55 protein-coding genes and 1 pseudogene (2 of these 56 cut by a window edge) are annotated in these 55,720 nt (G+C 69.0%); 27 read left to right on the top strand and 29 right to left on the bottom strand.

Annotation, left to right across the window (positions count from 1 at the left end):
• From OG707_RS39720 to OG707_RS39695, 6 genes are all read right to left on the bottom strand, one after another.
• On the bottom strand, positions 1-463 hold the start of the coding sequence (locus OG707_RS39720) for a Gfo/Idh/MocA family protein (protein WP_329126855.1). The gene continues 779 nt to the left of window position 1, outside the view; only the first 463 of its 1,242 coding nucleotides appear in the window; it begins with the start codon at positions 461-463; its stop codon lies beyond the left edge, outside the window.
• An 18-nt stretch (positions 464-481) separates the two neighbouring features.
• Positions 482-1,639, bottom strand: coding sequence for an ROK family transcriptional regulator (locus OG707_RS39715; RefSeq protein ID WP_329126854.1), 1,158 nt, complete (start codon positions 1,637-1,639; stop codon positions 482-484).
• Positions 1,640-1,729: 90 nt separating this feature from the next.
• Positions 1,730-3,232, bottom strand: coding sequence for a glycoside hydrolase family 36 protein (locus tag OG707_RS39710; RefSeq protein ID WP_329126852.1), 1,503 nt, complete (start codon positions 3,230-3,232; stop codon positions 1,730-1,732).
• Between the two features lie 45 nt (positions 3,233-3,277).
• Positions 3,278-4,627, bottom strand: coding sequence for an ABC transporter substrate-binding protein (locus tag OG707_RS39705; RefSeq protein ID WP_329126851.1), 1,350 nt, complete (start codon positions 4,625-4,627; stop codon positions 3,278-3,280).
• Between the two features lie 72 nt (positions 4,628-4,699).
• Complete coding sequence (locus OG707_RS39700) at positions 4,700-5,620, bottom strand: carbohydrate ABC transporter permease (protein ID WP_329126849.1); 921 nt, start codon at positions 5,618-5,620, stop codon at positions 4,700-4,702.
• Positions 5,621-5,629: 9 nt separating this feature from the next.
• Positions 5,630-6,583, bottom strand: a complete 954-nt coding sequence (locus OG707_RS39695) for a carbohydrate ABC transporter permease (protein WP_329126848.1) — start codon at positions 6,581-6,583, stop codon at positions 5,630-5,632.
• Positions 6,584-6,793: 210 nt separating this feature from the next.
• Between OG707_RS39695 and OG707_RS39690 the strand changes: the two genes are divergently transcribed.
• A complete protein-coding gene (locus tag OG707_RS39690) occupies positions 6,794-8,797 on the top strand; it encodes a DUF4832 domain-containing protein (protein WP_329126846.1) in 2,004 nt (667 codons plus the stop codon).
• A 215-nt stretch (positions 8,798-9,012) separates the two neighbouring features.
• On the top strand, positions 9,013-9,810 hold the full coding sequence (locus OG707_RS39685) for a GntR family transcriptional regulator (protein ID WP_329126845.1): 798 nt from the start codon (positions 9,013-9,015) through the stop codon (positions 9,808-9,810).
• 12 nt (positions 9,811-9,822) lie between these two features.
• On the opposite strand, the gene OG707_RS39680 is transcribed toward OG707_RS39685, so the two are convergent.
• Both OG707_RS39680 and OG707_RS39675 read right to left on the bottom strand, forming a co-directional pair.
• Positions 9,823-11,352 carry an SDR family oxidoreductase gene (locus tag OG707_RS39680; protein WP_329126843.1) on the bottom strand — a complete coding sequence of 510 codons (1,530 nt, stop codon included), beginning with the start codon at positions 11,350-11,352 and terminating at the stop codon, positions 9,823-9,825.
• Positions 11,353-11,392: 40 nt separating this feature from the next.
• On the bottom strand, positions 11,393-11,728 hold the full coding sequence (locus OG707_RS39675; RefSeq protein ID WP_329126842.1) for a LuxR family transcriptional regulator: 336 nt from the start codon (positions 11,726-11,728) through the stop codon (positions 11,393-11,395).
• A 247-nt stretch (positions 11,729-11,975) separates the two neighbouring features.
• Between OG707_RS39675 and OG707_RS39670 the strand changes: the two genes are divergently transcribed.
• The gene (locus tag OG707_RS39670) at positions 11,976-12,698 is read left to right on the top strand and encodes a GNAT family N-acetyltransferase (protein ID WP_329126841.1); all 723 of its coding nucleotides are present in this window, start codon (positions 11,976-11,978) and stop codon (positions 12,696-12,698) included.
• Positions 12,699-12,883: 185 nt separating this feature from the next.
• On the top strand, positions 12,884-13,711 hold the full coding sequence (locus OG707_RS39665) for an SCO6745 family protein (RefSeq protein ID WP_329126839.1): 828 nt from the start codon (positions 12,884-12,886) through the stop codon (positions 13,709-13,711).
• A gap of 127 nt (positions 13,712-13,838) precedes the next feature.
• On the opposite strand, the pseudogene OG707_RS39660 reads toward OG707_RS39665, so the two are convergent.
• The 3 genes and pseudogenes from OG707_RS39660 to OG707_RS39650 form a co-directional block, all read right to left on the bottom strand.
• Positions 13,839-14,018 (bottom strand): annotated as a pseudogene (locus OG707_RS39660) (MSMEG_1061 family FMN-dependent PPOX-type flavoprotein); the annotation flags it as partial.
• A gap of 84 nt (positions 14,019-14,102) precedes the next feature.
• Entirely contained in the window at positions 14,103-14,516 is a 414-nt protein-coding gene (locus tag OG707_RS39655) for a VOC family protein (protein ID WP_329126838.1), read from the bottom strand.
• Entirely contained in the window at positions 14,513-15,097 is a 585-nt protein-coding gene (locus OG707_RS39650; protein WP_329126836.1) for a dihydrofolate reductase family protein, read from the bottom strand. Before OG707_RS39650 ends, OG707_RS39655 begins: the two co-directional genes overlap by 4 nt.
• Before the next feature lie 319 nt (positions 15,098-15,416).
• Here OG707_RS39650 and OG707_RS39645 point away from each other — a divergent pair, with 319 nt between their 5' ends.
• Positions 15,417-16,061: an RNA polymerase sigma factor gene (locus OG707_RS39645; protein WP_329126833.1), complete on the top strand. Its 645-nt coding sequence runs from the start codon at positions 15,417-15,419 to the stop codon at positions 16,059-16,061.
• Between the two features lie 77 nt (positions 16,062-16,138).
• Complete coding sequence (locus tag OG707_RS39640) at positions 16,139-16,933, top strand: hypothetical protein (RefSeq protein WP_329126831.1); 795 nt, start codon at positions 16,139-16,141, stop codon at positions 16,931-16,933.
• Between the two features lie 55 nt (positions 16,934-16,988).
• Here OG707_RS39640 and OG707_RS39635 read toward each other — a convergent pair whose 3' ends face one another.
• Positions 16,989-17,873 carry a LysR family transcriptional regulator gene (locus OG707_RS39635; protein ID WP_329126830.1) on the bottom strand — a complete coding sequence of 295 codons (885 nt, stop codon included), beginning with the start codon at positions 17,871-17,873 and terminating at the stop codon, positions 16,989-16,991.
• A 223-nt stretch (positions 17,874-18,096) separates the two neighbouring features.
• Between OG707_RS39635 and OG707_RS39630 the strand changes: the two genes are divergently transcribed.
• Together OG707_RS39630 and OG707_RS39625 are read left to right on the top strand one after the other, a co-directional pair.
• Complete coding sequence (locus OG707_RS39630) at positions 18,097-19,212, top strand: M20 family metallopeptidase (RefSeq protein WP_329128212.1); 1,116 nt, start codon at positions 18,097-18,099, stop codon at positions 19,210-19,212.
• Between the two features lie 2 nt (positions 19,213-19,214).
• Positions 19,215-19,709 (top strand): hypothetical protein, encoded by a 495-nt coding sequence (locus OG707_RS39625; protein ID WP_329126828.1) that lies wholly within the window; start codon positions 19,215-19,217, stop codon positions 19,707-19,709.
• Here OG707_RS39625 and OG707_RS39620 read toward each other — a convergent pair.
• Positions 19,703-21,280, bottom strand: a complete 1,578-nt coding sequence (locus OG707_RS39620; protein WP_329126827.1) for a class I adenylate-forming enzyme family protein — start codon at positions 21,278-21,280, stop codon at positions 19,703-19,705. The genes OG707_RS39625 and OG707_RS39620 overlap by 7 nt on opposite strands.
• Positions 21,281-21,312: 32 nt before the next feature.
• A complete protein-coding gene (locus OG707_RS39615; RefSeq protein WP_329126826.1) occupies positions 21,313-22,983 on the bottom strand; it encodes an MFS transporter in 1,671 nt (556 codons plus the stop codon).
• Between the two features lie 239 nt (positions 22,984-23,222).
• Between OG707_RS39615 and OG707_RS39610 the strand changes: the two genes are divergently transcribed.
• From OG707_RS39610 to OG707_RS39595, 4 genes are all read left to right on the top strand, one after another.
• Positions 23,223-23,855 carry a TetR/AcrR family transcriptional regulator gene (locus OG707_RS39610; RefSeq protein ID WP_329126824.1) on the top strand — a complete coding sequence of 211 codons (633 nt, stop codon included), beginning with the start codon at positions 23,223-23,225 and terminating at the stop codon, positions 23,853-23,855.
• 276 nt (positions 23,856-24,131) lie between these two features.
• Entirely contained in the window at positions 24,132-24,563 is a 432-nt protein-coding gene (locus OG707_RS39605; protein WP_329126823.1) for a hypothetical protein, read from the top strand.
• Positions 24,564-24,750: 187 nt separating this feature from the next.
• On the top strand, positions 24,751-25,194 hold the full coding sequence (locus OG707_RS39600; RefSeq protein WP_329126821.1) for a GNAT family N-acetyltransferase: 444 nt from the start codon (positions 24,751-24,753) through the stop codon (positions 25,192-25,194).
• A 202-nt stretch (positions 25,195-25,396) separates the two neighbouring features.
• A complete protein-coding gene (locus OG707_RS39595; RefSeq protein ID WP_329126819.1) occupies positions 25,397-25,942 on the top strand; it encodes a cation:proton antiporter domain-containing protein in 546 nt (181 codons plus the stop codon).
• A 29-nt stretch (positions 25,943-25,971) separates the two neighbouring features.
• On the opposite strand, the gene OG707_RS39590 is transcribed toward OG707_RS39595, so the two are convergent.
• Both OG707_RS39590 and OG707_RS39585 read right to left on the bottom strand, forming a co-directional pair.
• On the bottom strand, positions 25,972-26,112 hold the full coding sequence (locus tag OG707_RS39590) for a hypothetical protein (protein ID WP_329126818.1): 141 nt from the start codon (positions 26,110-26,112) through the stop codon (positions 25,972-25,974).
• Between the two features lie 281 nt (positions 26,113-26,393).
• Complete coding sequence (locus tag OG707_RS39585) at positions 26,394-27,368, bottom strand: helix-turn-helix transcriptional regulator (RefSeq protein WP_329126816.1); 975 nt, start codon at positions 27,366-27,368, stop codon at positions 26,394-26,396.
• Positions 27,369-27,503: 135 nt separating this feature from the next.
• Here OG707_RS39585 and OG707_RS39580 point away from each other — a divergent pair, with 135 nt between their 5' ends.
• From OG707_RS39580 to OG707_RS39570, 3 genes are all read left to right on the top strand, one after another.
• Entirely contained in the window at positions 27,504-27,899 is a 396-nt protein-coding gene (locus OG707_RS39580; RefSeq protein WP_329128211.1) for a RidA family protein, read from the top strand.
• 85 nt (positions 27,900-27,984) lie between these two features.
• Complete coding sequence (locus tag OG707_RS39575) at positions 27,985-28,356, top strand: hypothetical protein (RefSeq protein WP_329126815.1); 372 nt, start codon at positions 27,985-27,987, stop codon at positions 28,354-28,356.
• Positions 28,357-28,411: 55 nt separating this feature from the next.
• Positions 28,412-29,101: a TetR/AcrR family transcriptional regulator gene (locus tag OG707_RS39570; protein WP_329126813.1), complete on the top strand. Its 690-nt coding sequence runs from the start codon at positions 28,412-28,414 to the stop codon at positions 29,099-29,101.
• 39 nt (positions 29,102-29,140) lie between these two features.
• Here OG707_RS39570 and OG707_RS39565 read toward each other — a convergent pair whose 3' ends face one another.
• The 3 genes from OG707_RS39565 to OG707_RS39555 all read right to left on the bottom strand — a co-directional run bounded on the left by OG707_RS39565 (position 29,141) and on the right by OG707_RS39555 (position 33,355).
• Complete coding sequence (locus OG707_RS39565) at positions 29,141-30,748, bottom strand: FAD-dependent oxidoreductase (protein WP_329126811.1); 1,608 nt, start codon at positions 30,746-30,748, stop codon at positions 29,141-29,143.
• A gap of 57 nt (positions 30,749-30,805) precedes the next feature.
• On the bottom strand, positions 30,806-31,774 hold the full coding sequence (locus OG707_RS39560) for an AurF N-oxygenase family protein (protein ID WP_329126810.1): 969 nt from the start codon (positions 31,772-31,774) through the stop codon (positions 30,806-30,808).
• A gap of 66 nt (positions 31,775-31,840) precedes the next feature.
• Positions 31,841-33,355 (bottom strand): flavin-containing monooxygenase, encoded by a 1,515-nt coding sequence (locus OG707_RS39555; RefSeq protein WP_329126808.1) that lies wholly within the window; start codon positions 33,353-33,355, stop codon positions 31,841-31,843.
• Between the two features lie 321 nt (positions 33,356-33,676).
• On the opposite strand from OG707_RS39555, the gene OG707_RS39550 reads away from it, so the two are divergent.
• The gene (locus tag OG707_RS39550; protein ID WP_329126806.1) at positions 33,677-33,949 is read left to right on the top strand and encodes a hypothetical protein; all 273 of its coding nucleotides are present in this window, start codon (positions 33,677-33,679) and stop codon (positions 33,947-33,949) included.
• A 39-nt stretch (positions 33,950-33,988) separates the two neighbouring features.
• Here OG707_RS39550 and OG707_RS39545 read toward each other — a convergent pair whose 3' ends face one another.
• Together OG707_RS39545 and OG707_RS39540 are read right to left on the bottom strand one after the other, a co-directional pair.
• Positions 33,989-34,600: a dihydrofolate reductase family protein gene (locus tag OG707_RS39545; RefSeq protein ID WP_329126805.1), complete on the bottom strand. Its 612-nt coding sequence runs from the start codon at positions 34,598-34,600 to the stop codon at positions 33,989-33,991.
• Positions 34,601-34,673: 73 nt separating this feature from the next.
• On the bottom strand, positions 34,674-35,516 hold the full coding sequence (locus OG707_RS39540; protein WP_329126803.1) for a helix-turn-helix domain-containing protein: 843 nt from the start codon (positions 35,514-35,516) through the stop codon (positions 34,674-34,676).
• A gap of 178 nt (positions 35,517-35,694) precedes the next feature.
• Here OG707_RS39540 and OG707_RS39535 point away from each other — a divergent pair, with 178 nt between their 5' ends.
• Positions 35,695-36,342 carry a DUF4232 domain-containing protein gene (locus OG707_RS39535; protein ID WP_329126802.1) on the top strand — a complete coding sequence of 216 codons (648 nt, stop codon included), beginning with the start codon at positions 35,695-35,697 and terminating at the stop codon, positions 36,340-36,342.
• A gap of 17 nt (positions 36,343-36,359) precedes the next feature.
• Here OG707_RS39535 and OG707_RS39530 read toward each other — a convergent pair whose 3' ends face one another.
• Positions 36,360-37,115 (bottom strand): ANTAR domain-containing protein, encoded by a 756-nt coding sequence (locus tag OG707_RS39530; protein WP_329126801.1) that lies wholly within the window; start codon positions 37,113-37,115, stop codon positions 36,360-36,362.
• Between the two features lie 138 nt (positions 37,116-37,253).
• On the opposite strand from OG707_RS39530, the gene OG707_RS39525 reads away from it, so the two are divergent.
• From OG707_RS39525 to OG707_RS39495, 7 genes are all read left to right on the top strand, one after another.
• Positions 37,254-37,586 carry a helix-turn-helix transcriptional regulator gene (locus tag OG707_RS39525; protein ID WP_329126799.1) on the top strand — a complete coding sequence of 111 codons (333 nt, stop codon included), beginning with the start codon at positions 37,254-37,256 and terminating at the stop codon, positions 37,584-37,586.
• Positions 37,587-37,761: 175 nt separating this feature from the next.
• Positions 37,762-39,741: a galactose-binding domain-containing protein gene (locus OG707_RS39520; RefSeq protein WP_329126797.1), complete on the top strand. Its 1,980-nt coding sequence runs from the start codon at positions 37,762-37,764 to the stop codon at positions 39,739-39,741.
• Between the two features lie 102 nt (positions 39,742-39,843).
• On the top strand, positions 39,844-41,595 hold the full coding sequence (locus tag OG707_RS39515; protein ID WP_443071451.1) for a diacylglycerol kinase family protein: 1,752 nt from the start codon (positions 39,844-39,846) through the stop codon (positions 41,593-41,595).
• Positions 41,595-42,548, top strand: coding sequence for a YihY/virulence factor BrkB family protein (locus tag OG707_RS39510; RefSeq protein WP_329126795.1), 954 nt, complete (start codon positions 41,595-41,597; stop codon positions 42,546-42,548). The genes OG707_RS39515 and OG707_RS39510 overlap by 1 nt, the downstream gene beginning before the upstream one ends.
• Positions 42,549-43,340: a phosphatase PAP2 family protein gene (locus OG707_RS39505; protein ID WP_329126793.1), complete on the top strand. Its 792-nt coding sequence runs from the start codon at positions 42,549-42,551 to the stop codon at positions 43,338-43,340.
• A 101-nt stretch (positions 43,341-43,441) separates the two neighbouring features.
• Complete coding sequence (locus tag OG707_RS39500; RefSeq protein WP_329126792.1) at positions 43,442-43,834, top strand: VOC family protein; 393 nt, start codon at positions 43,442-43,444, stop codon at positions 43,832-43,834.
• Positions 43,835-43,999: 165 nt separating this feature from the next.
• A complete protein-coding gene (locus OG707_RS39495) occupies positions 44,000-45,217 on the top strand; it encodes a glycoside hydrolase family 64 protein (protein ID WP_329126790.1) in 1,218 nt (405 codons plus the stop codon).
• An 81-nt stretch (positions 45,218-45,298) separates the two neighbouring features.
• Here the strand turns inward: OG707_RS39495 and OG707_RS39490 are convergent, their stop codons facing one another.
• A complete protein-coding gene (locus tag OG707_RS39490; RefSeq protein WP_329126789.1) occupies positions 45,299-45,919 on the bottom strand; it encodes a TetR/AcrR family transcriptional regulator in 621 nt (206 codons plus the stop codon).
• 99 nt (positions 45,920-46,018) lie between these two features.
• Between OG707_RS39490 and OG707_RS39485 the strand changes: the two genes are divergently transcribed.
• Positions 46,019-46,828 carry an SDR family NAD(P)-dependent oxidoreductase gene (locus OG707_RS39485; protein WP_329126788.1) on the top strand — a complete coding sequence of 270 codons (810 nt, stop codon included), beginning with the start codon at positions 46,019-46,021 and terminating at the stop codon, positions 46,826-46,828.
• Between the two features lie 42 nt (positions 46,829-46,870).
• On the opposite strand, the gene OG707_RS39480 is transcribed toward OG707_RS39485, so the two are convergent.
• Genes OG707_RS39480 through OG707_RS39455 form a run of 6 tightly spaced genes read right to left on the bottom strand, consistent with a single transcriptional unit; the run spans position 46,871 to position 54,546 of the window.
• The gene (locus OG707_RS39480; protein ID WP_329126786.1) at positions 46,871-47,263 is read right to left on the bottom strand and encodes an NUDIX domain-containing protein; all 393 of its coding nucleotides are present in this window, start codon (positions 47,261-47,263) and stop codon (positions 46,871-46,873) included.
• Positions 47,264-47,286: 23 nt separating this feature from the next.
• Entirely contained in the window at positions 47,287-50,268 is a 2,982-nt protein-coding gene (locus tag OG707_RS39475) for a helix-turn-helix transcriptional regulator (protein WP_329126785.1), read from the bottom strand.
• A 56-nt stretch (positions 50,269-50,324) separates the two neighbouring features.
• A complete protein-coding gene (locus OG707_RS39470) occupies positions 50,325-51,116 on the bottom strand; it encodes an enoyl-CoA hydratase/isomerase family protein (RefSeq protein WP_329126783.1) in 792 nt (263 codons plus the stop codon).
• A complete protein-coding gene (locus tag OG707_RS39465) occupies positions 51,109-52,143 on the bottom strand; it encodes a TIGR03617 family F420-dependent LLM class oxidoreductase (protein ID WP_329126782.1) in 1,035 nt (344 codons plus the stop codon). Before OG707_RS39465 ends, OG707_RS39470 begins: the two co-directional genes overlap by 8 nt.
• 28 nt (positions 52,144-52,171) lie before the next feature.
• Positions 52,172-53,086 (bottom strand): TauD/TfdA dioxygenase family protein, encoded by a 915-nt coding sequence (locus tag OG707_RS39460; RefSeq protein ID WP_329126781.1) that lies wholly within the window; start codon positions 53,084-53,086, stop codon positions 52,172-52,174.
• A complete protein-coding gene (locus tag OG707_RS39455) occupies positions 53,083-54,546 on the bottom strand; it encodes an MFS transporter (RefSeq protein WP_329126779.1) in 1,464 nt (487 codons plus the stop codon). Before OG707_RS39455 ends, OG707_RS39460 begins: the two co-directional genes overlap by 4 nt.
• 136 nt (positions 54,547-54,682) lie before the next feature.
• Between OG707_RS39455 and OG707_RS39450 the strand changes: the two genes are divergently transcribed.
• Together OG707_RS39450 and OG707_RS39445 are read left to right on the top strand one after the other, a co-directional pair.
• Entirely contained in the window at positions 54,683-55,327 is a 645-nt protein-coding gene (locus OG707_RS39450; protein ID WP_329126777.1) for a TetR/AcrR family transcriptional regulator, read from the top strand.
• Between the two features lie 36 nt (positions 55,328-55,363).
• Positions 55,364-55,720: the 5' portion of a hypothetical protein gene (locus OG707_RS39445; RefSeq protein ID WP_329126776.1), read on the top strand. 150 nt of this gene lie beyond the right edge of the window; 357 of the gene's 507 nt are visible here — the first part of the coding sequence; the start codon lies at positions 55,364-55,366; its stop codon lies beyond the right edge, outside the window.

Below are 55,720 nucleotides of genomic sequence, written 5' to 3'. Positions count from 1 at the left end.
CGCGCACCCTGCCGATCGCGCCGCTGTCGATGAGCTCCCGCATGCGCCGCAGCATCGGCAGGTGGCGCAGGTTGTGGCCTACGTACAGCCGGCTGCGGGAGCGGTGGGCGGCCGCCAGCAGCGCGTCGCAGTCGGCGACGGTGATCGCGAGGGGTTTCTCCACGAACACCGCGACTCCGGCTTCGAGGAAGAACAGCGCGGGCTGCGTGTGGAGATGGTCGGGGGTGAGGACGAAGACCGCGTCCAGGCCGTCGTCGAGCATCTGCTCGTACCGGTCGCGTATCGCGACGTCCGCTCCGAAGAGGTGTCTCGCGTCGTCCTGCCCTCTGGAGCTGGGATCGGCACAGGACACGATCTTGGCCGTTCCCGTACGGTTCGCCAGCGTCGCCAGGGGCGCACGCTGTCCGACACCGACCACTCCGACGCGCAGTTCGGATCCCGGGGCCTGGGAATGGTCGATCACTGGGCTGTCCCTTCGTTGCTATCTGCGGGGGGCGGTGGGAGCCGCAAGGAAATCGCTCAGGAGGCGGCTGTCGACCTCGTCGAGTGCCAGTCGTACGGCTCCCAGGGCGACGCTTTCGTCGCCGAGGGTGGAGGTACGCAGTTCGGGCAGCCGTAGGCAGTGCTTGGCGAGTTCACGGTGGAGGGATTCGATGATGACGTCGGCGGAGCGGGAGAACCCGCCTCCGTAGACGACGACTTGGGGGTCCAGCGCGAGCACCAGGGCGGCGAGGCCCACGGCGAGGTCACGGGTGTAGCGCCGGACTGCGGCTTTCGCATCCCGGTCGCCGTCGCGGGCCGCCTCGAACACCCAGGCCGCTGCCTCGCCAGGAGCAGCAGTGGCGGGTACGCCGGGGCAGGTTTCGAGATGGCTCGGGGCGGTGAGCCAGCGCACGGCCTTGAGCGCGCCGATTTCTCCGGCGGCGCCTCCGTGCCCGCGGCGCAGGGTCCCGTCGAGGATCAGTCCGGCTCCGGTACGCAGGCCTGCCAGCAGGAAGACGATGTCGTCGGCGTCCTGTGCGACTCCTTTCCAGCGTTCCGCGACGGCGGCGAGTTTGCAGTCGTTCTCTACCTGGATCGGGCAGGGGAAGCGGGTCGCGAGGTGCGCGGCGGGGTCTGTGGTCTGCCATCCGGGGAGCGGTGTGGACAGGCTGGTGCGGCCGCTGGCGTCGACCGGACCTGTCACTCCGACCGTCACCGCCCAGATGTCGGCCGGTGTCATGCCGACGTCCCGGAGCACCTCGTCGATGACGCGGTCCACGTCCGCGAGACGCGCTTGGGGCGCGGCCTCGGGGTCTGTCGGGCGGCGTACGGATTTCACCAGGTTGCCCTCGAGGTCGCTCAGGACGACCAGGACCTTGTGGACGCCGATGTCGATGCCGAGCACGTGGCCGGCGTCGGCCCGGAACCGGAAGCGGCGGGCGGGGCGCCCCACCACGCTGCTGGCTCCCGGCTCCTCGACTTCCGCCCAGCCGTCGGTGACCAGGGTCTGCACCAGTACGTCCACGGCAGGACGCGACAGACCGGCTCTGCCCGCGAGCTCGGTGACCGTCGAGGGCGGGTTTCCGCGCAGCGCCCCCACGATCAACAGCTGGTTCATCTCGCGCATCCGGGACAGATCTGTTCCGGTCGTCGTCATGTGGTGCTCCCTGATGAGGTTCCGGTGCCCGCCGCTGGATAATGCTGAGCAGTTTACTAACTCATGGTGGTGTCGTGCGGGCTGTCGAGGTCACGCAATCGGATAGCGCTGTTCCGCATCGGGTGAGACCGCTGCGGTGAAGTCCACCTCGCGTCCGTCGAGCGCGAACCGGTAGCGGCCGAGCCTGCGCACCTGCGGTCGTACGGTCAAGTACGCGGTCATCGCCTCGAGTTCGTCGGGGTGCAGCCACCCGGGCGGATCGGAGATCGCCCGGAAGCCGCACACGTCGGCGAGGTCGCGGAGCCATGCCTGCTGCTGCTCGGTCAGCAGGTTGAGGCGGCTTCGGAAGTAGACGACGTCCGGGTCCACCTCCACCAGCGGCGTCTGCCACAGCCGGTGCAGGGTGTTCACGACGGCGTTGCGGGCCAGCGCGTCGGAGGGGTCCTGTGTCGCGTAGTGCTCCCACAGCGGGGCGACGTCGGGGCCGGAGCGGATGCCGTCGGCCAGACCGAGTGACGGCAGAAGCGGGGCGCCGCTGGCGAGCAGATAGGCGTCCGCGCCCGCTTCTTCCCTGATGATCCGCAGTCCGAGCCGGTACGTCTCCTCCCGGCCCATGTCGACGAGGCGCGCTCCCGGAGCCGCACCGGCACCGATGAAGTCGAGCTTGAGATAGGTGAAACCCCACTGGTGGACGACCCGTCGGATCATCTCCCGCAGGTGGTCCTGCGCTGCGGGCCTGGTCAGGTCGAGCGCCCAGTACCCGGTGCCCCAGTTGTGGCCGGCGACCACCGGATCGCCCCGGTCGTCGCGCAGCAGCAGGTCCGGCCGCTCCCGGGCGGTGCGGGAGGCGGGGTGGAGGATGAAGGGGGCGATCCACAGACCGGGGCGCAGTCCCGCGTCCGTGATCCGGTCGGCCAGGGCGCGCATCCCGGAGGGGAATTTGGCGTTGGGTTCCCAGTCGCCCACCAGGTGTTCCCAGCCGTCGTCGACCTGGACGACGTCGAAGGGCAGGCCGCGCAGTGCGGTGATGTCCTTCGTGAGCTGTTCCTCGGTGATGTTCTCGTAGTACGCGTACCAACTGCACCAGACATTGCCCGCGCGCTTGCCGCTGCGCCCCAGGCGGGTGGCGAGGTGGCGGGCGTAGGCGGCGAAAACCTCCTCCTCGCTGCCGTACGCCAGGAACCACGGCGCACCTTCGCGCTCGTACCACCCTGCCAGGGTGTTCCCGTCCGCGGTCAGGCGCGCTATGTCGAGGCCGAGCGCGCCGAGCAGCAGCACCTGCCCGTCGGCTCCCTGGAGGGCGGCAACGGCGGAGGAGTGGTGGCGGGCGGGGTCGTCCCACACGGTGTCGTCGGCAGTGAGGCGGCGTTCCGCGCTCTCGATGCGCAACGGGGTTTCGGTGAGCCGGCGCCAACCGCACGGACTCCAGGAGTTGTGTCCGTGGCGGTAGAAGTGCGCGTCGTCTCCCAGCCCGTGCAGCAGGGCCACCCTGCCCGGGGGCAGCAGCAGTCCGCCGTCGACGGCTTCGGGCGGTGCGTCGCCTTCGAGCTCGACGGCGACAGTGCGCCCGCCGAGTTCCAGGAGCTGGACCATGGATCTCCTTGCGTGAGGAAGGGGTGAACGAAAGGGGGCGAGCGACTACTTGAACAGGCCGTTGACCTTGTCGTTGACGTCCTTGAGCGCTGCGTCGGGCTGCGCCCGGCCGAGCATCACCGACTGGATGGCGTCCTGGACGAGGGGATTGATCTCGGTTCCGTGGTCGGTGACGGGCAGCATGAAGGTGCCGTTCTTCGCGGCGGCCGCATCGGTGAAGACGCTCACGTCGTGGCCCTTTGCCTTGTGTACGGCGAGCGCCTTCTGCGTGGCGCTCTTGAGCGCGGGGAAGACGACGGCCCGGTCGGCGACCAGGTTCTGGCAGTCGGGCGAGGCGAGGAACTTGACCCACTTCCAGGCCTGTTCCTTGTGCTTGGTGCCGGACCAGATGGCGTCCGACAGGCCGTTGATGGCGCTCTTGCGGCCCTGCGGACCGGTGGGCAGCGGCGCGAAGGCGAGCTTCTGCTGCACCTTCGGGTCGGTGAAGGTGGAGATGGTCCAGGAGCCCGCCACCGTCATGGCGCCCTTGCCCGCGATCAGCAGTTCGGAGTTGGCGACGGTGGACTGCTTGTCGAGGCGGGGCGTGTAGCCCTTGTCGATCAGGTGCTTGAACCAGGCGATGGTCTCGGCGAGTTTGGGGTCGTCGTACTTGTAGTGCGTGCCCCAGGGGTTCTTGTCCAGGTAGGTGAAGCCGTTCGAGGCGGCGAGATCGCCCCAGCCGTTCTGGCCCTGGGACCCGTCGTTCCACTCGGCGAGGAACCCGTAGGTCTTCACGTGATTCTTGTCGAAGGCGGGATCCAGGCCGTTGCGGCCCTTGGAGTCGACGGTGGCCTTGGCGATCGCCTGCTCGAGAGTGCCGCCGTCGGAGGGGTTCCAGGTCAGGTCCTTCAGCTGGGCGGCATCCACACCCTGGGCTTTGAGCATGGTGGTGTTGTAGACGAGGGCCATGGTGTCCCAGTCCTTCGGCAGCCCGTAGCGCTTGCCGTCCTTGACCCAGGTGCCGACGAGGCCTGCCTGGTAGGCAGTCAGATCCACCTTGTCCCGGTCCACCAGGGGCTGCAGGTCCATGAGCTGGTTGCTGGCGGCGAACTGCGGATAGTAGGTGCTCTGGTCGGTCCACACGTCCGGGGCCTCACCGGCGGTCAGCTGGGTGGTGAGGTTCTGCCAGTACTGCGCCCAGGCGGTCTGCGTGATCTTGACGGTGATGTCGGGGTTGGCCTTGTGGAAGGCGGTCGCGCAGTCCTGGTAGGCGGGCAGTTGCTTGTCGTCCCACAGCCAGTAGTTCAGGGTCGTACGCCCGTCGGCCGTGTCGTCGGAGCTCCCGCAGGAGACGAGGGTGGAGGTGGCGGCCAGGCAGAGCAGGGCCGCGCCGGCCCGCAGGTGGGTGGATCTCATCGTGAGTGACCTCTCTGGATCGGAATGACGCAGGAGTTGCTGAGAGCGGTGCTGTTCGCGGAGACGCCGGCGCTACTTGATGCCGGTGAAGTTGAGCGATTCGACGAGCCGTCGGCCGAACACGATCAGCAGGACGAGGACGGGCAGGACGGAGAGCGCCGATCCGGCCATCAGTCCGGTCCAGTCGGGCTGGGTGTTGGGCGACTGCTGCTGGAAGATGCCGAGTGCGACGGTCAGTACGCGGGTCTCTTCCTCACGACCGGTCAGCAGCGGCCAGAGGTAGTCCTTCCAGGCCCACACCGTGGTGGTGAGCCCGATGGTGATGAGCGGTCCGCGGCTCATGGGCATGACGACCCGCCAGAAGATGCCCCAGGCGCCCACCCCGTCGAGGACGGCCGCCTCTTCCACCTCGCGGGGGATGGAGAGGAAGAACTGCCGCAGGAAGAACACCGCGAAGGGCGTCATGAGCACGCTCGGAGCCACCATGCCCGCGAAGGTGTTCATCCAGCCGAGGTCCTTCACCAGGACGAAGTTGGGCAGCACGGTGAAGATCGGCGGAACCATGAGTGCGGCGATGAGCACGCCGAAGACCGCGTCCCTGCCGGGGAAGCGCAGCCGGGCGAAGGCGTAGCCGGCCATCGCGCAGAACAGCGTCTGCAGGACGGCGATCAGACCGCTGTAGACCACGGAGTTGAGCAGGTAGCGCAGGAAGTCCACCTGCGCACCCGAGCCGCCGGCGGCCCGCGCCTCCTCCTGACTGGTCAGCCCCAGCACCCGCAGAAAGTTGATCATGGTGGGGTGGTGCGGGACGAGGCCGGTGGAATCGGAGTAGATGTCGGCCGCCGGCGTCAGGGCGGTGCGGATCATCCAGTAGAAGGGGAAGACCGTCGCCACCAGTACGGCGATCATCACCGCCCAGGCGGCCACTCGGCCCGGTGAGAGGCGGGCGCGGGCACGGGTGCGGATGCGGATGCGGATGCGCTCTTGGGTCATGGTCACTCCTCAGGCCAGGTCCGAGCGGGAAGCACGCAGCAGGCGCATCTGTACTGCGGTCAGTACGCCGAGCAGCAGCGCGAGGACCACGGCGATCGCCGAGGCGTAGCCCATGTGGAAGTTCGTGAAGGCCTGTTCGTAGATATAGAAGTAGATGACCCGTGTGGAACTGACCGGGCCGCCCTTGGTGGTGACGGCGATCGTGTCGAAGATCTGGAACGAGCCGATCAGGGAGACCACCAGCACCAAAGCCAGGACCGGGCGCAGCAGCGGCAGGGTGATGCGGGTGAACATGCGCCACTCCCCCGCTCCGTCCAAGGTCGCGCTCTCGTAGAGGTGTTGGGGGATCTGCAGCATCCCGGCGTACAGGAGCAGTGCCGTGTATCCGGTGTAGGCCCAGGTGTTGATGCCGGCGACGGTGGGCATCGCCCACGTCGGTGAGGTGAGGAAGCCGGTGGTCCCCATGCCGAGTGCGTCGAGGATGTGGTTGACGAAGCCGAGATTGGCATCGAGCATCCACATCCACAGCAGGCCGACGGAGACGTTGGGCACCAGCCAGGGGACGAGCAGCATGGCGCGCAGTGCGACCGAGCGGGTCAGCCGGTGCATCAGAGTCGCGAGGCCGAGGGCCAGGACGGTCTGCGAAACGATGTTGAGCGCGACGTAGTACCCGGTGACCTTGAGCGCGTTCCAGAACTGCTCGTCGCCTATCAGGTGCCGGTAGTTGTCCGTGCCGGTGAAGTTCGGTGCGCCCAGCAGGCTGTAGTCGGTGAGCGAGTAGTAGACACCGCGCACCGTCGGGTACGCATAGAACAACCCGAAACCGGCCAGGGCCGGAACCAGAAACAGCCAGGCCGCCCTGCGGTCGTCGCGGACTTTGCGAGGCCGTCCGGCGCCTCCCTTCTTCTCCGTGCGGATGCCGACGCGTCGGCGCGGCGGCGCAACTGTCGTGTTGGCGCCCATGGTTACGCCTCCGAAGAGATCTGCGCCGCACCTCTTGCCAGTGGAGCGCTGTGCACACATATTGATGTGCACCAGTGAAACTTTGTCAATGCTGGCGCACAACAGAACGAGATCCGGCCATGTCCTGCAGTGATGGCCCACCCCATGCCGACCCGGCTTCGCCCCGGCCGCCGGGCTGTCCAACTGCAGTCGCCCCTACGGAGGTTGACCATGCGCACGTTCACGTCCAGACGCGGCCGAGAGCTGCTCACCGCTCTCTGTGCCGCGGCCCTCGCGGTAGCCCTGACAGCGCTCCCCGCCGGTGCCCGTACCGCCCCCACCGCCACGGGCAGTCCACGGATCGCATCCGCGCAGGGCGCTCCCGACCGCCCCGCGCCCGGCCCGAGCCCGGACCCCACGCTCCCCGCCCACGCCCTGGCCGCCGGGGACGCGCCGCTGGACAACCCGCTCAAGGGATTCGCGCGCTTCTACCAGCCCGGCAGCGACCAGAACACGGGCTACCCGCACTCGCTGACGTGGGGCTACTTCGGCCTGTCAGAAGTCATGGACAACGCTTCCAACTGCGGCGACTACAACTGGGACGCCCTGGACAGCACGCTCAACGCGATTGCCGCGGCGGGGAACCAGGCCGCGATCCGCCTGTACATGGAGTACCCCGGAGGCACAGGCAGCCACCCCGCCAACGCCATCCCGCCCTGTTTCGCCGGGCACGTCGACAACCGCACCAACGCCTACTGGAACACCACCAGCCCCGACTACAACAGCCCCTATCTGCTGGACGCCCTCAAGAACTTCATCGCCGCCTTCGGCGCACGCTACGACGGCGATCCGCGCCTGGGCTACATCCACCTGGGCCTGATCGGACTGTGGGGCGAGTGGCACACCTGGCCCTACGACACCGACACCACCAGCGACTCGTACCCCAACTACATGCCCACCGACGCCCACGCCGCTGAGATCATCAACGCGTACAACAGCGCGTTCACCCACACCAGATTGGAACTGCGCTACGCCGACTCCGCGGGCGGAGCCGCCGACAGCCTGCCGGCCATCGGCTATCACGACGACTCCTTCTGCTACCGCGAGGGCGACCCCGCGCAAGGCGTCACCCTGCCGCAGTCCATGGGCGGAGCCCCCTGGGCACAACTACAGAAAGCCGTCGAGCACGGAGTCGAGAACCGGTGGACCACGGCATCGATGGGCGGCGAGGTACGCCCCGAGATCCAGTCCACCGCTTTCAACGCCTGGCCCGGCGGTTCCGGCTCCGTGGACAACATGAAGGCGTGCATCGAACTCGAACACACCACCTGGAAGATCAATGAGGGCAGCTCCGGCTACTCCCCCACCGATCCCAACGTGGCAGCCGCAGTACGGCTGATGGGCTACAACCTCAGCGTCAAGAACGCCTACTTCCACGACACCGCACAGGGCACCACCAAGGTCGGCGTGCAGATCGCCAACACCGGTGTCGCACCGTTCTACTACCCCTGGACGGTCAGCCTCGGCCTCAAGGACTCGCCAGGCAACGTCGTCAAGACCTGGGACACACCCTGGGACCTGCGCAAAGTCATGCCCACCAAGATCCGCGCATTCCCGGACTGGGGAGTGGGATCCGACCCCACCTACCTCGACTACGGCTATCCCCAGTACTTCGACACGTCCGTCGACCTCTCCGGGCTGAACACCGGCGGCTACCAGCTCGTCATGAAGGTCAAGAACCCGCTGGAGACCATCAGCCCCAACGCCAAGAAGCTTCGCTTCGCCAACACCGGCCAGAACAGCGACGGATGGCTCGATCTGGGCGGGATGACCGTCGGCTCGGGCCAGACCCCCGGTCCGACGAGCTACGAAGCCGAAGCCCCGGCCAACACACTCACCGGCGGCGCCGCCACCGCCACCTGTGACGGCTGCTCGGGCGGCAGCAAGGTCGGCTACATCGGCAACGGCGCCACCCTCACCTTCAACCACGTCGACGGCGGAACCGGCGGCACACACGTCATCACCCTCCACTACGCCTCCCAGGCCTCACGCACCGCCACGGTCAAAGCCAATGGCGGCACTCCCCAGACCGTCGACTTCAGCCCGACCACCGACTGGACCACCCCCGGAACGACAACGGTGAGCATGAATCTGAGCGCGGGCACAAACAACACCCTCACGATCGCCAACCCCTCCGGCTGGGCACCGGACATCGACAAGATCACCGTGAGCTGATCCCGTACCCCACCACACTGCGGCGGCGTCGCCCCTCGACCCGGAACCGACGCCGCCGCCCGTACCCGCGGCCGTGAAGTCCGCGACGGGCACTTCGCCGCAGGCCGGTGCCCGCCGAGCGTTACCTCTTCCGCAAAGGTATAGACCAATGTTAGGTTCGTTGCGCATTCCGCACACACAGTTACCGTCCGTACCTGCAATGTGAGAGAGGTCCCGTGCCACACCTCGGTCCCCGGCGCGCTTCCCTGCCCACCTACCAACGGATAGCCGCGCACCTCGCCCAAGAGATGAAAGACGGCAGCATCGCAGCTCATTCCAGCCTTCCGGCGGAACGGACCCTCGCCACGACATTCGGCGTCAACCGTCAGACCATCAGGGCCGCACTGCAACTCCTGCGAGAACAGGGCTTAGTGGTCACCGACCGGCGCGGCACCCATGCGACCGGGTACCGGTCCCCCGAGGAATCACACACCGGCGATCAGCGGACCGGCAGGGCGCAGCCCCCCGCACTCCTTGCCTTCGCTCCCGGAACCGGCGAGGGACGTGTCTTCGCCGCGTCCGTTCCACCCGACCTGGCCCTGATCCTGGAACTCTCACCCGGACAGAGGACGCTGATCCACCATCACCGAACGCTCAACGCAGCGGGCGAGAGCATGCACGACACCGTCACCTACTTCACCGCCCACTGCATCAGAGCCGTTCCAGAGCTTGCCCGTTATCTCAGGAGGCCACTGCCGGTCACCGCCCCCGACCTGATGCTGCTCGACCTGTGGATGGACCGCGCGGGACTCTCCGCTGTCGCCCGCGAAGCAGTCACTTTCACCCGCAGTGCACCACCTCATGCCTTCGCGGCCCAGCCACCGATCAGCATCCGCCGATACCTGCATGATCAGCAGGGGCGCCTGCTGACTCTCACCGACATCGGCTTCACCGACACGTGGCAAACCATCACGCTCGAATATGAGACGCCAGTACGCACCGGACCATCGGCGGCCCGTCAAACCACCTGTTGACCGACCCGCCGCTCAGGGGCGGGCCTGACGAGCTCCATCGGCCCCCGCCGCCTGGGTCGCGGCCCGGGTGATGTTGCGCGCCATACCGCCGAAGACGACGGAATGGAAAGGGGCGACGCTCCACCAGTACGCGTGCCCGAGCAATCCGCGGGGATGGAAGACGGCCCGCTGCCAGTAGCGCGTACGGCCATGGACATCGCGATCCGCGCCCATCTCGAGCCAGGCGAGACCGGGTAGTCGCATTTCCGCGCGCAACCGCAGCAGACGACCTGGCTCGATCTCTTCGACACGCCAGAAATCGAGCGAGTCCCCCACTCTCAAAGAGAGTGCGTCGCGTCGGCCGCGGCGCAGCCCGACGCCGCCGACAAGGCGGTCCAACCAGCCCCGCACAGCCCAGGCCAGCGGGAAGGAGTACCAACCGTTGTCACCTCCGATGCCCTCGATGACGCGCCACAGATCCTGCGTCGAGACGTCCACGGTCCGCTCACGACGATCCGTGTACAGGCTGCCGCCGGCCCAGTCGGGATCTGTGGGCAATGGGTCGCTCGGTGCGCCGGGCAGGGCCGCGGAGGACCAACGGGTGGCGACCTGGGCGTCTTGGACCTTCCGGAGCGCGAGTTCGAGAGCCCGCGTGAAGGGCAGCGGCCGGCCGGGGAGATCGGGCACGTACTGGGCGATGTCGTGTTCGTCGCAGACGACTTCATGCCGCAACGATTCGGCGAGCGGCCTGGCGATCGAGCGGGGGACGGGAGTGACCAGTCCGATCCAGTGGCTGGACAAGCGCGGCGTCAGGACCGGTACGGGCACGATGAGGCGATGCGGCAGGCCGGCGACTGTGGCGTACTGGCGCATCATGTCCCGATAGGTGATGACGTCGGGACCACCGATGTCGAAGCTGCGATTGACACTGTCCGGCAGCGCGGCGCACCCCACGAGATAGCGCAGGACGTCACGGACGGCGATGGGCTGGATCCGGGTCCGCACCCAGCTCGGCGTGATCATGATGGGCAGTCGTTCCGTGAGATAGCGCAGCATCTCAAAGGACGCGGATCCGGATCCGACAATCACCGCGGCGCGCAGCACGGCGGTCGGGACCCCTGAATCGAGGAGGATCCTGCCCACTTCGGCACGTGAGCGAAGGTGCGGAGAGAGCTCGTTCTCCGGGAGTCCTGCCGGAACGAGGCCGCCCAGGTAGACAATCCGTCGGACGCCTGCGGCCCGGGCCCGCTCGGCGAAGTTCCGCGCGGCCAGACGATCGGTCTCCTCGAAGCCAGGGCCGGTTCCGAGTGCATGAACCAGGTAGTAGGCCACGTCGATGCCCGCCATCGCGTCCGCGAGGGAGGACGCCTTGGTCACATCGCCGCGAACGACCTCGACGCGGCCCGCCCAAGGATGGTCCCGCAGATTCCCTGGAGTGCGTGCCACGCACCGCACTCGGTGTCCGGCGTCCAGCAGTTCGGGCACCAGCCGGCCGCCGATGTATCCGGTCGCACCAGTGACCAGACAACGCAGGGGGCGACTGGGGGCGGCGTTGAGGGTCAAGGATGACTCCGCTTCGTGGGCCCGCTCTGGGCGCGCCCTCTCAGATCTGGCGAGCGACGGTCAGCAAGATCACCGAGTCTTCCACCGCCTCCAGGCCGTGTACGGCCTCCGGCACCGCGAGCAGTTCAAAGGGTGTGCCCTCGCCGAGCACCTCCCCAGCGGTGAGCCGCACCCGCCCACGTACCACCAGCACGGTGGCATGACCGGGATTCTCATGGTCGGACAGGCTGCTGCCCGACAACAACGCGATCATCGTCTGGGCCAGGGCGCTGCCATTCCCCCCGTACACCGTCCGCGCGCTGCGCCTGCCATGCGCCCCGGCGCGCGCCTCGGCCAACAAAGCGTCCGCCAAGGGACCCAGCGAATTGGTCTCCATGCACGAAACCCTAGGCACCGCTCCCGCCCACCGCACCCGGTGCACCGACGCGTACCGCTTGTTCGCCGCGTGTGATGTGGCCGAAGCCTCGATCGCCCACCACAGCTTCGGCCCGTTTGCGAAGCGGGACGAGACTGGCTAGTGATGACTACACGGCTCCGCACCTCAAAGATTTTCAGGGCCGGATCGAGGCCGGCTGATGCATGCGTCGGGCTGCCTTCACAGCCCATGCCATTCGAGGAGCCCCATGTCCCAGCCCGTCAATGAGTACGACCAGCCCATCGGCGCCCCCGTGCCCGGCTGGTCGCCACGACCGCTGCCCGCCGAGATCGTGCTCAAGGGCGACCATTGCCGACTGGAGCCGTTGAACGCCAACCGGCATGCCGCCGATCTGTATGCGGCCAACCGCAGCGAGCCGGACCAGGGGGCATGGACGTACATGTTCGCCGGGCCGTTCGAGAACCCGCAGGATTACCGTCGCTATGCCGAAGAAGCAGCAGCAAGTAGTGACCCGCGGCACTACGCGGTCATCAGCCTCGCCGACAGCACAGCCGTCGGAACCCTCTCGCTGATGCGGCAGGACCCCGCCCACGGTGTGGTCGAGATCGGCAACGTGATGTTCTCCCCGCGCATGAAGCGCAAGCCAATCTCGACGGAAGCCCAGTTCCTGGCCATGCGGTACGTCTTCGAGGACCTCGGCTACCGACGCTACGAGTGGAAGTGCGACAGCCTCAACGCACCGTCACGCACCACGGCCGAACGCCTCGGCTTCACCTTCGAAGGCATTTTCCGGCAGGCGGTCGTCTACAAGGGCCGCAACCGCGACACCGCCTGGTACTCCGTGATCGACATCGAGTGGCCCGTCGTCAAGCGGGCCTTCGAGGCTTGGCTCGCCCCGGACAACTTCGACGATCAGGGTCTCCAACGCCACGCGCTCGCCGACCTGCGCCGGACTGGGGCCACCGGATAGCGGCACGCGTACTCCGCGGCGGAGCGCCAGTCCGGGCGCCGATTTCCGCGCAGGCGGGGCCGGATCCCGACCCGGCGGCCGTTTACAGCAGCCCGGCCGTCGGCGATCAGCGCGCCGACGAGGGACGTGCTGACCGCGCGGCTCGTACCACTCCACGGGGCGCGACCGCAGGCATGATGTGGGCCATGACTCACACCGCCCGCCGCATGTACGAGCTCCTGGAGCCGATCTGCCTGGTCACCTTCCTCGCCGAGGAGTGCAACCGGGAACTGGCCGCGCTCGGCCACCGCACCTACTGGGACGGCTATTTCGCCAGCCGTGCAGCCCCTTTGGGGCGCGTGCCGGCGCAGGTCGTGCACGCGGCCTTCTACAGTTTTGCCGACGGGGAGGCCGCGCGGCACATCCCGAGTGCGTGGGCGACGATCCCGCCCGAGGCATCCATCGCTGCGCGCGAGCGCGGCAGTGCTGCCTCCCTACGGCGGATCCTCGGCGCAGAACTCGCCGAGGATCCGGGCCTGGTGCGCGCTGCCGACCTGACCGCCAAAGCCGCGACCGGCGCCCCCACCGAAGGCCGGGTGATGTACGCCGGGATGCGCACCCTTCCGGTGCCCAGCGACCCAGTCGCCCGGTTGTGGCATTCCGCCACGATGCTGCGCGAGCACCGTTGCGACGGACACATCGCCGCTCTCGTCGGCGCGCGCATCGGTGGCACGGAAGCCCACGTGTTCTCCGCGCTGGCGCAGGGCATCCACCCGGCCGAGTCGTTCGGACGCATCCATCACCTGCCGAAGGAGCGGCTGGCCGCGGTGATGGGTGGCTTGCGCGAGCGTGGTCTCGTCGGCGCCGACGGCCGGTTCACCAGCGCCGGCCGCGAGACCCAGCAACGTATCGAAGTCCTGACCGACCAGCTCGCGGCCCCGCCCTACGACGCCCTGTCCCCCGCCGAACTCGACGAGCTGGTCACCCGCCTCGAACCCATCACAGCAACGGTCGTGGCCGCAGGGTCACAGTAACGAGCAGGGACCGGCCTACCGGAGAGCACGCCTGCCGGATGGGGCCGTCACCCGAGCAGGGGTGCACCAGCGCCCGTGCATCTCCGTCCGGGCCGCTGCCCGCGGCCACCCTCGCCAGGCCGGCCCGTTACTCGTAGCGGTACTTCAGGGAGTCCGCCTCAGCCTGCTTGATGTCGGCGATCGTCAATTCCGGCATGCGCATTTGGGCCGGCGTCACCTCGGCCGATGCCGGCTGGGCGTCCACCGAAAGCCACTGCTCCGGCTTCCAGGCCCCGCTGCGCAGGAGCGACTTGGGGCAGTGCGGTTGACATCCTCTCCGCCCTAAGGACGGAGACCGCCCGGCGGTTGATCTCTCGCAGACCGGGCCCTGGTGCGATGATTCGTGGCCCGCTCAGGAGAAGTCCGCTGCGGTGATGCCGCCGGGATGTCCGGGCGGCCACTCCACCAACTCGATCCGGTAGCCGTCCGGGTCGGCGAGCCACGATGTCTTCGGGCCGTGAGGCCCTCCCGGATATTGAACGGGTCCCGGCTCCAGGCCGGCACCGGTCAGCCGCACCAGGGTGGCGGCCAGTGCGTCCACCTGGATCGCGAGGTGGTCGAAGCCGGTGCCCACTTCGACGCGTCCATCGGCGGGGCGGTGGACCAGTTCGAGCGAGGCCGCCGGTTCGCCGGGGAAGCCGAGGATCACGAGATGACTCCCGTTCCCGGCGTCGACCGTGCCCAGCTCGACGTAGCCCAAGGCAGTGTAGAAACCGAGCGAGCGGTCCAGGTCGGTCACGCGGTAGGAGACGAACAGCGTCTTCACGCGGCCTCCTCGGGACGGCGTACCCGGAAGCGGAGGTGCGTGACGTCTCGGTCCTCGAGCCGTCGGACGAGGTCGAGTTCGATGTGATCACCGCCCAGCTGGTCGAAGAGCCGTCGGCCGCCCCCGAGGAGCACCGGAATCAGGTGGATCTCCATCTCGTCGATATGCCCCGCCCGGAGAAGTGCTCGGGCCGCGCCCGCCCCATGGACCATGACCGGCCGGCCCCCGGCAGCCTCGCGAGCCTGACGGGCACAGTCCTCGACGTCGGTGACGAAGCGCGCGTGGCCGGGTGGCACGTCCCCGTCATCCACCTGGTGGGTGAGGACGAAGATCGGCACGCCGTCGTGGTGGTCGCCCTTCCAGCGACCGGCGAGTTCGAAGGTCCGTCGGCCGGAGATGACCGCGCCGGTCGCCAGCGCCTCGCGATAGACCTGTCCGCTGGGACCGTCGGATTCCCGGTCGTCGAGCCAGTTGAAGAGGCGTCCACCGTCGCGTCCGAGCTCCTGGCCCGGTCGATCGTCCGGACCGGCGATGAAGCCGTCGAGCGACATCGACATGTAGAGCCGAATCGGATTGTTCATCCTGGCTCCCACCTCTCCTCCATAGAACGGGGACATTCCAGAGGGGAGGACTCCAGGCAACAGGAAAACTCATCGGATCATGTCGCCGTCCGCCTCGACCAACCCGGCTGCGCCGGAGGCCGCCAGTTCGGCTGTGACCAGCGGCCCGATACATTCCGCGTGAAGGAGTAGTCCCTCCAGGAGCAGGCGAAGTAGGCAAATGGGCTCGAGTGATCACATACCAACCGTAGACATGTCCGCACAGCAGGGCCAGATCCGTCCGTCGAAATGGAGCTGACTCCGTGGGAACCTTCGGCCGGTTGCCGGACACGTACAGAACATGGAACTGAAAGACGCTGGTCCCGCCCCGATCGGGGGGATTTCCGACCGAGAGCTGTGGGCGAGAGCCGTCGACGGCGACCGTGAGGCATTCGGCCGGATCTTCGACCGCCATGGGAAAGCCGTCTACAACCACCTGTTCCGGCGCACGGCCGACTGGGCCGAGGCCGAAGACCTCACATCGACCGTGTTCTTGCACGCCTGGCGTCGGCGGTCGGAGACGGTGCTGGAGCGCGACTCGGCCTTGCCGTGGCTGCTGGGCATCGCCGACCGGCTGCTGTCGAACACCTGGCGGCGGCTGAGGCGGGCCGAGGCGTTGCTGCGTCGGCTCGTCTCGCACGACGAGCCGGTGGGCGACCACGCGGACCGCGTCGCCGGTCTGGTCGACGACGAGCGTCGCATGTCCGAAATCCACCGGGCGTTGGCTCGGCTGCCGCGCCACGAGCGCGAAGTCGTCGAGCTCTGCATGTGGTCGGGCCTGGATCAACAGGCGGCCGCGGCAGCGCTGGGGGTGGCGGTCGGAACCGTGAAGTCCAGATTGCACAGGGCCCGGCGGAGGCTGGGGGCCGATCTCGTGGGCAGAGCCGCGGCTCCGGCGTCATTCAGTTCCAGGAATCCCGTCAACGCGGAAGAGGTCGCACGATGAATCACAACCGAGGCATCCCTGCGGCTCCTTCCGATCGTGATCTGCCGAACCATCGGCGGACCCGAGAGGAACTCCTGATGAAGATCGACTCAGAGAACGACCGTGGTTCCGTGCGACGCGGTTGGGGGGTACCGCTCGCCGTCGCCGCCGGCGTCGCGGCGATGAGCGTCGCGGCCGTGACCGTCCTCAGTGGCACAGGGGACGCCAAGCCGCAGCTCGCCGAACCCGCCGGAAACCCGACGAGAGCCGCCTCGTCGTCGAGCCCGAACACCTCGCACACTCGCGAGAGTTCCGCCCCGTCCACGTTCTCCGTCACCAGCGTGAAGACGACCCCGATCGACGCCGGGACCGCCGCCAGGATCCTGGCCTCCTGCCTGGGCTCGGACGCATCGCGATTCCACTCGGTGGTCGCGGTCCGCACTCCCATCGCCACGGAGGACTGGGACGGCGTGGTCGTCGCCGTCGACTCGGCCGGTCAGTACGTGCAGTGCCAGTCCAAGGGAGACAAGGGAAGCAGCGAGGCGCACCCCGCCACGTTCATCAACAACCGCCTGTGGGGCACCGGCAAGACGATCGGATACTTCGACTCCTTCGGCGCGCCTGTGGGCAAGAAGACGAGCAAGAAGAGCCTCGTGCTGGGCGCCGGACACTACACGTCCGGCATCGCCAAGATCACGATCAGCTACGGCAACGATCCCAAGCAGTACCCGGCGGACATGGCAGGCGGCGCGTTCGTCTACGCGGCGGCGCTCTACACCGACCACCCCGATCCGCGCGATGCGGGCCCCAGCCCCGTCGTCCATGCCTACAACGCATCAGGCGAAGAGGTGTACAACCAGGCGAAGGACCCGCAGTTCGCCGACCAGCCGTAAGTCGGCCCTCCGACGGACCTCGGTGCTGCCCCGGCGTTCTGCCGGGGCAGCAGGTTCAGTCAACGACGTCGTGCAGCAGCTCCCGAAGTGCCAGTGCCGCCGGCAGCGGGGCGGCAGGCAGCGCCACATGGACGGTCCGGCGCAGGGCAGGGTCCGTGAGGCGGCACAGGACGAGTTCGTCGGGTACCGCCCGGGCGGCGAGCGAGGGGACCAGCGCCACCCCCAGACCCGCGGCCACGTAGCCGAATTTCCCGGTCCATTCCCCGATCCGGATGATCTTCCTGGGGGTGAAACCCGCCCGGGCGCAGGCATCGGCGAGCATCGTAGGACGGTCGCCGTACGCGCTGTGAAGCCATGCCTCGTCCTGCAGTTCACTCAGGTCGACCTTCAGGGATCCGGCCAGGCGGTGCGCGCGCGGGAGGGCCACGAGCAGATCGTCCTCGCACAGCACGGTCGTCGTGACACCGTCGGCCGACGGCAGACCGGACGGGTAGTCACTGACGACGGCGAGGTCCAGTGCCCCGTCCGTGAGGCGCTCCATCAGCATGTCGGTCCCGCCTTCGACCGCTATCACCTCGACGTCCGGCTTGGCGTGCTGGAGTGCCCGCAGTGCAGTGGGCAGGAGCGAGATGTTGGCGGTGGCGAAGGCTCCCGTGTGCAGCAGTCCGCCGGTCCCCGCGTGCAGCACGGCCAGTTCCCGCTCCGCCCGCGCCAGTCGGTCGAGCACCTCCACGGCGTTCCGGTGCAGCGTGTGGCCGGCGGGATTGAGCCGTACGCCGCGAGGCAGCCGTACGAACAGCGGTCCGCCCGCCTGCTGTTCCAGCGCTGCGATCCGCCGGGACACCGCGGATTGCGTGTAGTTGAGCCGGACCGCCGCCTTGGTGAACGATCCGGTCTCTGCCACCGCCACGAGCAGACGTAGCGCGTCGACCTCGAACATGCCCCTCCCCCTCCGCGACCCTCCGGGCAGCGCCCGCTCCCCCGCGACACATTCTCCAGATGCATGGCTCCCATGCAATCCAGTCGCTGGTGGAATGCCTCGGCCCACCCTAACGTCGTTGGCAAGGCAAGGCTGAGGTCCGAGGGGGAAATGTGTTGTCACGACGGGGAGTTGGCACGGGGCGGTATCGATGACTCGGGGGACCGCTGTCGTACTGCCGGAGATGCTGGCCGATCTGGAGGAGCTCGTGCGCTGCGAGTCCTTCTCGGCGGACCACGCGGCGGTGGCGCGAAGCGCCGAGGTGGTGGGCGCGCTGGGGAGCAGGCTGTTGGGGGCCCGGCCGGAGACGATGGTGATCGACGGTGTGACCCATCTGCGGTGGGCGTTCGGCACCCCGCGGGTCTTGCTCGTAGGACACCACGACACGGTGTGGCCCATGGGCTCGATCAAGAGCCACCCCTGGTCGGTGGCCGATGGGATCGCCCGCGGCCCCGGGGTCCTGGACATGAAGGCGGGCCTGGTGCAGATGTTCCATGCCGTGGCCTCCCTTCCGTCCCCGGACGGGGTGGGCATCCTGGTCAACGGCGACGAGGAGGTGGGCTCGGCGACGTCCCGGCAGCTGGTCGAGGAATCCGTGCGGGGGTGCGCGGCCGCCCTTGTTCTGGAAGCGTCCGGGGACGACCGGGGCGCGCTGAAGACCGCCCGCAAGGGCACTTCGCGGTACGAGGTCGTCGTGCACGGCAGGGCGGCGCACGCGGGTCTGGAACCGCAGAAGGGGATCAACGCCGCGATCGAGGCCGCCCACCAGGTGCTGTCCATCGCCGGTCTCGGGACCACGATGGAAGCCGCCGGCGGCGCCGATTCCGTCCTTGGCCCCGCGACCGTCACGCCCACCCTGCTGTCGGCCGGCAGCGCGCGCAACACGGTGCCCGCGCTGGCGCGGGTGTCGGTGGACGTACGCGTGCCGACCTCGGCGGCACAGGAGCGGATCGACGCACTCATGCGGGGGCTCACGCCGCGGGAGCCTGGCTCCCGGCTGGAAGTGCTGGGCGGCAGCCAACGGCCGCCCATGGAGCCGGAGTCCTCCGCCGAACTCTTCGCCCTCGCCTCCCGGCTCGCCCTGGAACTGGGTCATGAACCGCTGCGGGGGATCGCCGTCGGCGGTGCCTCGGACGGCAACCACACCGCGGCTGCGGGCTGTCCGACCCTGGACGGCCTGGGCGCCGTGGGCGGTGGCGCCCACGCGGACAGCGAGTACGTCGACATCGGGCAGATGGTCCCCCGCACCCATCTGCTCGCTCAACTCATCATGCGGACCAGGCGCAAGGGAGACGATTGATCATGCGACAGGACGTGGGCAGGCTCGCCCTCGGCAAGAAGCTCGGAAGCTATCCCGTCGCGGGAGTGGCAGGCGCCCTGGCGCAGGTGGCGCGGCGGCTCGGCGCGGTGCTGTACATCATCCTGATCGTCTGCCTGGTGGCCAAAAGGCCCCCGACGGCGTTCGCCAAGGGCGCCGTCATGACGGCGGTGGTGTTCGCCCTGTTCGGCCTCGTACTGGCCTGGCGTCGTATCTCCGCCAGGTTCGGACTCAGACGGTGCCACCTCCACGCGAACGGCCTGGTCGTCACCAATCTGTTCGGCGGCATACAGGACGCGGTGACGTGGCGTGAGGTGACCGAACTGAACCGGCTCAGAGCCGCGTCGCTCCTCATGGCCTTCCACCGGTTCGAGATCTCACGGCACGGCCGCAGACCCCTGGCGTTCCTGGCGCCGGGCCTGGAGCCCCCACTGGTGGACGCGCTGCAGGGCGAGTTGGCCAAGAACGGTATTCACTGACCCAGGTCGGTGTAGGCGCGGAGCGCGTTGCGGTCGAGCTTTCCGACTCCGGTCAGGGGAAGTTGATCGAGTACGTGAATCTCGCGCGGGTACTTGTGGGCCGCCAAGTGGTCGCGCGCGTACGCGATGAGCTCTGCCGGCTCCGTCCGGCAGCCGGGGTGCAGTGCGACGAAGGCCACGACTTCCTCGCCCAGCCGTGGATCGGGGCGGCCGACCACGCCGGCCCGGGCCACGGCCGGGTGCGTGATGAGCGCGTCCTCGACATCGCGGGGGAAGACGTTGAAACCACCGCGCAGGATGAGGTCCTTCTTGCGGTCGACGACGTACAGGAAACCGTCCGTGTCGAAGTGGCCGATGTCGCCGGTGTGCAGCCAGCCGTCGCGCAGGGTCTGGGCGGTCAGGGTGGGAGCGTGCCAGTAACCGCCCATGATTCCCGCGGAGCGTACGCAGATCTCCCCGTCGCTGCCGGCGGGCAGGGCGCGACCCGTGTCGTCGCGGATCTCGACGGTGTAGCCGGGCAGCGGTTGGCCGACGGAACCGGGGCGGATGGCGTCGGGCCGGGTGGCGGAGGTGACCGAGCCGGATTCCGTCAGGCCGTAGCCCTCGAGAATGCGGCTCTGCGGGACCCGCTCCTCCCAGGCCAGCCGGGTCTCGTACGGCAGAGGGGCGCCACCGCTGTTGACCAGGCGCAGCTCCGACAGGTCTGCCTCCTCCAGGGGCTGGTCGAGCAGCATCTGGATCATGCTGGGGACCAGCGTGGTGCGCTGGATCGCGTGTTCCTGGGCGAGGGTGAGCCATTCGGAGGGGTCGAACCAGCGTTGCAGTACGCCGAGTTGGGGGTGGGGCGACTGCCAGCCGGCCAGGGTCACGATCAGTCCGTAGGCGTGTGACAGGGGCAGGGGGATGAGGGTGCGGCGGATTCCGTCGGTCAGGCCCGGGGATTCTCCTGCCTCGTAGGCGGCGAGTGAGCAGGCGTGCAGATTGCGGTGGCTGAGCATGACGCCTTTGGCGCGGCCGGTGGTGCCGCCGGTGTAGAGCAGGGCTGCCAGCTCTTCGTTCGACCGGGGGACGATTCCCGTGGCGTCTGTGGCTTCGAGGTCGGCGAATGTGGCGACGGCCAGGTTCCGTGGCAGGCCCGGAACTGCCTCCTGCGGGAGGTCGTCCACCAGGAGCACGTGCCGTAGCTCGGGTACATCGGCCTCAACTGCTGCCGCGGCCACGGTGGCGAGCAGGCCCGAGGCGGTGATGACGGCGCGCGCTCCGGAGTCGGCGAGGATGTGGGCGAGTTCGGCCGGGCTCACCAGGAACATGACCGGGGTCACCACGGCGCCGGCCCGCCAGACGGCGTTGTAGGCGATGGACACCTCGGCGCGGTTCGCCATCAGCACGACGACCCGGTCCCCCGGGCGGATGCCGAGCCCGCGCAGGGCGCCGCCGATCCTGGCAGCCCGGTCCTGCAACTGTGAGAAGCGGTGGGTCTGCCCGTCGTACACCAGGGCGTCGTGGTCCCCGCGCCGGTCGTACGCGGCCTCGGGGAGCAGTGCCAGATTCAGTTCGTGGTGGATCGGCATGGGCGTTCCTGCTTTCTGTACGTGCCGGGCGGTCAGGCTGTCGTCGAGAGGCGCTGCATCTCGCGGTCGACTGCCGACTGGTGCGCTTCTGCGTCCTCACGCGCGCGGCGCGGGCTCCACCGGCCCTTCATGACGAAGACGAAGGGCAGGAACAGAATCTGCCCGCCCATGCAGACGAGCCACCAGGTGCGCCACTGCCCCGGCCCGTCCTTGGCGGCCCTCGCCACGTCGTCCCCGTGCTCCTGCAGGACCTTCAGCTGCGGTTGCGCCTTCTGTACGACGGCGAGATCCGGGAGCCCCACTTCCTGTGCCGCCTTCGCCTGGAGTTCCGCAGGGGCCTTCCCCGGCGGGTACTTGGCGAGTTCGGCGAAGATCGGCTGGTGGGCGTTGATGACGGCCAGGGCCGGTCCTGCGGTGGCCTGTGCGACCTGGACCTCGTGCCCGTGCTCGACGATCGGGGTCACCGAGGCCACCGCGACGGGCAGGAACGCCGCGGAGACGGCGACGACGACGCGCAGAGTCCATCCCCACACGGCCAGGCCGGTCGCGGTCGCGGCAGGGTTGCGGCGCTCGACGGTCTCGGTGAATCCGGCCATCCACGGCGCGTACGTCACCCCGCTGAAGACGCCCATCACCGCGAAGAGCCACGCGAAGGTGTAGTAGCCGGTGTCCTGGTGCGTGGCGAGGACGGCGAACACCGCCGTGCCGGCCACCGAGCCGATCCCGCCCACCAGCATCAGGGGCTTGCGGACCCGCAGCCGGTCGGAGAGGAGTCCGGCCGCGATCAGTGCGACGGCGGTGGCGGCCCAGTACCAGTTGGCCAGGGCGTTGGCGCGCTGCTCGCTGTAGCCGAAGGTGGCGGAGTAGTAGATGACGAGGTTGCCGACCGCCGCGTAGTAGAAGAGCAGGAAGACGCTGATGGCGAAGGCCGGACCGATGACGTCCAGGCGCATCATCTGGCGCCAGTGGCCGCCGGTCCGGACGTCGTGGTCGATGCCCCGGGCGCGTGCCTCGACCAAGGCCCGGTCCCGCAGGCTGACCATGATCTGGTCCCGCAGCCGCGGCGCGAGCTCCCTGAGCCCGAACAGGGCGACGACGAAGACGACCAGAGCGCTGACGCCGGCGTAGCGCAGCTCGTCCTGCCAGCTGGACGTGTCGAGCGTTGCGCTGGTCACCGAGGTCACGACGAGGCTTCCGACGACGGGGCCCATGGTCCACGAGCCCATGGCCGTGGCCCGACCGAGCTGCGGTGAGAAGTCCCGGATCAGCGCGGGGGTGGCCACCAGGACGATGCCCTCGACGAAGTAGAGCGCGGAGAACAGGACGAGGTAGGTCGTCTTGTCCTGAGCGCTCGGCAGGAACAGGACGAGCACCGCGGCCAGGAGAAGTCCGTAGACGACCATGTTCGCCCGGCCCCAGCGGTCCGCGAGCCCGGCGATCAGGGAGGCGAAGGCGCCGATGGCGTTGCCGATGACGGACAGCAGGACGAAGTAGCCGAAGGTCATGTCGTAGTGCGCCATGATCGAGGTGGCGACCGCGTACTGCACGTAGAGCAGGTAGTAGAGGACGATCGTCGTGGCGATCACGATGCCCAGGCACGCGTAGCGGCGGGCCGGATCCGGGTAGGCGCCGAGATCCCGGCGCCAGAGCCGGGAGACCGCACCGGGCGGGGCTTCGTCGGTGACGAACGATGAGACGGACACGCGGCAGCTCCAGAAGAGGGGTGGGCACCCTGGATCGCTCATGCGGTCCAGGACTCTTGCGCGGTGCACCGGCCTAGGTGGCAAGCAGTATGCGAGCAGCCGGAAGGCACGCACAAGGTTCTGGAACGTACGCGTTCTTGATTCTTTTCGGACCTTCCTGTCCCGGGATAAGGTCGGGCGACCATCCGCGGCAGCTCCACGGCGGGACGTGGGGACGCGGCGCGAGAAGGGGTTGCGGTGTGAGTGAGCGTGCAGGGGCGGCAGCCTCGCGGGGAGAGAAGTACGGCGGCCAGTCACGCGAGGAGCGTGCGGCCGACCGGCGCGGCCGCATCACTCAGTCGGCACTGGAACTCTTCGCCGCGCGCCCGTACGACGACGTCACCGTCGCGGAGGTGTGCACCCGGGCCAAGGTGTCCAAGCGCTACTTCTACGACCACTTCACCGACCGCGAGAACCTGCTGCTCGCCGTCCACCGGGAACGCAACGACTGGCTCCTGGCCGAGGTCGCCCAGGCGGCCCCCGAAGAGCCTGCGGACCTCGACGCCCTGTTCCGCCCCATGATGACGACGCTGGTGCGGACGCTCTTCGAGCACCCCGAAACCGCCCGCGTTATCTACATCAACGCGCCGCGCATGGAGCTGCGCCGCCGCGGGCTGCTGCGCAAGAACGCCGAGTTGTTCGGCGGAATGACCCGTCGCGTCGTCGCGCGCCCAAGCGACAAGGTCCGCTACGAACGAACGGCGCTGGCCCTGGTGGCAGGCGTCAGCGAGGTGATCATCGACTGGCTGGAGCGCGGGATGACGGACGACATCGAAGAACTGGTCGACCACCTCACCGGGATCGCCACGGCTCTTCTCGCCGGCCTGGATTGACACGACAGCGCCTGGTACACCGGCGATCCTGCCGCAATCTCCAGCTCCTGATCACTCATCACCCGTTCAGTGGCCGCTCCCCTACGACGATCCCGCGCTCGTCGTACCGCTGTCACCTGCGGGCATTGCTCATCAGGGGGATACCGATGTACCACGTTCGGCGGAAAAGGGGAGGCAACCTGATCGTGCGTTTCGTTGCCCGTGGCGTCTTGATGAGGGGAGCAGGGACGACTGCGGCGCACCGGGCGCCGCACCTGTTTGGCGAAAGCAGAGATCATGCGTTCTATCCGGTACACCCTTCCCGCCGCAGCAGCTCTCACCGTCGCCCTGGGGTTCGGTGCGCCGATAGCCCACGCCGCCCCGCAGGCCTCCGCGGCGTGTGACGCCGCGACGACCAAGGCCAACCAGGCCCAGGCGGACTCCGATGCTGCGGCGGCGGACCTGAAGAAGCAGGAGGAGGCAGGCGGTCACCCGGGTACGGCCGAGGAGGAGAACGCGTCCTCGCTGGCGAACGCGGCAGCCCTCGCCACGACCGACGCGCAGCGGGTCTGCGCGGGTACGAGCCCGGTCGGCCCGATGAAGACCGGCGTCGGCGGCACGAGCGAGGGCTCGAACACGGCCTCGCTGGCGACCGGTGCCGGACTCATCGGCGCGGCGGGCATCGGCGTCATGGCCATGCGACGCCGCCGGGCCGACTCGACGAAGTAGCGCTCACTCCCCCGGTGCCCGCGCGACCACTGAAGCTTCCGGCCGCGCGGGCCTCGTGCGTCAGGCCTTGAGCACCTTCCGTGCACGCGATGTCGCAGCTAGGGTTCCCGAGGCATAAGCGGTGCCGCAGGAACGGATGTTGCGTGAAGTGCAGGCGCCGCCCCTGGCGGGAGGGACAACAGACAGCATGCAGATCAGCAAGGCCACCGGCGCAGACACTGAGGTCATCAGCGAGATCCTCGGCGAGATCGCGGAATACTACGGCGACGAGCCAGTCCCCGGTGACCAGGACCAGGTCAGGCGGGCCCTCTTCGACGAGCAGCCCGCAGCGACGTGCCTGCTCGCGCGGGACGGCGACGAGGTCCTCGGCCTGGCGTCCTACAGCCTGCTCTGGCCGGCGGCGCACGCGGGCACCAGCCTCTACCTGATGGAGCTATACGTCCGGGAGTCGGCGCGGCGCCGAGGTGTGGCGTCGGCATTCATGGCCGCGCTGAAGTCCGAGGCGCTCGCTGCCGGGTGCTCACAGATCCAATGGACCGCGGACGCGGACAACCCCTCAGCCCTGGACTTCTACGAGTCGCTCGGCGCGGAACAGAAGGCGAGGAAGGTGTTCTACCGGCTCGGGCTCTGACACGCCGGTGACGTCCCGAAGAGCGGCACACCGGCGCCGACGTGCGAGTGTCTCCGTTCCCGAGTGCATCAGAGCCGAGACGAGGCCGTGGAACTGACGTTGATTGCCGTATTCGGAGTGCTGAGCATCGTGGCGGTGGCGGCGCTGTCCCGGCGGATCTGAGTGACTGCGCCGCTTGCGCTCGTGCTGGTGGCGCGGCGGGATGGTCATCGGCTGGTCCGGGATGCGCGGCGCGATCACGGTGGCCGCCGCCCAAACGCTGCCCGCCGACACTCCCTACCGGGCCCAACTGCTCCTGATCGCATTCGTCGTGGCCATCACCACGCTCCTGGTGCAAGGCCTGACGCTCCCCCGGCTGATCCGGGCGCTCAGGATTCCGGGCGACGACAGCACCGCCGACCGCGCCGCCTTGCACCAGCTGTCATCCGATCTGTCCGTCCGAGTGGCCGACACCCTGGCCGATCCCCAGCTGACGATGAGCGACGGCACCCCGTACGATCCGACGACCTTGGATCAGGTCCGTAAGTGGACCGCGCCCCGCCGCCGGTTGCCCGCCCCCTCGGGCAGCGAACCTGACGGTGTCAACCTTCAGGAGAAGTTCCAGGAGCTGATGCTGGCTGCCACGACAGCCAAGCAGGACGAACTGCTGTCTCTTCGCTGGGCGGGCACCTACAACTCCCGCGTTCTCACTCAGGCCCAGTCAATGATCGACAACGAATTGTCGCGCTTCCAAGTCCCCGAGGGTTAGCAGGGACATGAGTCCTGGCCCCAGTCCGGTCATGCGCCGAGCTCACTGAGGCCGAGGTCCTGACGCGCTCCGACCACCACTTCCACCTCGCCTGCGACGAGGCGGTTCTCCCGGATCTGCCAGATGCGTTCGGGCGCAGCAGTGCCTGCGGCGGTCGTGTGTTCCTCCACGACCAACGCAAGGTCTCCCCTGTCGGCGACCAGAAGTTCAGCCGGAACGCTCACACCGTCGGAGAAACACAGCATGACGCCGAGCGGGACAGGGGCTTCGACGAACCCCTGGGGATCGGGCAGGTTCCGGATCCGGCAGCGAGCGCCTGCGAAGAGGTGGGTATGGGCGCACTCCGCCGGGAAGGAGCGGCCGCCCTCGGAGTCTGGAACTGGCCTGGACAAGGAACTCCTCAAAGTGCAGCAGCGGTCTGCCCCTCCCTCACCCGCAGCTTAGCCCCGCTTCAGGGTGACTCCCCGTAGCGGGTGACAATCGCGGCGGCACGGTTGCGCAACGAGGTGCGCAACGACTGCGGGGCCAGGACTTCCGCGTCCGTGCCGAGCTGCCACAGCGCCCAATCAGCGTGACGGGAATCCTGAAAGGTGACCTCCAGGCGCAACCACTTGTCTGCATCGGCTCCCTCGGAGAGAACGGTCAGTACGGTGCCAAGCAGGTCCTCGCGCCGTGTCGGCTCCACCCGTACCAGCGCGGCGACCTGGTCGCCGCCGGTTCGAAACCGGGTACTGCGCTCCCGCCAGGCACGGTCCAGATCGACCGCTTCCGCTCGCTGTGCGGGCTCGGCAAGTTCCTCGGCGGCTACGATCCGCGACATCCGGTAGGTGCGATCCGCGCCGGACCTCGTGGCCAGCAAGTAACCCTGCTCGCGTACGGTGACGAGCCCGATCGGGTCCACCGAGCGCCATTTCGGGGCCTGACCCACTGCTGCATAGCGGATGCGCAGTTTGTGTCCGGCAAACACCGCGCGCCGGACTGCGGTCGCGACAGGGGCAGGTATCTCCTCAGCCGCGAGGCGACGCGAGAGGAGATCGGTCTCCGGGTCAATCAGCAAGCGCTCGGCCACACCGGCCGCGGTGTGGCGATGGGTTTCGGGCAGCGCGTCGACCACCTTGAGCATGGCCGAGGCGAGCGCTGAGCCGAGGCCGAAAGCCTGCGCGCCGCGCCGCGATCCGGCGACCAGCAGGGCGAGGGCTTCATCGTGATTCAGGCCGGTGAGTTCGGTTCGGAAACCGGACGACAACGCGAAGCCCCCGTGCCGACCGCGTTCGGCATAGACCGGTATACCGGCTGCGGACAGCGCCTCGATGTCTCGCAGCACGGTGCGAGTGGATACCTCCAACTCGCGGGCCAGTGTGTCCGCAGTCAGCCGACCGCGCTGACGCAGCAGCAGTACCAGCGAGACCAACCGGTCGGCGCGCATGAGAAAACCCTATCGAAATACATGACGAAGGGTGTCGTGATTTGTTGGGAGGCTGGTCAGCAAGACGTCGAGGCGGCGGGTTCAGAGCCGATGGACGTACGCACTCCCCATGAGTCGAATGGAGCTGACGTGACAGTGGAACGAACGGCGGTCAACCCGGTGACGTGGTCGGTGGATCTGGGATTCAACCAGGGTGAGGTCGTCTCCGGGCACAACCGGACCCTGTACATCTCGGGGCAGACCGCCATGAACAGCGACGGCAAGCCTCAGCATGACGCTGACATGGCAGCGCAGTTGGCTCTGAGCATCGACAACCTCGAGGCCGTGCTCGCCGAAGCCGGCATGTCGCTCGCACACCTCGTCCGGCTGGGCGTCTACACGACCAACATCGATCTGCTCTTCCAGCATTACGGCGTGCTGGCAGCACGGTTGGGCGCCGCCAACGTGGCTCCGACCTCCACGATGCTCGAAGTGGCACGACTCGCGGTCCCCGGCCAGATGGTCGAGTTGGAGGCGACCGCCGTCGCATAGCGTCCGGAGATCCTGGCCTACTCTGCCTGGTGACGGCAGATCTGTACCGAGCGGACGCGGCCGAAGCAGGGAAGACGAGGAACAGATGACACTCAAAGCAGGCCAGCGGGTGGTGCTGGCAGCGGACACCCGACTGACCGATTCGGCCGAGGTGTCAGGGGTCGTCGTCGGGTTCCTGTCCTTGGCAGCGGGCACCGGCGGGACCGTCGAGCAGGTGCTCGGCCACCAGGACGAAAGCGACGGCGTGCGCGAGTACGAGCGGCTCAAGTCGCTGCTCGACTCCTTCGGGCGCGAGATGCCCACGGAGAGCAGGAGGCAGCTCGAAGAGAAGGTCGGCTCCCTGGAATCCGAGTGGGCCGCCTTCCAGGAACGCGGGCCTCGCGTGAGCGTGCGGGTCCGCTTCGACAACGGGTTCATCCTCGACGGGGCCCAGGAGGACATCTTCGTCCTGGCCTGAGGTCGTCGGTGCCACAGGTGTGCGGGTGTGTTCGGACGGCCGATATTGTGGCGGGATGGTGGACAGAACCGGCGGTGAGCCACAGGTCGATGGACGCTCCACCCGGTGGGACGAGCACAAGGCGCAGCGTCAGATCGAGTTGGTGGACGCGGCGGTCGAGCTCATCGAGGAGGAGGGCACGCAGTTCCGGGTGCAGCGCCTGGCGGAGCGTGTGGGGTTGTCGCGGTCGGTGCTCTACCGGCAGTTCAAGGACCGCGCTTCCCTCGACGAGTTGATCCGCCGCCGGGTGGTGGAGTCGTTCATGAAGCGCATGGAGCCCACTCTCACCTTCGAGGGGACGGTCGAGGAGGCCGTGCACCGTGTGGTGGGCGCGCATCTGGACTGGGTGTCCCAGCATCCGCGCCTGTACGCCTACATGGGCGTCGGAGAGCACGCGATGGGTGACGGGTCCCTGGTGGCGGACACCAAGACGGCCATCGCGCTGATGCTCAGCGAGCGGTTCGGTGACGTGTTGAAGGCCCTGGGGCTGGGGGACGCACCGATCCGTTCGGTGGCTGTCGGGATCGTGGGGTTCGTGGACACCGCGGTCAACCAGTGGATGCGGGACCCCGAGCGTGAACTGTCGGAGGATGAGCTGCGCGCGATGCTGTGCCGCTCGGTCTGGGCGGTGCTGGACGCGACGCTGCGGGACTTCGGCGTGGAGTTGTCGCCGCAGCAGCGCGTGGCGGATCTCGAAGGGGCTTGAGCGCGCTCACCGGTTTCGGGGTGGGTTGCCGTACAGGCGTCAACCGACCGCGACCATGGTGTCCTTCGCGGCGCGCCGCAGGGAATCCGCATCCGTGAATTTGACGCGGGGGCGTCCCTCGGCCTCGCCCGCCGCCCGTTCCGCGCGGTCTATCGCCTGCCAGGCCTCCAGGCCCAGGGCGTGCGGCGTCTGGTTGACGTCGGTCACCGGCTGCGCGAGGCGTCCCTCGGTGAAGTCCTCGATGAGGGACTCGACCGTTTCCTTGGCGCAGGTCTTGTTCGTACCGATGAAACCGGTCGGGCCGCGCTTGATCCAGCCCGCGACGTAGACGCCGGGCTCGACCCGGCCTGCCTCGTGCGGGACGGTCGCGCTGTCCTCGTCGAAGGGCAGGCCGGGGACGGGGCGGGCGCGGTAGCCGACGGAGCGCAGAACGAGTCCGGTCTCCAGGAGCTGTGTGTCGCCGGTGGGCAGGGCTCGTACGGTGCCGTTTTCGTCTGTGTGGAGGGTGGTGCTGGTGGTCTCCAGGGCTTGTACGCGGTTCTCGCCGGTGAGCCGTACCGGGCTGGTCAAAAAGCGCAGCACGATACGGCGACGTCCCTCGACCCGTGTGCGGGCGGCGAGTTCCGACAGCAGGCGGGTCTTCTCGGTGGTGTCCGCTTCCAGGTCGCCGGGCCAGCCCTCGACGCTCACGTCCACGTCCTCGAGGGCGGACAGTGCGAGGAGTTCGGGCACGGTGAACGCGGCCTGGGCGGGACCGCGCCGGCCGAGGAGGACGACCTCGCGGATCTTGCTGCCCCGGAGCGCGGTGAGCGCACGGTCGGAGATGTCCGTACGGGCCAGGGTGTCGGGGTCGGAGGTGAGGATGCGGGCGATGTCGAGGGCGACGTTGCCGTTGCCTACGACGACCGCGCGTTCGGTGTCGAGGTGGTGGTCGTCGTGCGCGCGGTCGGGGTGGCCGTTGTACCAGGCGACGAAATCCGTTGCAGAGACGCTTCCGGGCAGGTCCTCGCCCTCGATGCCGAGGCGTTTGTCGGTGGCGGCGCCGACGGCGTAGAGCACGGCGTGGTGTTCGCGCAGCAAGTCGGTGTGGGTGAGGTCGGTGCCGACATCGATGCCGAGCCGGTAGCTGAAGCCGGGCTGGGACTCGACGGTCCGGAAGAGCCGGGTGACCTGTTTGGTGTCCTGGTGGTCGGGTGCGACGCCGGCCCGTGCGAGACCGTACGGGGTGGGGAGCCGGTCGTAGACGGTGACGCGCACACCCGGGTGGCGCAGCAGTTCGTCGGCGGCGAACAGACCCGCGGGTCCCGCACCGACGACGGCCACGCTCAACTCGCCTGCAGGGAGGGCGGGTTGTCTGGGCACGACATACATGGGTGTGCGGTCGTCGTGCGGGTTGTCCTTGTAGTAGGAGGCATTCAGCTCCAGGAAAGGCAACTCCCCCGCGCCGAGGGCCGTATGGGGCTTGAGCGCGTCCACCGGGCAGGCCGTCGTGCAGGCGCCGCAGTCCACGCAGGTCCGCGGATCGACGTAGAGCATCTCGGCGGTGTTGAAGCCGGGCTCACCCGGTGCGGGGTGGATGCAGTTGACCGGGCAGGCCAGCACGCAGGAGGCGTCGGCGCAGCAGGATCGGGTGACGACGTACGGCACGGCGGGCTGGTCTCCGTTCGGGCGGTTCAGGGGAGAGCGATGCGGGGGCGTACGGCCCTAGTCGGTGAGCGGGGCGGGCTCGCCGCGGAAGCGTGCGGGGCGGCCGTCGATGCGCAGGGCCTTCCACAGCGGGCGGGACACCTTGTTCATCAGGCCTATGTCCTGGGCGAGCATCCGAACGTCGGAGAAGAGCTCGTGGAGCATCTTCTCGCCGGCCTCGGACTTCCAGAAGACCTCCTTGATCACCCAGTCCGGGATGCCGGCCTGCGCGGCGGACTTCCGGTCGGGGATCATGATGACGTCGCACAGGACCCGCATGATCAGTGGGAAGAGGACGGACAGGGCGCCGCGACGGGCCTTGCCGAAGCGCGGGACGCGCAGGCGCAGGAACTCGTGGGCGAAGGAGATGTGCCGGGCTTCCTCGGCGATGTGGATCTGCATGATCCGCTGCGGGAGGGGGTGGACCGGCTCACCGCTGCGCAGGGCCCCCTTCTGCAGGTGGTCGATGGGCTCCTCGCCGGCCAGGATGCCGGTGAAGAACGCCTCGGGGTACAGGGAGCCGGCCAGCGGCAGGATGCGGCTGAGCTGGCGGAACCAGCGCTTGCCGCCGGCGGTGTCCACGCCGGTGCGGTTGACCAGTTCCTGGAACATCTGGGTGTGGTGGGTCTCTTCGGTGATCTCGTGGGTGAGATACCTGAACTCCAGGTTCTGGTTGCCCAGTTGGTAGACGTAGTCGAGCGCTCCGCGCATCAACAGGTTCTCGAACTGCATGCCCACCTTGGCGATCACCGCCCAGCGCCAGATCCCGATACGGATCCGGGTGTCGAGCGGCTGCTCCTGATACCAGGGGTGGGCACCCAGGGCATCCGCGGAGGTGAGCACCCAGCGCGGGTCGCTCGTGTCCACGGCGAACTCGGGGGCGTCCCACTTGATGTCGGTGAAGGCGTTGAAGTTGATGTTGACGGAGCCTTCGGACAGGGTCCGCAGGCGCTCGTCGTAGACCTTCCGGGTCAGGTGTGAGGTCATCTTCGTCCTCGCTTGTCTGCTCGGCCGCCCCGCAGGGCGGGGCGGATGGACGGGCCGGCCGGGCGGTCAGGCCGCGCGGGTCGACTCCGGGGCTGTCTCGGTTTCCGCGCGGGACGGGCCCGCCGTGTCGAAGCGCAGGTGACTGTCTTCGATGGGGGTGTTCTGGAGCATGGCGCGGTCGCGGTAGTAGTTGTTCCACAGCCTCCACGGGGCGCGGGCGCCCTGGCGCGGCATGACCTTGTCGGCCCGGGCGATGTAGCCGGAGGTCAGGGCCTCGCCCATGACGGAGAAGTCCGTACGGTCGCCGTCGGAGGCCACCGGGGTGGCGATGTCGTGTCCGTGGGTCCGCATGTGCGCGAGCAGGCGAGCGGTGTAGTCGGCCGCCAGGTCCGCCTTCAGGGTCCAGGAGGCGTTGGTGTAGCCGATGACGAGGGACATGTTGGGCACGCCCTCGAGCAGAACTGCCTTGTAGAGGACGCGGTGGGTGACGTCCACCGGGCGGCCGTCGACGGTGACTTCCATGCCGCCCATGAGGCGGACGCTCAGGCCCGTCGCGGTGACGACGATGTCGGCCTTCAGCTCCTCGCCGGACTTCAGGCGGATGCCGTCGGTGGTGAACGTGTCGATGTGATCGGTGGCGATGGATGCCTTGCCGCTCTTGAGCACCTTGAAGAGGTCGCCGCCCGGGACGATGCACAGCCGCTGGTCCCACGGCTTGTAGTGGGGGCTGAAGTGGCGCATGTCGACGCGCTTGCCGAGCCGGGCGCGTACGAGACCGAGCAGTGCCTTGCGGGCGAGGCGGGGGTACTTGCGGCAGAAGGCGTAACTCCCGCGCTGTAGCGCGATGTTGCGGGCACGGACGACGGAGTGGGTCAGCCGGGCAGGGACGCGCAGCTTCTGCAGGACGAAGGTGAGCGGGTCGGTCTCGGGCAGGGCGAGGATGTACGTGGGCGAGCGCTGCAGCATGGTGATGCTCGCGGCCTGGTCGGCCAGCGCGGGCAGCAGGGTGATGGCGGTGGCGCCGGAACCGATGACGACCACGCGCTTGCCGGTGTGGTCGAGGTCTTCGGGCCATTGTTGGGGGTGGACCAGCGTGCCCCGGTAGTCCGCCTCGCCGGGGAACTGGGGGCGGTAGGGCTTGTCGTAGTCGTAGTAGCCGGTTGCGCCGATGAGGTAGCCCGCACTGTACGACTCGCGCACGCCGGTGCTCTCGTCCTCGACCTCGACGGTCCAACGGCCGGTGGCGTGCGAGAAGTCGGCACTGACGGCCCGGCGGCCGAAGCGGACGTGCTCCAGCACTTTGCCGTCTGCTGCGGCGTCCTCGACGTACTGCCGGATCTCCGCGCCGTCGGCGAGGATGCGGGCGTCGCGCCAGGGGCGGAACCCGAATCCGAAGGTGGGCATGTCGGAGTCGGAGCGGATGCCGGGGTAGCGGAAGAGGTCCCAGGTGCCGCCCACGCGGGCTCGGCGCTCGAGCACGACGAGCGACGTGTCGGGCCTGTCACGCAGGACGTGGTGCGCGGCGCTGATGCCGGATATTCCTGCGCCGATGACAAGGACGTCGATGTGCTGCTGCTCCATCGCGGAGGGTCCTCACTCTCGCTCGTACGCCCCTGGGGAAGACGGGGGCGGAGGGGGCACCGCCACTCATGGCGCTGACGGTCGCTCAGGTACGTGGTTCCACGTATGGGCGATACCCGCAATTTACCTGCGACACTCTGTTTCACATACCGTCGGTAACGTGAGGTGGGCCACACCCAAAGGGATGTCAATGTGGATGAACTGGCACAGGTGTCACAGATATTGAGCGGGCGTCCCCCGTCACGGGAGACGCCAGAGGGTGTACTGGGCAGCGCCGATCTTCGAAGCTGGTGTCCACCGGAACGGAATCAGGGGGAGATCATGGCGACTTACTCGGTGTCAGTCAGACTGCAGCGCACGACTGTTGAGGAACGGTACGTCTCGGTCCCGATCACCAACGCGGTCATGCAGACGGAACCGGACGAGGACGGCGCCTACCATCTCGACCCGGAAAAGTTCTCCGCTGCCGCGATCGCGCTCGGTCAGGACGACACGGACTGGTCCCTGGAGAACCGAGGAGTAACGCTCCATCCGATCCAGAAGGCACCCGACCGCGTGCAACCTCTCCCCGACGCGGCGCAGGACTCCCCGTAGATCGGCGCAGCTCAGCGTCCGTAGCGGCTGTACTTCAGGCTAGCGACGAACCTTGAACCGCAAGTGGAGCACCCTGTCTCCCTGGATGACCACATGCGGGTCCTCCAGCAGGTGCTGTCCCTGGATGCCGCCGAAGTAGCGCCTGCCGGATCCGAAGACCACCGGGACCACATCCATCGCCACCTCGTCCACGAGGCCGGCCGCGAGGATCTGGGCGCCCGCATCGCCGGCGTTGACCGCGACGATCCGTTCCCCTGCGAGTTCCCGGGCCTTGTCGAGCGCAGCCGTTGCGCCGTCCACGAAATGACAGGACGCCTCGGGGTGCCACCCTTCGGGCTTGGGCCGGTGGGACACCACGACCACGTGGTCGCCCGCAGGCGGCTTGCCCTCCCAGCCGTTCACCTGGTCGAACAGGTTGCGCCCCATCACGATCGAACCGATCGACTCCCACGTCGACCGCACGTACTCCGCCGACGCGCGCGAGACCTTGATGCCGCTGCTGTCACCGGAGTGGTCGTACTGCTCGCCCCCGCCCACGACGATCGGGACGTCCCCGCTGAAGTACCAGTCGTGAAGCGGCCCGACCTCGCCTTTGTCATCGGCGATGAAGCCGTCCACCGACACCACACTGTGCATGATGACCTTGCCCATGGGCTCTCCTCGGAAGTGCCTTGCAGCTGTGCCGCAATCCTTTCGCACCGATCGCATCCGGGCATGTAAGAAATCAATCGGACGGCATCGGGCCGAGGTCCTGTGGCCCGGCCGGCGGGAGGGGGAACCTACGTCGCAGGTCCAGGTAATCCGTCGGTGTGTGTCCGGTGAAGTCCTTGAACTCCCTGCTGAAGTGGGCGTGGTCGAAGTAGCCCGCGGCCTGGGCGAGTCTCGACCAGTCGACGGGGCGCAGGGCGTCCACGGAGACAATCAGCCGCGCGAAGCGGTAGATCCGCGCCATCCGCTTGGGGGTGACTCCGACATGCTGCTTGAACATGTCGGCCAGGTGATTGCCACTCACTCCGGCGGCCTCGGCCAGTGATCCGACCGGGACCGTGCCGTGTGCGGTCTCCAGACGCAGGCCCGTGTGCTGGACCAGGTCGAGACCGCGCGCCGGGGCCTGGGCGAGTCGCGACCGCAGCTCCTCTTCCAGCACACGCAGGGTCTCGGCGGCGGACGTGACGTCGCCGACCCGGTTTCGCATCCGGTCCCCTGAGCGTTGCCAGACAGCGTCGACCGGTACCCACCGGTTACGCAGTTCCGCCGCCGGAATGCCGAGAAACGGCGACATCCCCCAGGGCTTGAAGTGCACCCCTACCAGCCGCACGTAGCTGGGGTACTCGAAGAGGAAGCGCCTGGTCCACACGCCCATGAACCACGCCTCGGTGAGTACGGCGGGCGGCACCGAGAGGTCGGAGTCCCATAGCCGGACGGGCCCGTCCAGGTGAAGGAACAAGTGTCCCGACGGCATGGGCGGGACGTTCATCCGCCGGTGCCGCGGCACACCGGTCAGGCAGTAGATGTCGTCGATGAACCGGTCGAGCGGTGGGGCGGGCACCCGGCCGACGTATTCCATGAACCCAGTGTGGCCGCCTTGAGTTCAGGTGCAGGCCTGTGCATGTAACAGGAATGTATTAGAGGGCGGTCGGGTGGAACGGGAGACCGGGCCGGGCGGGTCCTGGTGATCAGAATCGCTTGCTCGATCCGTCCCGTACGGAGCGGCCAGGCCTCCATCCAATGCTGAGGAAGAATCGATGCGCGTCCACAAGCTCACCTTCACCGCCCTGGCCGTTGTCGCGGGTCTCTCGCTCACCGCCTGCCAGAACGGTGATGACGGCACAGCGCAGAGCGCCCCGTCTTCCGCGGCCACCGCGTCTTCCTCGGGGGGCAGTTCGGGTACGGGCGGTTCCGATCAGGGTGCCGGGAAGAGCTCCGGCGGACAGGACACGGACGCCGGGAGCGCCTCGAACGGGAACGGCAAGGTCGGCAAGTGCCGTACCGACGAGCTGGAGATCACGGCGAAGGAGCGCACGATCGGCGGCGACACCGATGGCACGGTTGCGGTGGAGCTGAAGAACACCGGTGGCCAGGCCTGTGCGATCTCCGGGTACGCGGGCGTCGATCTGAAGACCAGTGCGGGACCGCTGTCCGCGAAGCGATCCGGTGAGCCCGTCGTCCCGGGGGTCCTCAAGGACGGTGAGACGGTGGCCTTCGGCATCAGTTACCCGCTGAACACTTCTGGCGGCTCCGGCGTCCGCGTCACCGGTCTGCTGGTGACCCCGCCAAACGAGACGAGGACGGTCGCCCTCGACTGGCCGGGCGGCGCCACGCTGCCCGTCACGGACGGCTCCGGCTCTCCGGTGAAGGTCGGCCCGATCGGCAGCGCCGGCCAGGGCGGCTGACCGCACCCGGACAGGTCCTAGGCGGCCCGATGGGTAACGGCCTCTACCGCTGCGGCGAGTTGTTGCTGGAGCGGCACCGGCAGGGGTCCTTCGCTGATCGTGTCCAGCAGGTCCTTGGCGAGCTGGTGGAGTTTGGTGTTGGTGCGCTGCGAGACCTCGACCAGGACGCTCCACGCGTCTTCGGCACTCAGGCTGAAGGAGGCCATGAGCAGGCCGCGGGCCATGTCGATGTCCGGCCGGGTCTGCATCGCCCGTCGTAACTGGATCACTTCGGCGATCAGGTCCTGCACCGCGTCCTCGGGCAGGACCTGGTACTGGGCGAAGTGCGGGGCGATGTCGGGACCCGTGTTCTGGGCGGGGGCGGTGTCGCCGACGTAGTCGGGAGAGGCGAACAACAGCAGGGTGTGCGTGGTGTCCAGCAGCCTGCCCACAGGGGTGCTGGCGGCATGGACAGTGACCGTTTTCCCTTGCTTGAGAGCGCGCTGGCGGACGCGCAGCAGGACGTTGAGACCGGAGCAGTCGCAGAAGTCGACCTTGCTCAAGTCCAGGTCGACGCCGCTCTGAGAGCGATCCAGCGCCTCGCGCAGCGTTCCGTACAGCAGGTGGTCGGCGTGGATGTCGAGCTCGCCCGTGACCACTACCAGCCGACGGCCACCGGCAGGGCGGACCGTGATCTCCACGGGCGGTGAGCTGGACGACGACACAGCAACGCGTGCTGCGCCGTTGACGATGCCCCCGGCGGGGGCCTGCGCAAGTTCAAAGTGATCCGGCATGGCGTTGGCTCCCGAGGTGTCCCCGTCTGCCTTGCAGCTCACTCCATAGATTCGGTCCGCCCCTCGGGCACGTCAAGCGATACCGGAAAATTGTTTCACCTATTGGTATGCGTGAATGGCACGTCCTACGCTGGCCCGATGGGCTCCGTACCTGAACCGCATGCTGGATGGACGTTTCTCACCAACCACGCCCGCGTGCTGGCCGCGATCGCCGACGACCCCTCCACGCGCATCCGCGACATCGCCGCGCACTGCCGACTCACCGACCGTGCTGTGCAGAGAATCATCGCCGACCTCGAAGAGTCGGGATATCTCTCCCACACCCGGCAGGGACGCTCCAATACCTACCAGATCGAATCGGGCACCCCTCTGCGCCACCCGGCCGAGGCCGGACTGACCGTGGCGACGCTCCTCGCGGTCCTGGCCCAGCACGACGAGCAACGCGGACAGCTCCGGCCCAGAAGTTCGTGAAGAGGAACACGAGACGAAGGCCAAGAGAACGAATCAACGCTTCTTGCGAGGAAATTGCCGATTCTTGCGTCCAATGCGCAGAGTGTTGCGCACTGTTGACCGCGTTGTTACTGTCCCCCGCGACGAACCCCCAGTGCGCTGCAGGTCATTGACGCCGATCGGAAAAGAGTCCGACATGAGTGTGTCTCGTCGTAGGTTCCTTGCTGCGTCCGCAAGCGGCTCCGCCGCAGCGGGCCTGGCCGCACTGGGACTGGCCGCCGGCGCCGGTCGGGCGTCGGCCGCGAGTGGGCCGGGTGACGTGGTCGGCAAGGTCACGGTCGGCTATCAGGGCTGGTTCGCCTGCATCGGCGACGGTGCCCCGATCAACACGTGGTGGCACTACTCCGCGAACGGCGGCCTTCCTCCGTCGCCGTCCAACACCACCATCGTCGCCTGGCCCGACGTACGGGACTACACCCGCACCTACCACAGCGCCTACGCGAACCTGGGCAACGGCCAGCCCGCGAACCTCTTCTCCTCCTACGACCAGCAGACCGTGGACACCCACTTCCTGTGGATGCAGCAGAACGGCATCGACACCGCCGCTCTCCAGCGCTTCAACCCCAACGGCAGTGAAGGTCCGACCCGCGACGCCATGGCCACCAAGGTGCGCAGCGCCGCGGAGTCCCACGGCCGGAAGTTCTACGTCATGTACGACGTCTCCGACTGGACGAACATGCGGTCCGAGATCAAGACCGACTGGACCGACAGGATGAAGGCGCACACCGTGTCTTCGGCGTACGCGAGACAGAACGACAAGCCCGTCGTCTGCATCTGGGGTTTCGGGTTCGCGGACAATCAGCGGCCGTTCGACGCGGCGTCCTGCCTGGAGGTCGTCAACTGGTTCCGCTCCCAGGGGTGTTACGTCATCGGCGGCGTGCCCACATGGTGGCGGACCGGCGACCGGGACTCCCGTCCGGGTTTCAGCGACGTCTACCACGCGTTCGACATGATCTCGCCGTGGATGGTGGGCCGCATCGGCAATGTCGCGGACGCCGACAACTTCTACAACGTGGCGACCGTCCCCGATCTCGCCGAATGCTCCGCCCGCGGCATCGACTACCAGCCGTGCGTACTGCCCGGCGCGGTCACTCTCCGCCAGCGCGCACACGGCGACTTCATGTGGCGGCAGTTCTACAACATGGTGCGCGCCGGGGTGCAGGGCATCTACATCTCGATGTTCGACGAGTACAACGAGGGGAATCAGATCGCCAAGACCGCGGAGTCCCAGGCGTTCGTGCCCGTCGGCTCCGGTCTCCTGGCCCTCGACGAAGACGGCACTGCCTGCTCCTCCGACTACTACCTGCGGCTGACGGGCGACGGCGGCAGGATGCTCAAGGGGCAGCTCGCACTGACGGCAACGCGCCCCACCGCGCCCATGGTCGGCGTCGGGGACACCGTCCCACCGACCGCACCCGGCGGGCTGCAGGTCATCGGGCACAGCGCCACCAGCATCTCGTTGGCCTGGACTGCCTCGACCGACAACAGCGGGGTCTCCGGCTACCGGATCATGCGGATCACCGGCTCGACCAGCACCCAAGTGGGCAGCACCGCGGGCAACGTCACCACCGCCATCGTCAGCGGCCTCACCCCGTCCACCGCGTACACACTCTACGTCCAGGCCCTCGACGCGGCCGGCAACGTCTCCCCGCAGTCCAACCAGGTCGGCGTCACGACCGACACGGAGACACAGCCGGGCACCAACCTCGCCCTGGGCAAGACCATTTCGGAGAGCAGTCACACCCAGATCTACGGCTCGTCCAACGCGGTGGACGGCAACCCGAACACCTACTGGGAGAGCAGCAACAACGCCTTCCCGCAGTGGCTCCAGGTCGACCTCGGCCTCGCCACCACCGTCAGACGACTGGTGCTGAAGCTGCCGCCGGCCACCGCATGGGGCACTCGTACCCAGACCCTCTCGGTGCAGGCCGGACCCACCACCCCGCCCACCGCACAACTCTCCTCGCTCAACTGCACGTTCAACCCTGCGACCGGCAACACCGTGACGGTCAGCCTGCCTTCGGCGGTCACCGCCCGCTACGTGCGCCTGAGCTTCGAGGCCAACACCGGCTGGCCCGCGGGCCAGCTCTCCGAACTCGAGGTCTACAGCGCCTGAGGACACGCCTGCATCGGCCCTTCGGGGGCACTCGGAGGTGGACCGGCTGCGCATGTCGTGCAGCCGTAACCCGCCGCGAGGCACCGACCTGTGGGAGCCCCGATGCCGACCGCAGTTCCGGAGAAGGACGCAGGAACGAGGGGAGACGGACCCGGTGGACCGAACCGGTCCCGGCACATGTCCGTCCTGCCCCCCGGCACCGGCAAGACCGCCGCACGCATCGGCGCACTGACCGTCTGTCAGGCCGCCCTGGTGGTGGGATTCGGTCTCCTGATCACCGGCCCCGCACGCAATCTGTGGCCGCTGACCGCCGAGGACAACGTCAACGAGGGCCTCGTACGGATCCGCACTGCCCCACTCAACGCCTTGTCGTACGTCGGCTCGGAGGCAGGCAACACCCTCACGGTGGTCGCCATCACGCTGCTGAGCTGCCTGGCCCTGCTGCTCGTTCCCCGGCTGCCGATGTGGCGCCAGGCGATCTTCCTCGCCGTCGCCGTCTCCCTGCAGGCACTGGTGTTCCTGATCGTCACGGAGTCGGTGGACCGCACCCGCCCGGACGTGCACCGCCTCGACGACTCCCCGCCCACGTCCAGCTACACCTCCGGCCACACCGGCGCTGCCACCGCTCTCTACGCCGGGCTCGCCGTGCTCGTACTCTCCCGGGTCCGCAGGCCCTGGCGGTGGCCGCTGGCCGCGCTGCTGTTCCTCGTACCCCTGGCCGTCGGCACCGCCCGCCTCTACCGGGGTATGCACCACCCCACGGACGTGATCGGCGGCACGGCCAACGGCGCCCTTTCCCTGCTGATCGTCGGCCGCGCCCTGTTCACCGACAGGTCCGTGGCCGCCGTCCCCTCGCCCAGGCCCGGGACCGAACACGCGACGGCCCGGACCGTGGAGCGCGAGTCCGGCGGCACTGCCGTGATCTTCAATCCGACGGTGACCGACGAAGCGGCCTGCGAGAATCTACGGGGCATCCTCGAAGAACACGGCCACCGTGCACCGGTGTTCATCGAGACCACCGCCGACGACCCCGGCACCGGCCAGACGGCCGGCGCGCTCCGTGACGGTGCGTCCCTGGTCGTGGTGTGCGGCGGCGACGGAACGGTCAGGGCAGCCGCGGACGCCCTGGCAGGCAGTGGCGTACCGCTCGCCGTGGTGCCCTGCGGCACCGGCAATCTGCTGGCCCGCAATCTGGGCCTCCCGCTCACCCCCGCCGACGCGCTGCATGCCGCACTGTCCGGCGCCCCGCACCGTCTCGACCTCGGCCGCATCGAGGGCGACGGCCTCTCCCCCACCCACTTCGCCGTGATGTCAGGGGCCGGGCTCGATGCCGCGATGCTGGAGAACACCGGCGACCGCATGAAGTCCGCCGTCGGCTGGCCCGCCTACGCGCTCTCCACCCTCACCACGCTGCGCACGCCCCGGATGCGGCTGACGGTCCGGCTCGACGGCGCGGCCGTCCTGCGCCGCACGGCCCGCATGGTGCTCGTCGCCAACGTCGGTACCGTACAAGGCGGTCTCACGCTCCTCCCGGCGGCCGAGCCCGACGACGGACTCCTCGACCTGCTGATCCTCGACCCGCGCGGCCCCGGCGGCTGGATGCGCGCCCTCGGAGTCCTGATGCGCCGCCGCGGACGGAACACGCGCCCCACAACCGTGGACACGCACGCGCCCGGGGGCAGCGGAACCAAGGGCATTCCCGTCGAGTTCCGCACCTTCCGGCGGGCCGAACTCACCTTCTCCGCACCGCAGTCCCGTGAACTCGACGGGGATCCCGTGTCCCACGGCCGGCGTCTGACCGCCGAGGTCAGGCCCGGCGCCCTCACCATCCTGCTGCCCGCCCGGGAGAAGTGATGGGTACCGCAACCAAGGTCCCCGAGACCCACAGCATGGCCGGCGACGAACTCTCGGCCGACGAAGCACTGACATCGCTGCGCCGCTACGGCCGCTGGCCACTGCTCCGCGACTCGTTCATCCGGTTCCGCTACGCCGACGGCTTCAGCCACTCCCGCGCGCTCGCCCTCCAGACGGTGCTGGCGGTGATCCCGCTGGCGATCGCCTTCGTCGGGCTCTCCACGGCGCTGCACTCCGAGAACATCGGCAGATTCGCCGAACTGACCATCCACCGGATCGCCCAGGGGCCCAGTTCGGACGTCGTCGACGACGCACTGGCCCGAAGCCGCCGCACGGCGGGCGACGGGGCCCAGCTCGCCCTCTGGTTCGGCCTCGCCTTCTCCCTGGTGAACGTCACCACCGCGATGTGCCAGATCGAACGCGGCGCCAACCGGATCTACGGCAACGAACGGGACCGCCCCTTCCACCAGAAGTACCTGCGCGGGCTCGTCATGTCCCTCAGCGCCGGAATCCCGCTCGGCCTCGGGTTCATCGTCATGGTCGCCGGCGGCGACGTGGCCGCTGCGGCGGTGACGGTGTATCACCTCGACGGCGACGCCAGGACGGTGTGCGAGATCCTGCGCTGGCCCTTCGGCCTGCTGCTCGCCCTCATGTCGGCCAGCGCGATCTTCCGCCGCTCCCCCAGGCGCCAACAGCCCGGCTACACCTGGCTGGCCTTCGGCGCCGCCGTATACCTCGTACTGTGGACGGCCCTGACCTGGCTGTTGAGCCTGTACTTGGGCATCAGCGGCTCCTTCGACACGGTCTACGGCCCGCTCAGCGCCTTCATGTCGCTGCTCCTCTGGGCCTACCTCACCTCGATCGCCCTCTTCCTGGGACTGTCCTTCGCCGCCCAGCTGGAGGCCGCGCGAGCACTGCGTCCCGGTCCGATCACAGACGACCCGGGGGTCTGAATGGTGCTCCGTGCCACGGCCCAGCGGCTTCGCGACCGTCGCCGCCGGGAAGCCGACCGTAAATTCGGTGTCCATCTGCTCGGCTCGGCCGCCGTCGCCGCCGTCGCCGCCGTTCCTTTCGGCTTGCTGCTCGTCCTGGTCGAAGGTCACTGGCAGCCGCTGCGCCGACTCGACGCGGGCGCGGCACGGCGGTTGAACGAGACCGCCCTCGAACACCCGGCGTGGACGGATACCCTGCGCCTTCTGTCCGACCGGGTGTGGGACCCGGTCAACCTGCGAGCGGTCGTCGCGCTGCTGACCGTGTGGCTGCTGTACCGGCGGGCCTGGCGGCTCGCCGCCTGGTCCGCTGTGACGGCCGTGACCGGCGGGCTCGTCGGGCTGCTGGTCAAGACGGTGGTCGAGCGGACCAGACCGTCGCTGGAGGACCCTGTCGCGCACGCACCGGGCTTCTCCTTCCCTTCCGGGCACGCGATGACCGCGACCACCTCGTTCGCCGTCCTGCTGCTGGTTCTGCTGCCCCTGGTGCCGCGCGGCCTGCGGGCGCTCTGCTGGTGCGCCGCGGTCGTGTCCGTACTCGGTGTCGGGTTCACCCGGATCGCGCTCGGCGTGCACTGGTTCAGCGATGTCGTGGGCGGATGGCTCCTGGGCCTCGCCGTCGTCGCCCTGACCACCTGGGCCTTCGAGATCTGGCGCACCGACGCGGGCCGCGGGCGCGCCAGGTTGCGGCAGGGGCTGGAGCCCGAACTCACCGGCGCCCACCCCGAACCGGGCCCCTCCGGCCGGGAACAGTAGCGCCTCACCCGTCTGCCAGCAGCCGACCTGCGTCCGGGCCGGAGAGGACTTGCCTATCGTGTGATCGTTGCCGACACGTTCCGACCCGAAATGAGCACCCCATGAAGATCCACCTGACCAGCGTCTTCGTCGACGACCAGGCCAAGGCCGAGCACTTCTACACCGAGATCCTCGGCTTCGTGAAGAAGCACGACGTCCCCGTCGGCGAGACGGACCGCTGGCTGACTGTCGTCTCTCCCGACGAGCCCGACGGCACCGAGATCCTCCTGGAGCCGGCCGGCCACCCGGCCGTCGCGGCCTACCGCGACGCGCTCATCAAGGACGGCATCCCGCTCGCCCAGTTCGCCGTCGACAACGTCCACACGGAGTACGAGCGACTGCTCGGCCTCGGCGTCCGGTTCACCCAGGAGCCCATGGAGATGGGCCCTGTCACCACCGCGATCCTCGATGACACCTGCGGCAACCTGATCATGATCGCGACACAGCCGCAGTAGTCAGTCACTCACGCGACGGCTCGGCGACGTAAACGTCTGGACCAATGCATTGACGTGTCCCTGAAGATTCACTAATTTCCTCAGGGCACCCTGAGAGCGCTCTCAAGACGGGTGCAACGCGCAAACCCCCCGCACAGCACAGCACTTCCACCGAGGAGGAAGAGCTTGTCTGCTCACCGCGCCCCATACCGCTCGCGCAGAAAGCCGTCGGCGGCACTTGCCGCCCTGGCCGTCGCCGCCGCCCTCTTGATCGCTTCGCCGTCCGTCCCCGCCGCCGAAGCCGCCGTTCCCACGACCATTCCCCTCACCCTCACCAACAACTCGGGCCGCGGCGATCAGGTGTTCGTCTACGTCATCGGCACCGAGCTCGCCACCGGCCGCCAGGGCTGGGCAGACGTCAACGGCACCTTCCATCCCTGGCCGGCCGGAGGCAATCCCCCGACCCCGGCCCCCGACGCGTCGTTCACCGGCCCCGCCAACGGGCAGACGAAGACGATCCGCATGCCGAAGTTCTCCGGACGCGTCTACTTCTCCTACGGGCAGAAACTCGTCTTCAAGCTGACCACCGGCGGCCTGGTACAGCCCGCCGTACAGAACCCGAGCGACCCGAACGTGAACATCCTCTTCAACTGGACCGAGTACACGCTCAACGATTCCGGACTGTGGATCAACAGCACCCAGGTCGACATGTTCTCCGCTCCCTACGCGGTCGGGGTGAAGATCCCCAACGGGACGACGAAGAGCACCGGTCACCTCAAGCCCGGCGGCTACAACGGCTTCTTCAACGCCCTGCGCAACCAGCCCGGCGGCTGGGCGAATCTCATCAGGACCCGCTCGGACGGCACGATCCTGCGCGCTCTCGCGCCCGGGCACGGCATCGAGGCCGGTGCGCTGCCCGCCACGGTGCTGAGCGACTACGTCAACCGGGTCTGGACCAAGTACGCCTCGCAGACCCTGACGGTGACGCCGTTCGCCGACCAGCCGTCGGTCAAGTACTTCGGCCGGGTCTCGGGCAACTCCATGAACTTCACGAACACAGCGGGCGCGGTCGTCACCTCCTTCCAGAAGCCCGACTCCGACAGCATCTTCGGCTGCTACAAACTCCTCGACGCACCCAACGACCTGGTGCGCGGACCCATCTCCCGCACCCTGTGCGCCGGTTACAACCGCTCGACGCTGCTCACCAACCCCAACCAGCCGGACACCTCCGACGCCGGCTTCTACCAGGACACGGTGACCAACCACTACTCCCGCAAGATCCACGCCCAGATGGCGGACGGCAAGGCCTACGGCTTTGCCTTCGACGACGTCGGCGCCCACGAATCCCTGGTCAACGACAGCAACCCGCAACAGGCCTACATCACTCTCGACCCGTTCAACTGAGCACGGACGGGGTCCCGTACCCCGGCGTCCTGCGGCGGGCCGATTGCGGCCCGCCGCAGCAGACCGATCAGGACCTCGCGTTCACTCCCGACCGCACACCGCTCGTTCTGCTGCGGCGACCATGAGGTCGGCGACTGCTTCAGCCGGCAGAGACCGTCCCGCGTACAGCTGGTCGAAGAACTCGAAGCCCGTAACCGCCCACAGAAGATGAGCCGCGTCGATGGCGGTGACGTCGGCGCGCAACGCGGCCTGCTCATCGAGTCGTTGCGCATGCCAGGCCATCCCGGCAGCGCGAGCCTCGCCCATCCGCCGCACCGCGCCGCCGACACTCTCGGGGTCGAGCTGAGCCATGGAGTAGAGCGCTCGCAGCACCTGGCGGTGCTCGGCGAAGACCGGCACCGAGGTACGGATCGCCTCGCGGAGCCCTGCACGCGCATCCGTGTGACCTGCGGCATCGGCAGTGCGGTCGAATCCGCCGCGGCTCCGCAGATCGTCCCCGAGGGCGTCGAACAGCCCGGCGCGTGAGCCGAATACCAAGTAGACCGTCGAGCGCGACACTCCGGCCATGGCAGCGACCCGCTCAATGCTCACCTGCTCGGTGGGCGCCTCGCACAGACGCTGGTAGACCGCATCGAGGATGCGGCGGCGGGTCTCCTCTGCGGCGTCTGCGCGGAGACGTTGCTCGTACTTACGCGGGGCCATGGGCCGATCCTAACTTTCCCTTGACAGCCAGTCCATCGAAAGACAATCTGTCGTTTGAAAGACAGCCTGTCCGATGAACAATCACCGTAGGAGAACGGCATGGAGCTTCAGTTGCACGGACGCCGAGCCCTCGTCACCGGCAGTTCCAGCGGTATCGGGCGAGCCATCGCTCTCGGTCTGGCCCGGGAGGGTGTCGCCGTCGTGGTCCACGGACGTGATGCCGCACGGGCACAGGTCACCGTGGACGCCGTCGTCGCTGCCGGAGGCAAGGCGGTGGCCGTGGTGGGCGACTTGACCGACGACGAGGCCGTACAGCGGGTCGCGGCCGAGGCCACTTCGGCCTTCGGCGGGATCGACATCCTGGTCAACAACGCCGCTTCGGCAGGCAGCGACGACGGCGGATGGACCGCAGGCGGACCCGGCGAGTGGCTCGGGCTCTACGACACCAACGTCGCCTCGGCCGTACGCCTGATCGGAGCGCTGGCACCGTCGATGCGCGAGGCCCGATGGGGCCGCATCATCCAGATCGGCAGCGCCGCGCACCCGTTCCCCCTGCCCATGAAGGCCGCCTACAGTGCGGCCAAGGCCGCGCTGGCCAACCTCACCGTGAGCCTGTCCAAGGACCTGGCCGCCACCGGAGTCACGGCGAACACCATCAGCCCCGGCCCCACTTCGACGGACGGCTTCCGGGAGTTCGCACTGGACTTCGGCCGGCACCACGGGATGGGCTCCGACGCCGACGCGGCCACCCGCGCGTTGATCGACGGTCCGCTCGCCAACCCCTCGGGCCGGCTGACCGAGCCCGACGAGATCGCCGCGCTGGTCGCGCTGGTGGCCAGCCCGCTCGGCGCTTCGATCAACGGCGCCAACCTCCGGATCGACGGCGGCTTCACCCCCACTGTCAACTGACCCGCACCGGGCCGGGCAGCCGGTCCGTGATCCAGCCGAACGTCAGAGCTGTGGCAGCACCCGGTCGAAGAACTCACGGTCGGCCGCGAAGACGGGCTGAAGCCGCGAGAACTCCGACGGAGTGACCCACCGCGCGTCACTCACTTCGCCCGGATGCATGACGACCTCGCCGGCCTCGGCCTCGGCCGTCCACCAGTGCAGGCGGAACAGGCCGTCGGCAGTCTGCGATTCCCAGACCTTGGCCACCGGTGAGACCCTCAGGCCCACCTCTTCGTGAACCTCCCGGACCAGGGCTTCCTCCTGGCTTTCACCAGATTCCAACTTGCCGCTGAGCGGGGCCCAGTACCCCGGCAGCCGGGCCTGCGGGCCTCGCTGGATGACGAGGACCCGCTCCCCTCGGCGCACCACCGCGACGATCGCCTCTCGCTGGTCCATCCCGCACCCCTCTTGGTCGCCGCTCAGCTCGTCGCGCTGGTCTCCGGCTCGATCAGACCCTCGCGGTAGGCGATGCCCACGGCTTCGGTACGGCTCGTGGCGCCCAGCTTGGTGAGGATGTTGGAGACGTGGACGCTTGCCGTCTTGCCGCTGATGTACAGCTCTTCGCCGATCTGCCGGTTGGTGCGGCCCCGACCGAGAAGCCGCAGGACCTCGCTCTCCCGAGCGGTCAGGGCGGCGATCCGGTCGTCGCCAGCCGGTGCGTCGGCGAGGCGGCCGCGCCGCATCAGGGCGTCGAGCGTTTCGCGCAGCGGCACGGCGCCGAGCCGGTCGGCCGTGTCGCGGGCCGCGTGGGCCTGTTCGGCGGCCTCGTCGCGGCGGCCGGCGGTGAGCAGGGCCTCTGCGAGCCGCCGTTGGCAGCGGGCCAGTTCGTACGGTTCTCCGTAGCCGAACGCGTTCACGGCTCGCTCCCAGGCGGCGACGTCGGGGCCGGTGTCAGCGCGTACGGTCTCGGCCTCGGCACGGGCCAGCCAGGCCAGGCCCTCGGGTCCCTGCTCGGTTCCGTCCTCGCCCTGGGCCGCTGTGCTCCGGGCCAGTTCCACCAGTTCGGCCGCGGTGTCCGTCCAGCGCGCGACGCCCGTCACGTCGCCGGACAGACGGGACTCCTCCGCCGCGTCCGCGACGGCCGACAGGGTGAGGGCTGCGAGCCGCACCATGGCATCGGGCCGCTCGGATCCCGCGTTCTCCGAGAGTGCCTCGACCGCGGCGTCCATCTGTCGTACGCAGTCCTCGGCGTCGCCGCGCAGCGCCGCGGCGTCGGTCAGCACGATGCTCGCGACGAGCGCGGCCATCCAGTCCGGGGGGCCGTCGAGCAGGGCGCGGGCGCCGCTGACTGCTGCATCGAAGTCGCCCTGCGCCAGGGCGACGTACAGCGCGGGTGCTGTCGCGAACCCGGAGGAGGCGGTGAGAAGGGCGACGTCGGCGGCGGCCGTTCGCGTGCACTCCTCCCAGCGACCCAGCGTGTAGAGCAGCAGGGACTGCAGATAGCGCAGCTCCACGGCGTACGGCGAGGAGACGAGGCCGGCGCGGCGGGCGCGGTCCAGTCCTTCGCTGATCCAGGTCAGGCAGGGGTCGAGTTCACCGCACTCGTAGCAGCCGATCGCGAGGTTGTAGAGCGCCCGCATCTCCACTTGGAGGTTCCCGGCGGTGCGGGCGAGGTCACGGGCCCGCAGGAGCTTTTCCCGGCCCTGCGGCGTACGCCGGTTGTACGCCTCCAGACCGACCAGCGAGATCACCAGATCGGCCTGGGCGTCGGCCAGTCGCAGATGCTCGGCGACGGCCAGGGCCTGACGGGCGACACGCTCGGCGTCCTTGTCACGGCCCACGTAACGGGCGGCCATGACGTGAGTCGCAGCCGCCCATACCCAGGTACGCGTGGGCGGTTCGGCCGGGATCAGTCCGAGTGCCTCGCTGCTGTACGTGAACGCGGCCTGCAGGTTGTCGATCCGTATCAGGTTGCCCGCGAGGGTGTAGCGCACCCGGGCGGCGAGTTCGGAGTCGGCCTCGGATCCGGCCCGGGCGAGCGCGGCGCGGGTGAGCTGGACCGCACGATGGGGATCGCCGGCGTGTGCGGCGGCGGCCGAGGCGCGCAGGGTGAGCGTGACCGGGTCGCCGGGTTCGGGGTGGGCGGATGGGTCCACCACGGCCCACAGTTCGAGCGCAGTCTCCAGGTGGCGCAGCTCCTCGGCGGGTGCGTGGAGGCGCTGGGCGTGGTCGGCGGCTTCGATGGAGGCCGCCAGCGCGTCGGCCAGGTCGTGGCTCTCGCGTGAGTGATGGGCTCGCTGAGCGGCGCTGCTCGCCGAACGGCCTTCGCCCGCGAGGAGGGCTGCGAACACCCCGTGCAGCCGGACGCGTTCGCCGGGCAGCAGATCCGAGTAGACGGCCTCGCGGGTGAGGGCGTGCCGGAAGGAGTACGTCGCGTCGCCGTCGGGCAGCAGCAGTTGGTGCCCGACCGCCTCGCGCAACGCCGACTCCAGTTCCTCCTGGGGCAGTTGTACGGCGTCGCGCAGCAGATCGTGGCCGACCCGGCGTCCCGCCACGGCGGCCGTGCGCAGGACCTGCTGGGCGGTCTCGGTCAGCTGCTCGATCCTGATGAGGAGGACGTCGGCGAGGGCACTGGGCAGGGCGGCGGAACCGGCGCTCTGCTGGTCGCCTTCGGGAAGCGCGGCAAGCAACTCCTCGGCGTAGAAGGCGTTTCCCTCGGCGCGGTCGACGATGCGGCGAACCGTACTGTCGGAGACGGGCCCCGTGTGTTGCGCGTACACGAGCCGGGCGACGTCCTCGTCGGCCAGCGGGCGCAGATCCAGCCGGTCGACGGCGGGCAGCCTGACCAGCTCGGCGAGCAGGGGCCGCAGCGGGTGACGGCGGTGCAGGTCGTCGGCGCGGTACGAGGCGAAGACCGCGAGCCGGTGGGGCGGGCCTCCGGCCGTGGGCCGCTGGAGGACGCCCCGGCTGAGCAGAAAGCGGAGCAGGTCGCGGGAGGACTGGTCCGCCCAGTGGAGGTCTTCGATGACGAGGAGGAGCGGGGCCAGGGTGGTCAGGTCGGCGAGGAGGCCGGCGATGCCCTCGAAGAGCTGAAGGCGACTGCCGGCGTCGGGCGCCGTCCCGGCCCCCGCGGCCGTGCCGATGAGACGTTCCACCGCGGGGTACGCGGCGAAGGCCGGGGCGAGCTGTTGGTCGGCGGCGGCCGCGCCGAGGATCTCCGTGAACGGGAGGTAGGGCAGGCCGACGTCCCCAAGGTCCACGCAGTGGCCGGTCAGCACGGTCATCCCGGTGGCGGCGGCGTGGGCTGCGGCCACCGTCAGTGTGCGGGTCTTGCCGACGCCGGCGTCACCGGCCACGAGGACGGCGCGCGGGTCGCCGGCCGTGGCCCGTTCCAGCACGCCGGTGAGCCGGGCGAGTTCGTCCGCCCGGCCGACGAACGGTGTATCGAATGTCTGGGCCACGGCCCCATCCAAGCACGTCCGGCCAGTGCGGCCCGTGGGTGGGCGGATGACGGACTTCATGCGGGGTCCGTGTGGTCGCCTGCCTTCCCCTTCCAGATCGGCGAGCGGCGCTCGCGCCATGCCGCGGCTCCCTCCCCGGCGCCGTCCGTACCCAGGAGGACGAGGTGGGCGAGCGTCTCCTCGTGTTCGACGGCGTCGAGATCCAGATCGGCCCACAGCAGTCGTTTGCTCAGGGCGACCGAGGCGGGGTTGGCCTCGGTCGCCACCTCGCGGGCGAGCGCCATCGCCGTCGGCAGTACGTCGGCGGCCGGCAGAGCGCGGCTGGCGATACCGCGGTCTGCGGCCTCCTGTCCGGTCAGTGTCCGTCCGGTCAGCAGCAGGTCCGCGGCGACGGCGAGGCCGACCGCATGACGCAGAGTGAAATGGGACTGGCAGTCACCGATCATGCCGCGCCGCACCTGCGGGACGGCCAGCTTGGCGTCTTCGGCGACGAGCCGGACGTCGCACTGCAGCGCGATCGTGAGGCCGATACCGATGGCGTGACCCTGGATCGCGGCGATCACAAGTTTGCGCACCCGCCAGGCCGGTGGCCGTACCGGCGAGGCCGTGAAGTCGCCCGTCGGTGCATCGAAGGACCGTGCCTGTGCGGAGAGGTCGGCGCCTGCGCAGAATGCCCGCCCTGCACCGGTGAGGACGACGGCGCGCACGGCGTCGTCGGCGTCGCAGCGGCGATAGGCCGCACCGAGGTCGCGAAGGGCTGCGCCGGAGAGCGCGTTCAGCCGCTCCTCGCCGTCCAGGGTGATCACAGCCACCCCCACCGGATCGACCTCGACGCGCACCTCAGTCACGGATCGCCGCCAAGAGCTCCCCGGTGGTGTCTGGGTCGGCGGCGTACGGCTGGTAGAAGGCCAGCCGGGTGGCCAGCCCCTGCCAGCGGGCGTGGATCTCGGCAGCCACCTCCTTGGGCGAACCGACCGCGGCGAGGGTGTGCAGCATGGTGTCGTCGATCGCGTCGGGCAGTTCCCTCCACCGGCCGGCACGGGTCAAGTCCTGGAGTACGGGCTGGAGGTCGGCCCAGCCGTGCACCTCAAGTACCGGACGATAGGCGGGAGTCGAGGCGTAGAACGCCAGCAGGCGGCGAACGCCGGCCTTCGCCTCGGCCAGTTCCCGCTCGTTCCGGCCGCACCCTACGATCACCTCGGCCACCACCGTGAAGGTGTCTCCTTCGCCTCCCAGCGGAGGCCTCCCTGCCGCGGCGAGACCCTTGGCGAGCGCGGGGAGGGTGCGCTCGCGTACGTGCCGGGCACTGTTGAACGGCATCACCAGCAGCCCGTCGGCCACCTCCCCGGCGGCCGCGGTCATCTTCGGTCCGAGTGCCGCCAGCAGCACAGGCGGAACTGAATGCGGCGAGGGCGCGGGCCGGAAGGTCGGCGGCATGACGGTGTGGCTGGTGAAACGGCCCTCGAAGGCGAGCGGTTCGCCGGAGGCCCAGCAGTCCAGTACGGCTTTGGTCGCGGCAATCCATTCACGCATGCGGCCGACCGGCGGGTCGAACTGTGCCCCGTGCCTGCGGGCGACATGCGTCTTGACCTGGCTGCCGAGGCCCAACCGGAAACGTCCTCCGGAGAGTTGCTGGAGATCCCACGCCGCATGCGCCAGATGTACGGGTGAACGAGGCAGCGCCACCGCGATGTTGGTCATGAGGTCGAGGCCCGTACCCTCCCGGGCGGCGGTCACGAGAGGGAAGAACACATCGTGTCCGCCCTCGAAGGTGAACGCGCCGTCGAAGCCCTGCTCCTTGAGGCGCCGGGCAGCGGTGCCCTCCTCTCCGAGCGGGGCCACCAGTTGCGTGTCGACGGGCAGGCGGTTCGTCACGGTCTTCTCCCACGCATCGTCGCAGTGGTCAGGCAGGGCAGTCGCCGACCAGTGTGACGCGCTCCATGACCCGGCGGTCAGGGAAGTAGTCGGACACGGCGTAGTGCTGCGTCGCCCGGTTGTCCCAGACGGCCACCGTGCCGGGTTCCCAGTGCAGGCGTACTTGGTATTCGGGGTAGTCGGCCTGGCGGGTCAGGAGGTCGAGCAGTTCCCGGCTCGCCTGCGTGGGGAGCCCTACGATCCGGGACGTGAAGACCCGGTTGACGTAGAGGAGTTGGCGGCCGGTTTCCGGATGCGTCCGTACCACCGGGTGCTCGACGGGCTGCAGCCTGGCCCGTGCGGCGCCGACAGCACCGGGGGCCTGCGGGATCTCGTGCACGGCACGCAGGTCCGCGATCCGCCGCCGTACCGCGCCGGGCAGCCCGTCGTAGGCGGCTGCCATGTCGGCCCACAGGGTGTCGCCGCCGGTCGCGGGCACCTCCACGGCGCGCAGCACCGACCCCCGAGGCGGCTGCGGCGAGAAGCTCATGTCGCTGTGCCAGATGTTCTCGGTGCCGGGGTGCTGCCCGTCGTGCGACAGCCTCACGACATGGGGGTCGCCCGCGCTCGGCAGGAAGGGGTGGTCCCGTTCGGGGGTGCCGAACACCCCGGCGAAACCCCGGTGTTGACCGGCCGTCAGCTCCTGCCCGTAGAAGAACAGGACCTTCCACTCCAGCAGCGCTTGCTGCAGCTCGGCCCGGGTCCCGGCATCCAGCGGTGCGGCCGGGTCCAGGCCGTCCACCCGAGCGCCGATCGTCCGCGTCTGCGGGGTGAGCCTCAGGTGCTCGTACGTGTGCGGGGTGGTGTCGGCTCCCCCGGGCCGGAACTTCCGTGGGGTCAGGGGCGGGACGACCGTGTGGACAGGGGCAGCGGTGGTGGCGGTGTCAGGCGGGGTGCCGGTCATGCGGGCGTCTCCTTCGTGGCGGGAGAGGGTGCGTACGTGGTGGGAGAGTCGGGGTCCCGCTGGGGCGCGGCGCTGCCGCCGGTCGCCGGCGTTCGGCCGTGGCGCATCAGTGCGGCCGTCGTGAAGGCGAGTGCGCCGCAGACCGTGCAGGCCAGGTAGCCGTGGCTGTACGCGGCGGGTGAGGAAGGCCCGGTGGTGCCGCGCAACCCGCCGAGCAGGACGACTCCTGCCCCGGCGCCGAGTTGGCTGCAGGCGGCGAGCAGGGCCGTGCCGATGGCGGCGCGGGCGATCGGTACGGCCTCGGTGACCAGATTCGACAGCGCCGGGTACTGCAGGCCGAGGCCCAGCCCGAACACGGCCGAGAGCAGCCCGAGTTGGATCCGGTCGTGCGGCAGCACGGCGAGGCCGAGTGCTGCCGTGGTGAGCAGGGCGGTGGCGGACATCGCCGCACGGCGCGGGCTCTGCCGCCGGGCGATCATGCCGCCGAGCGGACCACCGATCAGCGTGGTCACGCCGAGGGGAAGGGTCCACAGCGCCGCGTCCAGTGCCCCGATGTCCTGCTCGTTCTGGATCATCTGCGGCAGCAGGAAGCCCACGGTGGCGACCACCGCCGTCCCGAGCGCGGCGAGCGGCAGCGTGAAGCGCATCCCGGATGAGGTCAGAAGTTCGAGGTCCACGGCGGGTTCGACGCCGGCCCGTGCCAGGCGCCGTTCGCGGCGTACGAAAACCAGGCCGAGGAGGATCGCGCCGGTGAGAGAGGCGGGCACCTCCCTGGCGGTCCAGCCGACGGTGGAACTCCGCCCGATCCCGATCAGCGCGGCGCACAGCGCGGCGCCGAGCAACAGCACCCCTGGCATGTCCAGTGGTTGCCGTGGGCGGGAGGCAGATCCGGGCGTCGGCCGGTCGCGCGGCAGGACCAGGGCGGCACACGGCAGCATCACCAGGACGAGGACCAGCAGGAACCAGAAGACGCCGCGGAACCCGTACGCATCGGTGAGGCGACCGCCGAGGAAGGGGGCGGCGACCCCGCTCACGCCGATGCCCGTCGCGGCGATGCCGAGGACGAGTGGCACCTCCGACGGCGGGAAGACCTTGCGCACCAGGGCGTACGACAAGGCGAGCAGCCCGCCGATCGAGCCCTGCAGGATCCGGCCCGTCACCAGCATCGGAAGCCCGTTGGCGAGGGCGCACAACAGGGAGCCGGCGGCGAATGTCCCGCTGCACGCCAGCATCAGGCGCTTGATGCCGAGGCGGTCGGCGAGCCTCCCGGTCAACGGGATGCTCATGGCAGCGGAGAGGCTGACCACGGCCACCACCATCGCGGCGGCCGCAGCCCCGAACTCACGGGACAACGACGGGACCGCCGGATAGACCAGGCTGATCTCCAACGGGGCTGTCTCGGTCAGCAGGACCAGGACCACGAGGACTGCGACGCGGCGGATCGCGGAAGGGGGTGGCACAGGCGTCGTCCCTTCTGCCGGGGAGCGTTGGGGAGTTAACTCGCCTGAGTTAAAGATGTCCATGGGCGCGGCACGACAGGTTCCCGTACGGCTCCCGCTCTGCAGCTGCGCCGTACGGCGCGCTAGATTCCCGCGCATGAACGCGCGCACCCGCACCACCCGGCAGCTGCTGCTCGACGTGGCGGAGCGCCTGTACGCGGAGCGCGGCGTGAACGGGGTGTCGCTGCGCGAGATCGGCGCGGCGGCCGGACAGCGCAACACCGGGGCCGTGCGCTACCACTTCGGCTCGAAGTCGGCGTTGCTGGAGGCCGTCATCGCCCGGCGCATGCTGCCGGCCGACGAGGCACGGACGGCGTACCTCGCCGAGGCCGAAGCAGAGCGAAGCGAGGGTGCGGCCCTCGAGGCCCGCACGCTCGTCGAGGCCCTGGTCCTGCCCCTGGCGGCGCACCTCGGTGAGCCGGGGCGGCCCAGCTGGTATCTCCGGTTCCTGGCGCAGGCGTTCAGTGACCGCGAAGTCGGGCAGCTCATCGCGGAACTGCGCTACGGGCAGGGCCGCCCGGGCCAGTGGACCGAGGTGCAGCGGCGCGTGATCGGCGGACTCGGCCGGCTCCCCCCGCAGCGGCGTCATGAACGCTGGATGTTCCTGGCCAGCTTTGTCACACACGCGCTGGCGGACCGGGAGAGCTTGATCGCGACAGCCGACTCGGGCCCGTTGACGCCCCATGACGACTTCGTGGCTCACCTCGTCGACGTGGGCGAAGCGATCATCACCGGGCCCTGAATCTGCCCGCGACCGCCGGTGGGGCAGAATCACGCCGTGAAGTCCTTGGAGGTACTGGCAGAGCTGGAAGCCGGCCTGGCGGAACTGTCCACACCGATGCGGGTGTTCGTGGCAGCCGGTCGCTTCACCGAGCCGCAACCCGATCTGCCCGAGCTGGCGGGCCGCATCCGCATGCTGCTGGCCGCGATCGCCCAGGACGAGTCCTGGCAGCGCTTCCTGACCGGGTACGCACCGCCGCCGGTCCCCGAAATCTGCGCCGCACTGGAACCGGTGGAGACGCCCGAGGCCGCCTCGTTTCTCGCCCGGGTCGCCGCCGTCGACCTGCTCTGGCCCAGTCACCGGCATCTGCCCCTCGAGACCGCGGAGCGCGCCGCGGAGCGGGTGGTGTCTCTG

It is taken from the genome of Streptomyces sp. NBC_01465 (assembly GCF_036227325.1).
Lineage (GTDB): Bacteria > Actinomycetota > Actinomycetes > Streptomycetales > Streptomycetaceae > Streptomyces.
The sequence above is the reverse complement of the archived record's forward strand: the minus strand, read 5'-3'. Positions and strand labels throughout refer to the sequence as shown.

Coding starts and splice junctions, on each gene's coding strand:
- OG707_RS39620 (WP_329126827.1), bottom strand. CDS start 21,280: ATGCCGATCCACCACGAACTGAATCTGGCACTGCTCCCCGAGGCCGCG.
- OG707_RS39665 (WP_329126839.1), top strand. CDS start 12,884: ATGACTCACACCGCCCGCCGCATGTACGAGCTCCTGGAGCCGATCTGC.
- OG707_RS39510 (WP_329126795.1), top strand. CDS start 41,595: ATGGGTACCGCAACCAAGGTCCCCGAGACCCACAGCATGGCCGGCGAC.
- OG707_RS39645 (WP_329126833.1), top strand. CDS start 15,417: ATGGAACTGAAAGACGCTGGTCCCGCCCCGATCGGGGGGATTTCCGAC.
- OG707_RS39515 (WP_443071451.1), top strand. CDS start 39,844: ATGCCGACCGCAGTTCCGGAGAAGGACGCAGGAACGAGGGGAGACGGA.
- OG707_RS39690 (WP_329126846.1), top strand. CDS start 6,794: ATGCGCACGTTCACGTCCAGACGCGGCCGAGAGCTGCTCACCGCTCTC.
- OG707_RS39605 (WP_329126823.1), top strand. CDS start 24,132: ATGCGTTCTATCCGGTACACCCTTCCCGCCGCAGCAGCTCTCACCGTC.
- OG707_RS39545 (WP_329126805.1), bottom strand. CDS start 34,600: ATGGGCAAGGTCATCATGCACAGTGTGGTGTCGGTGGACGGCTTCATC.
- OG707_RS39550 (WP_329126806.1), top strand. CDS start 33,677: ATGGCGACTTACTCGGTGTCAGTCAGACTGCAGCGCACGACTGTTGAG.
- OG707_RS39560 (WP_329126810.1), bottom strand. CDS start 31,774: ATGACCTCACACCTGACCCGGAAGGTCTACGACGAGCGCCTGCGGACC.
- OG707_RS39575 (WP_329126815.1), top strand. CDS start 27,985: ATGACACTCAAAGCAGGCCAGCGGGTGGTGCTGGCAGCGGACACCCGA.
- OG707_RS39715 (WP_329126854.1), bottom strand. CDS start 1,639: ATGACGACGACCGGAACAGATCTGTCCCGGATGCGCGAGATGAACCAG.
- OG707_RS39710 (WP_329126852.1), bottom strand. CDS start 3,232: ATGGTCCAGCTCCTGGAACTCGGCGGGCGCACTGTCGCCGTCGAGCTC.
- OG707_RS39460 (WP_329126781.1), bottom strand. CDS start 53,086: ATGACCGGCACCCCGCCTGACACCGCCACCACCGCTGCCCCTGTCCAC.
- OG707_RS39625 (WP_329126828.1), top strand. CDS start 19,215: ATGCGACAGGACGTGGGCAGGCTCGCCCTCGGCAAGAAGCTCGGAAGC.
- OG707_RS39535 (WP_329126802.1), top strand. CDS start 35,695: ATGCGCGTCCACAAGCTCACCTTCACCGCCCTGGCCGTTGTCGCGGGT.
- OG707_RS39585 (WP_329126816.1), bottom strand. CDS start 27,368: ATGCGCGCCGACCGGTTGGTCTCGCTGGTACTGCTGCTGCGTCAGCGC.
- OG707_RS39675 (WP_329126842.1), bottom strand. CDS start 11,728: ATGGAGACCAATTCGCTGGGTCCCTTGGCGGACGCTTTGTTGGCCGAG.
- OG707_RS39540 (WP_329126803.1), bottom strand. CDS start 35,516: ATGGAATACGTCGGCCGGGTGCCCGCCCCACCGCTCGACCGGTTCATC.
- OG707_RS39595 (WP_329126819.1), top strand. CDS start 25,397: ATGGTCATCGGCTGGTCCGGGATGCGCGGCGCGATCACGGTGGCCGCC.
- OG707_RS39705 (WP_329126851.1), bottom strand. CDS start 4,627: ATGAGATCCACCCACCTGCGGGCCGGCGCGGCCCTGCTCTGCCTGGCC.
- OG707_RS39635 (WP_329126830.1), bottom strand. CDS start 17,873: ATGTTCGAGGTCGACGCGCTACGTCTGCTCGTGGCGGTGGCAGAGACC.
- OG707_RS39485 (WP_329126788.1), top strand. CDS start 46,019: ATGGAGCTTCAGTTGCACGGACGCCGAGCCCTCGTCACCGGCAGTTCC.
- OG707_RS39450 (WP_329126777.1), top strand. CDS start 54,683: ATGAACGCGCGCACCCGCACCACCCGGCAGCTGCTGCTCGACGTGGCG.
- OG707_RS39600 (WP_329126821.1), top strand. CDS start 24,751: ATGCAGATCAGCAAGGCCACCGGCGCAGACACTGAGGTCATCAGCGAG.
- OG707_RS39650 (WP_329126836.1), bottom strand. CDS start 15,097: ATGAACAATCCGATTCGGCTCTACATGTCGATGTCGCTCGACGGCTTC.
- OG707_RS39490 (WP_329126789.1), bottom strand. CDS start 45,919: ATGGCCCCGCGTAAGTACGAGCAACGTCTCCGCGCAGACGCCGCAGAG.
- OG707_RS39630 (WP_329128212.1), top strand. CDS start 18,097: ATGCTGGCCGATCTGGAGGAGCTCGTGCGCTGCGAGTCCTTCTCGGCG.
- OG707_RS39520 (WP_329126797.1), top strand. CDS start 37,762: ATGAGTGTGTCTCGTCGTAGGTTCCTTGCTGCGTCCGCAAGCGGCTCC.
- OG707_RS39670 (WP_329126841.1), top strand. CDS start 11,976: ATGTCCCAGCCCGTCAATGAGTACGACCAGCCCATCGGCGCCCCCGTG.
- OG707_RS39500 (WP_329126792.1), top strand. CDS start 43,442: ATGAAGATCCACCTGACCAGCGTCTTCGTCGACGACCAGGCCAAGGCC.
- OG707_RS39700 (WP_329126849.1), bottom strand. CDS start 5,620: ATGACCCAAGAGCGCATCCGCATCCGCATCCGCACCCGTGCCCGCGCC.
- OG707_RS39570 (WP_329126813.1), top strand. CDS start 28,412: ATGGTGGACAGAACCGGCGGTGAGCCACAGGTCGATGGACGCTCCACC.
- OG707_RS39695 (WP_329126848.1), bottom strand. CDS start 6,583: ATGGGCGCCAACACGACAGTTGCGCCGCCGCGCCGACGCGTCGGCATC.
- OG707_RS39530 (WP_329126801.1), bottom strand. CDS start 37,115: ATGCCGGATCACTTTGAACTTGCGCAGGCCCCCGCCGGGGGCATCGTC.
- OG707_RS39480 (WP_329126786.1), bottom strand. CDS start 47,263: ATGGACCAGCGAGAGGCGATCGTCGCGGTGGTGCGCCGAGGGGAGCGG.
- OG707_RS39555 (WP_329126808.1), bottom strand. CDS start 33,355: ATGGAGCAGCAGCACATCGACGTCCTTGTCATCGGCGCAGGAATATCC.
- OG707_RS39640 (WP_329126831.1), top strand. CDS start 16,139: ATGAAGATCGACTCAGAGAACGACCGTGGTTCCGTGCGACGCGGTTGG.
- OG707_RS39525 (WP_329126799.1), top strand. CDS start 37,254: ATGGGCTCCGTACCTGAACCGCATGCTGGATGGACGTTTCTCACCAAC.
- OG707_RS39505 (WP_329126793.1), top strand. CDS start 42,549: ATGGTGCTCCGTGCCACGGCCCAGCGGCTTCGCGACCGTCGCCGCCGG.